This is a genomic window from uncultured Nocardioides sp. (genome assembly GCF_947489365.1).
Taxonomy (GTDB): Bacteria; Actinomycetota; Actinomycetes; order Propionibacteriales; family Nocardioidaceae; genus Nocardioides.
Window position 1 is genome coordinate 113,433 of record NZ_CANLDB010000003.1, and the last position, 53,789, is coordinate 167,221.

The following is a 53,789-nucleotide window of genomic DNA, read 5'->3' on the forward strand; positions in this document are numbered from 1 at the left end:
GCCGGTGACGGCGTCGTAGGACTTGCCGTACATGCCGACCTTCCCGGTCGACCACGACCGGGAGGCGGCCCAGTCGACGGCGGCGGTGATGTCGGCCTGCTCGCCGGCGCCCAGCCAGTCGAGGCAGCCGGTCGAGCCGCCGAAGCCGCGGTTGTCGACGAGGACGACGGTGTAGCCGCGGTCCATCAGCTGCGCGCCGTCGATCAGGTCGTCGAAGCGGGACGACGGCTGGTACTCGTCCGTCTCCCGACCGGTCTGCCCGGAGTGGTTGAAGTAGGGCCCGACGGAGAGGATCACCGGCGTCTTCTCGCCCGGCTCGAGACCCTCCGGACGCAGCACGTCGGCGTGCAGCGAGACCTTCGTGGGCGAGCCCGCGCGGGCGGCACCGAAGTAGTGCTCCGTCCACGACGCCCCCTGGGGGACGCCGGGGTTCTCGGCGTGCGTGATGCCGTCGGCGGCCCGGGCGGGCGCGGCGGCAGGGGCGTCGCTCGCTCCGGCGGGGCCGGGCGTGCCGAGCCCGAGGGCGAGGGCCGGGCTGATCAACAGGGTGGTCGCGAGGACCAGAGGTCGTGCGGTGAGCTGCATGGACTGCCTTCCCGAGAGCCTCCCCCCGAGTGGGGGCTGCCGGATCAACGTAGGCCGGGCCCTCGGGTCACGGCGAGACCCCCGAAGCCGATCGAGACCGTTTCCACAGGTTCGCGGCGCACCCGACCGATGTCCGACCCAACCGGGTCTCGTGGCCCCTCGCCAGGGCTCGGGGCACCTCGACCTCCGAGGTGGTCAGACGGTCTTCGCGTCCCGGGTCAGCAGCGCGGTGAGGCCGGCGCCGGCGACCATGACGACGCCGATGGAGACCAGGCCCCACTGGTTGCTGCCGGTGGCGTCGCTGAGGAAGCCGATCCAGTACGGGCCGACGAAGCCCGAGAGGTTGCCGATCGAGTTGACGACCGCGATGCCCGCGGCGGCCGCGGCGCCGGTGAGGAAGGCGGTCGGGAGGCGCCAGAAGCCGGGGAAGGACGACATGACGGCGACCGCGCAGAGGCAGAGGCCGGCGTACCCGACCCACGGGTTCTCCGACAGCCAGGCGGTGGCGGCGAGCCCGACGCCTCCGACGGTCATGGCGCCGATGGTGATGCGGGCCGGCTTGGCCTGCCGGTCGACGATCTTGCCGACGACGACGATCGCGACGGTCCCGACGACGTACGGCGCCGCGGTGAGCAGGGTGACGTCGAGGGTGTCCTCGATCTGCAGGCTCTCCTGGACGATCGTCGGCAGCCAGAACCCGAGGCCGTAGAGGCCGAAGACGATCGAGAAGTAGACGAGCGACAGCCCGAGCACGCGGGGGTGGCGCAGGCTCTGCCACTCCGAGACGTGCTGGCCCTCGCTGGCGCGCGCCTCCGCGTCGAGGCGGCCCTGCAGCCAGCCCTTCTGCTCGTCGCTCAGCCAGTCGACGTGGGCGGGCCGGTCCGGCAGCCAGCGCAGCAGCAGGAACCCGATGACCACCGTCGGGACGGCCTCGACGAGGAAGAGCCACTGCCACCCGGCGAGCCCCCCGACGCCGTCCAGCTTCAGCAGCAGGCCGCCGAGCGGGGCGCCGAGCGCGGTCGACAGCGGCACGGCCGCCATGAACCAGCCCACCGCCCGGGCGCGGTACTCGGCGGGGAACCAGTAGGTGAGGTACAGGATCATCCCGGGGAAGAAGCCCGCCTCGGCGATGCCGAGGAGGATCCGGACGACGTAGAAGCTGGTCTCGCCGACGACGAACGCCTGCAGGCCGGCGACGATGCCCCAGCTGACCATGATCCGGGCCATCCAGATCCGCGCGCCGACGCGGTGCATGACCATGTTGCTCGGCACCTCGAAGAAGAAGTAGCCGATGAAGAACAGCCCGGCGCCCAGGCCGAACGCCGCGTCGGACAGGCCGATGTCGGCGTTCATCGTGAGCGCGGCGACGGCGATGTTCGTGCGGTCGAGGTACGACAGGAAGTAGCAGACGCCGAGCAGCGGCAGGAGCCGCCGGCCCACCTGCCGGAACGTCGCGCCGGCGATCTCGGCCTTGTCCACGGGGTGCTGTGTGGTCACCGCCACACACAATCACGATCGCCCGCCCGGGACTACGCGGCGGCGCGAGATCGTTCTGGCCCCATGACGACAGCGATCCACGACGTCCGCACCATCGGTCTCATCGGCGCCGGCCGGATCGGCACCGCCGTCGCCCGCCGCGCGCTCGCCGCCGGCTTCGACGTGGTGGTGTCGAACTCCCGGGGACCCGAGACCCTGACCGGGCTGGTCTCGGAGCTGACCGCGGAGCACGGCGAGGGCGCCCGGGCGGGCACGACGCAGGAGGCCGCGGCGGCCGACGTCGTGGTCGTGACCATCCCGCTGCACGCGTACGGCGAGGTCCCGGCCGACGCGCTCGAGGGCCGCGTCGTCCTCGACACCCTCAACTACTACCCGGACCGCGACGGCCACGTCCCGGCGCTCGACGAGGGCCGGACGACCACCAGCGAGCTGCTCCAGCAGCACCTCGCGGACTCTCACGTGGTCAAGGCATTCAACACCATCCACTCCGACGCCATCGGGGCGCTCGCCCGCCCGTCGGGCTCCGAGGACCGTTCGGCCCTGCCGGTGTACGGCGACGACGTCGCGGCCAAGGAGCTCGCCGTCGCGGTGCTCGACCGTCTCGGCTTCGACGTGGTCGACGGCGGCGGGCTCAGCGAGAGCTGGCGTGCCGAGAACGGCCGGCCGGCGTACGGCATGGCCTACGCGACCGACGGGGACATCGAGAACCCCTCGCCCGCGGGGGTGGACAGGATCACCGGGCTGCTCGCCGCCGCGGACGACGTGGAGCCCGAGCCCGCCACCTTCGTCGAGCCGGAGTGAGGTCCGCCGTCCTCAGGTGACCAGGCCGAGGACGGTGATCAGCGGCAGCGCGATCACCGACGCCAGGGACGTCACGAAGGTCAGCGCCTTCAGCGCCCCGCTCGTGGAGACGCCGAGCAGCGACTGGAACATCCAGAAGAAGTTGCTGTTCACGTGCAGCGCGAAGAGCGCGCCCGCGCCGATGGCGAGGCCCACGATCGGGGGCGCGACGTCCACCTGGCCGAGCACCGGCCCGATGATCCCGGCGGCCGCGATGGCCGCGACGGAGATCGAGCCGATCGCGAGGTGCAGGACGGCGGCGATCAGCCAGGCCAGCAGGATCGTCACCACGATCGGCGCCCCGGCGTCGGCCGTGAAGAGGCCGGACAGCACGTCGGCCAGGTCGGTCGCCGCGATCACCGCGCCCAGCGAGCCGCCGACGCCGGTGATCAGCAGGATCTGGCCGGTGGTGTCGAAGCCCTTGGCGAGCGCCTCGTTGGTGCCCTCCCGGCCGAGCGAGATGCGGGCCAGCACGAAGGCCCCCAGCAGGCCGACGAACAGCGCGAGGGCGGGGTCGCCCAGGAAGGCGACGACCGGGTTCGAGGCGCCCACCGCGTCGAGGGTCGCGCCGGTCGCGATCAGCACCAGCGGCACCAGCACCGGCAGCAGGGCCACGGGCAGGGGCGGGACCCGCGACGCCGTCCTGGTCACCGGTCCGTCCCCGGTGCCCGGCGCGGGCTTCTGCGACGGCGCCGTGCGCTCGGCGAGGGCCTCCGCCTCGAGGAGGGACTCCGAGGGGTCCTCGTCCTTCTCGGGGTTCCAGAACCCCGCGCGCAGCACCAGCGCGTAGACGGCGACCGTGAGGAGCGCGGTGAGCGGGCCGACCAGGAGCCCGTAGACCAGCATCGTGCCGAGGGGGACGCCGAGCAGGCCGGCGATCGACACGGTCCCCAGGCCGGGGACGACGAAGACGTAGCCGACGAGGATCCCGGCGGTGACCGCGCCGCCCATGAGCCCGAGGCCGCGGGCGCCGATCTGCGGGGCCGCCGAGCGGGCGAGCGGGGAGGCCAGGACGAGCTGCACGTCGACGTAGATCGACGGGAACAGCGTCGTCATCACCACGGCCATCGCGTACGGCAGCTTCCGCGCGCCGAGCAGCCGCAGCAGGCCGGCGACGAGCCGTTGCAGCGCCTGCATCGCGAACAGCAGCGACCCGATGAGGACGCCGAACCCGATGAGCAGGCCCACCTCGGCCATGATCGAGCCGAAGCCCTCGACGATCGTGCTGAGCGTCGCCGTCGGTCCAAGACCGGCCGCGAGCCCGAGGCCCAGCGAGCCGATGACCAGGCTGATCATCGGGTCGACGTCGAGCACGATGATGAGGACGACGACCGCGAGGATCGCGAGCGCGGCGTACAGGACGATCACAGGAGACTCCTCGGGGTGTGACGGTGCTCGCACGCTGCCACACGTCCTGGTGGTCGAACCACCGGGCTAGGTCAGCGAGCGCGGGCGCTGACCGCGTCGAGGGAGGCGGTGCCGCCGGCCGCCCACCGCAGCCGCCGGCGCACGTCGCGCCGACGCAGGTCGAGCGCCCCGGCGACGTCGAGGAGCGTCAGGAACTCCCAGCCGGTGCCGCGCTCGTCGACGTACGCCGCGACCTGGGCGCCGCGGCCGACGAGCGCGAGCCGGGCGGTACGGCGGTCGAGGCCGACCGTCCCGTCGAGCATCGCCAGCGGCTCCAGGCCCGCGGTGACCTGCTGACCGGCGACGCGGAGGTCCCAGGTGATGCCGCGGCGGACGTGGTCGTAGGTGAGCAGCAGGCGCTCGTCGGGGCCGGAGGCCAGGCCCAGGAGCACCGTGCGCCGGGTCCGGTCGAGCTGCCCGGGGTCGACGACCAGCTCCCAGGAGTCGGAGGTGGGTCCCGCCGTCGCGAGCCGGAGCGGCCCGGCGACGGTGGTCACCTCGTCGTCGACGCGGACCCGTCCACCGGCCCGACGGCTCCGCGGCGGGGGCGGCAGCAGGTCGACCTCGGCCAGGTGCTCGCGCAGGAGCGTGGTCAGCCGGGCGGTGACCTCGGGGCGCTCCCGGGAGAGGTCGGTGGTCTCGGCCTCGTCGGCGCCGAGGTCGTACAGCTCGACCGAGGAGTCCCGCAGCCACATCACGAGCTTGTCGTCGCCGACGACGACCGCCGCGTGCGGGCGGGCCCGCGGGGCGGCGAGGTGCGGGTAGACCCAGAACGTCGCGTCGCGGGTGCGCTGCCGGCCGCGGCCGCTGAGGGTGGGCACGAGGCTGACGCCGTCCCAGCCGGTGGTGTCCAGCGGGCCGCGCGGGTCGCGGCGAGGGCGCACGCCGGCGAGCTCCGCGGCGGTGGGCAGTAGGTCGACGGTCGTGGTGGGGTGGTCGCTCGTCCGGCCCGCGCGGACCAGGCCCGGTCCCCACGCGACCAGCGGGACCCGGATGCCGCCCTCGTACAGCTCGCCCTTCGCGCCGCGCAGGGGTGCGTTGACGTCGCGGCTCTCCGAGCCGTTGTCGGAGGTGACGATCAGCAGCGTGCGTCGGTCGAGCCCGTTCTCCTCGAGCGCCCGGCGGACCCGCCCGACCTGGGCGTCGACCCGGGCCAGCATCGCGGCGACCACCGGCCGGTTCGGTTCCTCGTCGGCCCCGGGCAGGGCGGCGTACTCGGCGACGAGGTCGGCCGGGGCCTCGTGCTCGACGTGGACGGCGTAGTTCGAGACGTGCAGGAAGAAGGGCTCGTCGCGGTGGGTCTCGATGAAGTCCACGGCCTCGAGCGCCAGGCGGTCGGTGAGGTACTCCGGCGCCCCGGACACCGACTCCTTGGCCGGCAGCCCCGGGAGGAAGAAGTACGGCCAGGTGTAGTCGCCGCCCGCGATGTACTCCTCCTCGGAGACCCGGACGTCGTCGAAGCCGTGCGCGAACGGGTTGCCGGGGCGGTCGCGGTAGGGGCCGGAGTAGGTCTCGGTGAGGTGCCACTTGCCGATCAGCCCGGTCGTGTAGCCGCGGGGCCCGAGGACGTCAGGCACCGTGCTGTGACCCGGGTCCAGGCGGCTGTCGCTGGCCGCCGGCTCGGGGCGCAGGAAGTCGGTGATGCCGCACCGCGCCGGGTAGCGGCCGGTCATCATCGCCGCGCGGGTCGGCGAGCAGAGCGGCGCGGCGGCGTACGCCCGGGTGAAGCGGAGGCCCTCGGCGGCGAGGCGGTCGATCTCGGGGGTGCGGTTGAACGGGTGTCCGTAGCAGCCGAGCTCGTTCCAGCCGAGGTCGTCGATCGAGACGACGACCACGTTGGTCCGGTCCGCGGGGGGCCGCCAGCGGACGGGGCGCTCGCTCCGCGGCCGGTCGTCGTACGACGGCTCCTCGATGCCCCGGTCCCACGCGGACGCCGCCGCACCCGCGCCCACGACCCCGGCGACGCCGGCCCCGACGAGGAGACCACGGCGCGTCGTCGTCGGCCTGCTCACGTCTCGACCATCCCCGGGATCGGTGCTGTCGACGCGACCCTAGGTCATGCCTCGCCCCGTCCGCGGCGCGCTCAGCGCTCCCAGGCGCGGAAGCCGTCGATGTCCACCGCGGTGCCGTTGACCCGGGCGCCGACGGCGTAGCGGTAGTCGCGGCGCACGTCGTCGCGCCGCAGGTCGAGCGCGCCGGCCACGTCGAGGCGGAACAGGAACTCCCAGCCCTTCCCGAGGTCGGCGTACGCCGCCGCCTGGGCGCCCCGCACCACCAGCGCGATCCGGGCGGCGTCGTCGTCGAGGTCGACGCTGCCGTCGAGCACCGTGGTCGGCTCGGTGCCGCCGGTCTCGAGGCGGCCGCCGACCCGGAGGTCCCAGCCGACACGGCGCAGGTCGTGGCGGTAGCGCAGCAGCAGGTAGTTGTCGCCGTCCTTCGCGACGCCGGCGAACAGCGTCCGCTCCCGGGCGGCGCCGGGCAGCGGGCCCGGGTCGAGCTCGACGACGAACTCCTCGCGCCGTGGTCCGCGGGGTGCGACGGCGAGCAGGTGGGCGGCGCCGTCCGCGGAGACCCGCAGCCGTCCACCCTCGGTGACGGCCCGGGCGGCCGCGCCACCCGAGGGCACCGCGGCGAGCGTGTAGTCGGCCAGGTCGCCGTCGAAGGTCTCGGACAGCTCGTCGCGGCGCCGCTCCGCGGTGGGCGCGCCGGGGTAGAGGTCGAGCTCGGCGAGGTGGGCCTCCAGCAGCCGGCGCAGGCGCGCGGCGACCTCGGGGCGCTGCCCGGCGAGGTTCCTGCTCTCCCCGGGGTCGTCGGCGAGGTCGTACAGCTCCGTGGCGCCGTCGCGGAGGAACATCACGAGCTTCTCGTCGCCCACCCGGACGGCGGCGTGCGGGCGGGTGCCGCCGATGAAGTGCGGGTAGGCCCAGTAGGTCGCCTCGCGGGCGCGCTGCCGGCCGCGGCCGGTGAGGGTGGGGACGACGCTGATGCCGTCGACGTCCTTCGGCGCCGGGCCGCCCGCCAGGTCGAGCGCTGTCGGGAGCAGGTCGATCGTGCTGGTGAGGTGGTTGACGTCCTGGCCGGCGCGGACGAGCCCGGGGCCCCACGCGACGAGGGGGACGCGGATGCCTCCCTCGTACAGCTCGCCCTTCCCGCCGCGCAGCGGCGCGTTCGCGGGCCGCGACTGGCCGCCGTTGTCGGAGGTGACGAGCAACAGGGTGTCCTCCGCCAGGCCCTGGGCCTCCAGCGCGCGGCGGATCCGGCCGACCTGGGTGTCGACGCTCTCGAGCATCGCGGCGAGCACGGGCCGGTTCGGGGCGCGGTCGGCACCGGGCTTGGCCTCGTACTTCGCGAGCAGCTCGGGGCGGGCCACGAGGTCGGTGTGGACCGCGTAGTTGGAGACGTGCAGGAAGAACGGCTCGTCGCGGTGGACGGCGACGAAGTCCTCGACCTCGGCGGCGAGCCGGTCGGTGAGGTACTCGCCCGGCTCGCGGGCGGGGAGGTTCGGCATGAAGAAGTAGGGGTGGGTGTAGTCCCCTCCGGCGATGTAGAGCTCCTCGCTGACCCGGACGTCGTCGAACCCGTGCGCGTAGGGGTTGCCGGGCCGGTCGCGGTACGGGCCCGAGTACGTCTCGGTCAGGTGCCACTTGCCGATCAGGCCGCTGGTGTAGCCCCGCTTGCCGAGCAGCTCGGCGATCGACGTCGTACGCCGGTCGTCGAGGTGGTTGTCGCTGACCGCGGTCTCGGGGCGCAGGAAGTCGGTGACGCCTACCCGTCCGGGGTAGCACCCGGTCACGAGGGCGGCGCGGGTCGGCGAGCAGAGCGGTGCGGCGGCGTACGCCTGGGTGAAGCGGGTGCCCTCCGCGGCGAGCCGGTCGATCTCCGGGGTCTCGTTGAAGTCGTTGCCGTAGCAGCCCATCTCGTCCCAGCCGAGGTCGTCGATCGACACGACGATCACGTTCGGGCGGTTGCGCGGCCGGCCGCGAGGACGGCGGCGCTGCGGGGCAGCGGCCGCCGCGGGGCCCGACACGGCGGCGACGGCGGTCCCGAGGGCGGCTCCGGCCAGGACGGTCCGGCGGCTGGTCCGCATCGTGGGTGGCAGGGTGGTCTGAGTCATCAGGAGGACTTCTTTCCCGAGTAAGTCAACTGAGGCGCTCGACTATGCCATACGCCAGACTGGGTCCATGGACCTGGACCGCGTGCGTGTCTTCGCCGAGCGCCACCACCGCGCCGTGCTCGCCACCCGGACGCCGTCGGGCGGGGTGCAGCAGAGCCCCGTCCTCGTCGCCGTGGACGACGCCGGGCGGTTCTGCGTGAGCAGCCGGGAGACGGCGTACAAGACGAGGAACCTGCGGGCGGACCCGTGGGCGCAGCTGTGCGTCTTCACCGACGCCTTCTTCGGGACCTGGTACTACCTCGAGGGCGCCACCGAGGTGCTCGCGCTGCCGGACGCGATGGAGCCGCTCGTCGACTACTACCGCCGCGCCGCCGGCGAGCACGACGACTGGGACGCCTACCGCGACGACATGCGCCGCGAGCAGCGGGTGCTGCTGCGGATCACCGCCGAGCGCGCGGGGCCCGACCGGCAGGGCTGAGCGTCACCCGGGCCAGGCGTTGCGGGTGCAGCCGTCCAGGCCGTAGGTCTGCTGCTGCATGACGGGCGCCGGGGTCCCCGGTGCCGGGCACTCGACGTGGGCCTGCCCCAGCCGGTGGCCGACCTCGTGGTTGACCAGGTAGGTGCGGTACTGCCCCAGCGCGCCCGCGTAGTCCGGGATCCCCTCCGCCCACCGGACCGCGTTGAGCACGACCAGGTCGCCGTTGCGGCACGACACCTGGCCCATCGTCTGCAGCGGCGCGCAGAGCGCGTCGGTGGTGCCGGGGCTCGCGACGAGGACGCGGAAGTCGGGGACCTCCGTCGTCCGCCGCAGCGGCTGGCCCAGCAGGGTCTGCCAGCTGCGGGGGTGCTCCAGCACCCGCTCGACGCGCCGCCCGGTCGCGACGGGGTCGAAGGGGAGCCCGTCCTCGACCTCCACGGTGTAGGCGAGCTCGCCGTACTCGGCCTCCTCGGCGGCGGGACCGGCGGCGCCGTCGGCGATCCGGAACGTGCCCGGGCCGACGCTGGGCACCGGCCGCGGCCGGGACGCGCGTCGCGGCCGCGGCGACAGGGAGGCGGTGGAGCCCCGCGGGACCTCGGTGGCCTCGGGGCCGTCCGCCCGGGAGTCGCCGGTGACGGGGGCCGGCGCGGTGTCGAGGGCGCCGCTGGCCGTCGGGTCGCCCGCGGAGTCCCCGGTGGGGCCGAGGTGGTGGCCGAACCCAGTGGCCAGGCCGCCGACCGCGATCAGCCCGACGGTCCGCACCGCGAGAGGGGTACGACGCCGCTCGGGGCGGGCCCCGCGGTGCGTCCCGGGCAGGGAGCGGCGACGTCCGCCCGCCCGTCCCGAACCCCGAGTCATGGTGGGTCACTGTATTCGCCTCCGCCGTCGTCGGCCGGGGTGGTTGGATCCGGGACGACCGGGCATGATCCGGCCGTCGGGCGACGCCCGCCGAGACGCGATCCACGAGACCGGAGGCCCGGATGCTCCCCTACCTGATCGGCGCCGCCGTCGCGCTGGCCGTCGCCGGCTACATGTTCTGGCAGAGCAAGCAGGCCACCGGCCAGGTCGGTCGCCTCATCGGCACCGAGACATCCCGCGCCGCCGACGTCCACGAGCTCGCCCGCGCGGCCGCCGACGCGGCCGGTCCCGGCGCGTTCTCGCACCGGGTGGAGCTCAAGGGCGCGGCCGTGCCCGGACCCCGGGGGCTGCTCACCTCGGAGATCACCGACACCGAGTGCCTCTGGTACCGCCACAAGGTGACCCACCACTTCCAGGAGTCGTACCGCACCAAGGACGGCGACCGCCGGACCCGCCGCAAGGAGGAGGTCGTCAGCGACAACTCCTCCAAGCAGTCCTTCCTGCTCCGTGACGACTCGGGCGAGATCACCCTCGTCCCGACGGCGCGGATCAACGGTCCGCGCAAGGTGGCCAGCGAGTTCCGCCAGGACGAGGGGGCACGGGGCTCGAAGCTCCAGCTCGGGCGCTTCTCGATGACGCTGCCGACCAGCGGCGACCGGACGATCGGCTACGAGTACGAGGAGTGGGTGCTGCTCCCGGACACGCAGATCTTCGTCTCCGGCGAGGCCTTCGACGACCGCGGTGACCTCGAGGTCCGCGGGCCGAAGGGCGCCGACAAGATGCTCATCTCCACCCGCTCGGAGGAGGAGCTCATCGACCACCACCAGGGCGAGACCCGGAAGAACCAGCTCTTCGCCGGCCTGGCCGTCGTCGCCGCGGTCGTGCTGGTGGTCCTGGCGTTCGTGCTGCCGTAGCGCCGCCCGGCGAGAGCCGGACATCGAGGTGCGAGGCCGGCCACGGCCGAGCCGTGAGTGCCGCAGATCGCACGCACCAGGTACGTGCGATCTGCGGCACTGACCTCAGGGGACCAGGCGGACGACGTACCGCGCCCCGTGCCCGGTCGTGAGCACGGCGCGACCGGGCTCGACGCCGGGCGGGAGGGTCGTCGAGAAGTCGATCTGCCCGGTGGTGTCCGCGTCCGCCGAGGCGAGGGTCCAGGCCCTGCCGCGCTGCCGCAGCACCAGCTCGGCGTCCTGGATCGGCTCCGGCGCCGGATCGGCGTACGTGCACCGGGACGTGCAGCCGCCGACCTCGCAACCCATCGAGTCCTGGCACCCGTCGACGAAGGCGTGGCCGGTGACCTCGAAGGAGCGACCGATCACCTGGTGGCGCTCGAGCTCCAGGTACGGCGAGGCGCAGGACGCCGCCGCGGGCCCGGCCGGCGTCCCGAGCGGCGAGAGCAGCACGAGCAGGGCCGCCAGGAGCAGGCTGCGGGACAGCAGGCGCGACCTCATGGACCTTCGACGGGCCGAGGCCGTGATCGGTTGCTCAGCCGCTCAGCGGCGAGCGCCGGCCGACACGAGGCGCGGCCCCGCGGGCCGGTGGAGGTCGCCGAGCATCCCGGCGAGACGGTCGAGGACGTCGTCGCGGACGCGGTAGTGCACCCAGGTGCCGCGGCGCTCCGAGTCGAGGACGCCGGCCTCGCGGAGCACCTTGAGGTGGTGCGAGATCGTCGGCGCCGACAGGTCGAAGGCGCCCGTCAGGTCGCAGACGCAGGCCTCGCCGCCGTCGTGGGCGGCGACGAGCGAGACGAGGCGCAGCCGGACGGGGTCGGCGACCGCCTTGAGCAGGACGGCGAACTCCGCCGCCTCCGGCTCGGCCAGCGGGGCGCGGGCGCGGATCGAGACCGTCTGCTTCGCCATACGTCTAAGTTGACAGACGTCGAAGCAAAGGGCAACGCTGGTGGTTCGATTCGATCGACGTCGAACCAAGGAGCCCGATGACCACCCCCGCCCCCGCCGGTACGCCGGCGGAGACCGCCGTCGCCGCCCGGCTGTCGACCCTGGACCGGTTCCTCCCGGTCTGGATCGTGGCCGCGATGCTCCTCGGGCTCGCGCTCGGCCGCTTCGTGCCCGGTCTCGACTCAGCGCTGGAGGCCGTCGAGATCGGCTCGGTGTCGCTGCCGATCGCCCTCGGCCTGCTGCTGATGATGTACCCGGTGCTGGCGAAGGTCCGCTACTCCGAGACCTCCCGGGTCACGGCCGACCGGCGCCTGCTCGTGGCGTCGCTGGTGCTGAACTGGGTCCTCGGGCCGGCGCTGATGTTCGCCCTCGCCTGGCTGCTGCTGCCGGACCTCCCGGAGTACCGGACCGGCCTGATCATCGTCGGCCTCGCCCGCTGCATCGCGATGGTCCTGATCTGGAACGACCTGGCCTGCGGCGACCGTGAGGCCGCTGCCGTGCTCGTGGCCCTCAACTCGGTCTTCCAGATCGTCGCGTTCGCCGCGCTGGGCTGGTTCTACCTCCAGGTCCTCCCGAGCTGGCTGGGGCTGCCGACGACCTCGGCGGACTTCTCGGTCGTCGCGATCGCCGTCAGCGTCCTGGTGTTCCTCGGGATCCCCCTGGCCGCGGGGTACCTCACGCGCGTCGTGGGGGAGCGGACCCGCGGCCGCGACTGGTACGAGGGCACCTTCCTGCCCCGCATCGGCCCGCTCGCCCTCTACGGGCTCCTCTTCACGATCGTCATGCTCTTCGCGCTGCAGGGCGACGCGATCACCTCCCAGCCGCTCGACGTGGCCCGGATCGCGCTGCCGCTGCTGGCCTACTTCCTCGTGATGTTCGCCGTCTCCTGGGCGGCGGGGGCCCGTCTCGGCCTCGGCTACCCGAAGACCGCCACGCTCGCCTTCACCGCGGCGGGCAACAACTTCGAGCTCGCCATCGCCGTCGCGATCGGCACCTTCGGGGTCACCTCCGGCCAGGCGCTCGCCGGCGTGGTCGGACCCCTCATCGAGGTGCCCGTGCTGGTCGCCCTCGTCTACGTCGCCCTCCGACTTCGCCCCGTCGAGCCCTCCGTGGAGGTCCGCCCATGAGTGCCCCCGTCCCCCAGGTCGTCTTCGCCTGCCGCGCGAACGGCGGCCGCTCCGTCGCCTCGCGCCTGCTCACCGAGTACTACGCCCGGGGTCGCGTCGTCGCGATCTCCGCCGGCACCGAGCCCGGTGACCACGTCCACCCCGAGGTCGCCGCCGTCCTGACCGACCTGGGCCTGGACACCTCGCGGGAGTCGCCGAAGCTCCTGACGACCGAGATGATCGCCACCAGCGACCTCGCCGTCACCCAGGGCTGCGGCGAGAACTGCCCGTATGTGCCCGGTGCGCGCTACCGCGACTGGCCGCTGGACGACCCGAAGGGCCGCGACCGCGACGAGGTGCGACGGATCGTCGCCGACATCGACGGCCGCGTCCGTGACCTGCTGGTCGAGCTCGTGCCGGACCTCGAGCTGCCGCCCTCGCTCCTGGAGGGCTGAGCGCGGTCAGTCCTCCGGGGCGTGGCAGACGGCCTCGACGTTGTGGCCGTCCGGGTCGCGCAGGAACACCCCGAAGTACGCGTCGTGGTACTCCGGCCACACCCGCGGCTCGTGCAGCACCTCGGCGCTGCGGGCGTGAGCCCGTCGGCCCACCTCCACGACCGCCGCGCGGTCGGGGGCTGTCAGCGCGAGGTGGACCGGCCGGTGCCCGTCGTCCTCCGCGGCCGCGAGCCACAGGTTCGGGAAGCCGCTGACGCCGAGGCCGACCACGGGCCCGACGGGCCCGTCGTACCGCATCACCTCGGCGATACCGATCGGCGCGAAGACGTCGAGGTAGAACGCGACGGACGCCTCGACGTCGTCGCACTGCAGGCCGAGGTGGTCGAGCATGCCCGGCAACCTAGCGGGCCTCGACGGCCCCTGACGAGAGCTCGCGGGCGATGCCCTCGGCCGCGGCGCGGGCGGCCATGCCGACCCCGATCAGCGTCGCGGAGGCGGGGCCGCACCAGTCGCCGTACCCGACGAACCAGACGCGGGGGTCCCGCGCCGACCGGACCGTGTGCGGGCCGCGGTCCCATCCTTCGGGGACCTCCGTCTCGTGGCGCCCGGTCACGTGGCCGAGCGCAGGACGGAAGCCGGTGCACCAGACCACCGTGTCGTACGCCGCCGCGGTGCCGTCGGCCCACGCCGCGCCCGTCGCGGTCAGCCGCTCCGGCATCGCCACCGCGCGCAGGCCGCGCTCGTCGCGCGCCCGTCGTACGTCGGGCACGGCGACGACGTCGCCCAGCGACCCGACACCCTCGTGGGCCTGCGGGTCCTGCACCCGCTGCGTCGCGAGCTCGAACAACCGCCTGCCGTCGACGTCGTCGGGCAGCAGCCGCGGCGGGCGGGCCGCGGCCCAGGTGACGTCGACGTCGGCGAGGGCGAGGTCCGCCGCGACCTGCGCCCCGGAGTTGCCGCCGCCGACCACGAGCACCCGCTGCCCGGCGTACGCCGCGGGACCGCGGTAGTCGCGGGTGTGGAGCTGGGTCCCGCCGAAGTCGCGCATCCCCGGGACGGCCGGCCAGAACGGCGCCGACCAGGTGCCCGTCGCGTGCACGACCGCGCGCGCCGACCAGCACCGCTCACCCGCGTCGACGAGCAGCCGGCCGTCGCCCGCGTCCGTCACGGACCGCACGTGGACCGGCCGCTCGACGGGGAGGTCGTACCGCTCCTCGTACGCCCGGAGGTAGTCCACGACGTGGGCGGCCGACGGGTTCGCATCCCCGGGGGCCTTCGGCATCGGCCACCCCGGGAGCGAGCTGTAGCCGGCGGGGGAGAAGAGCCGCAGCGAGTCCCAGCCGTCGAGCCAGGCCGCACCCGGCTCGGCGCGGTCGTCCAGGACGACGTACGACAGCGGGACCTCGCGCCGCCTGTTCGCGCGCAGCAGGTGGTACGCCGTCGCGAGGCCGGACTGGCCACCGCCCACCACGACCACGTCGACGACGACCTCGACGGCCCGGGGCTGCTCGCTCAGGGCGCCGGCACCTCGAGCAGCCGCGCCACGTCGGCGAAGGCCGGCCCGTTGACCGAGTAGTAGGCCCACACCCCGCGCTGCTCGCGGTCGAGGAACCCCGCGTCGACCAGCTTGCGGAGGTGGTGGGACACCGTCGGCTGGCTCAGCCCGACGGCCTCGACGAGGTCGCAGGCGCACGCCTCGCCGCCGGGCTCGGCCGCGACGAGCGACAGCAGGCGCAGCCGGGTGGGGTCGGCGAGGACCTTCAGGGCGCTCGCGGTGCGCTGCGCGGCGTCGGCGTCGAGCGGCGTCGCGATCAGCGGAGGGCAGCAGGGCACCGTCGTCGACCCCGCGGACGGGTCGAGGAGCGTGGGGGACTCGGGCACGCGACCAGCGTACGCCAGACATTGACACTCGTCGATCTGTTGCCGCAGGGTGGAGAGGCATCGACCCGCATCGATACGGAGCAGTCATGACGACCCACCCGACCCTCGTGATCGGCGCCGGCCCCGTCGGCCTGGCCGCCGCCACCCACCTGCACGCCCGCGGGCTGCCGGTCCTGCTCGCGGAGGCCGGTCCGCGCGCCGCGACGCACGTCCGGGCGTGGGGCCACGTCCGCCTGTTCTCGCCCTGGTCGGAGGTCCTCGACCCCGTCGCGGTCGAGCTGCTGCGGTCGACGGGGTGGGTCGCGCCGGACCCGGGGGCGACGCCGGACGGGCGGGAGTGGGCGGACGACTACCTGGAGCCGCTCGCCGCCGCCCTCGCCACGGCTGGGGTCGACGTGTCCCTCGACACCCGCGTCGTCGGGGTCGCCCGCCGGGGCCGCGACCTCGTCGTCGACGACGGTCGCGACACGGAGCCGTTCACGGCCCTGCTCGACGGGCCCGACGGCGTACGACGGGTGGTCGTCGCCGCGGTCGTCGACGCGTCGGGCACCTTCGCCACCCCCAACCCCCTCGGCGCCGACGGGCTGCCCGCGCTCGGCGAGGCCGAGCACGCCGGGGCGATCGCGTACGGAGTCCCCGACCTGGCCGACCCTGCCGTCCGAGCGCTGCACGCCGGGCGGCACACCGTCGTGGCCGGCACCGGCGCCTCGGCGCAGACCACCCTCGTGGGCCTCGCTGCCCTGGCCGACGAGGTGCCCGGCACCCGGGTCACCTGGCTGGTCCGCCGGGCCGCGGTGGGGGACGCGTTCGGTGGCGGGGCCGCCGACCAGCTCGTGGAGCGCGGGGCGCTGGGCCGGCGGGCTCGAGCCGCGGCGGAGGGTCCGCACGTCACGACCCTCGTCGGGTTCCGCGTCGCCGAGGTCGCGCCCGGGCCCGGGGGCCGGCTGCGGGTCCTCGCCGACGACGGACGCGCCGTGGAGGGCGTCGACCGGGTCGTCACCGTCACCGGCTACCGCCCCGACCGCCGCCTGCTCGCCGAGGTGCGGCTCGACCTCGACCCCGCCCTGGAGGCACCCGCCCGGCTCGCGCCCCTGATCGACCCGAACGTCCACTCCTGCGGCACCGTCCACCCCCACGGCGCCGCCGAGCTCGCGCACCCGGAGACGGGCGTCTTCGTGGTGGGCGCCAAGTCCTACGGGCGGGCGCCGACCTTCCTCGCCCTCACCGGCTACGAGCAGGCCCGTTCCGTCGCGGCCCACCTCGCCGGCGACCCCGAGGCCGCGGCGCGGGTCGTGCTGGTGCTGCCCGAGACCGGGGTCTGCGGGGGAGCGGGCCTGTTCGAGGCCGCCGCGGCGGCGCCGGGGTGACGGCGACCTCCGGGGCGACCGGGGCGACCGGGGCGACCGCGGCGACGGGACACGTCCTGGGTGACGCGGCGCTGCGACGTGTGGTCGCGGTCCTCTGCGTCGGCCAGATCACCAGCTGGGGCGTCCTGTACTACGCCCTGCCCGTGCTCGCGCCGGCCATCTCCGCGGACACCGGGTGGAGCCCGGCGTCCGTGGTCGCCGCGTTCTCGACCGGGCTCGTGGTCAACGCGCTCGCGGGCATCGCGACCGGCCGTGGCCTGGACCGATGGGGTCCCCGACGGGTGATGACCACCGGCTCCGTCGTCGGCGTCGCCGCGGTCGTCGGCCTCGCGCTGGCCCCGTCGTACCCGGTGTTCCTGCTGGCCTGGGTCGTCGCCGGAGCGGCGATGTCGGCGACGCTGTACGCGCCGTCCTTCGCGGCGGTGACCGGCTGGGCCGGCGACGACCCCGCGCGCCGGGTCCGTGCCCTCACCGCCGTCACCCTCGTCGGCGGGCTGGCCAGCACGGCGTTCGCGCCGCTGACCGCGGCACTGGTCGGTCCCCTCGGGTGGCGGGGCTCCTACCTCGCCCTCGCCGTCGTCCTCGCCCTGGTGACCGTGCCGGCCCACCTCCTCGGGCTGCGTGGCCGGTGGGACCCGCCCCGCCGGCTCCACGACGCCCGGGGCGGCCCGGTCCGCGGGCCGACCCGGGAGCCGGCGTTCTGGCTCATGGGGGCGTCGTTCACCCTGGCCGCCCTCGCGGTGTACGCCGGGGTGGTCAACCTCGTGCCGCTGCTCGTGGAGCACGGTGTCGGCCTCACCACGGCCGCGGTCGTCCTCGGGATCGGCGGCGCGGGCCAGGTCCTCGGACGCCTGGTGTGGGCGCCGGTCGTCGCCCGCACGGCGCTGCGGACCCGCACCGCGGGGGTGTTCGTCCTGGTCGGCCTGACGAGCCTGGTGCTGGCGCTGGTGCCCGGGCCGCTGTGGCTCGTCGTGCTGGTCTCGCTCCTCGCCGGGTCGGCCCGCGGCGTGGTGACGCTGCTGCACGCCACGGGCGTCACCGACCGGTGGGGCGCGGCCGACTTCGGTCGCCTCAACGGCCTGCTCACCGCTCCCCTGATGCTCGCCTCGGCGCTGTCACCGTGGGCGGGGGCCGCGGTGGCGCAGGCCCTCGGCTCCTACGCCGCCGCCTTCGCGGTCATCGCCGTGGCCGCCCTGCTCGCCGCCCTGCTGGCGCCGTTCACGCTGCCGCGACGACCGGCCCGCTGACCTACCAGGACGACTTCGTGATCCCCGGCAGCTCCCCGCGGTGGGCCATCCGGCGGAAGGTGATCCGCGACAACCCCGCCTTGCGCAGGTAGCCGCGCGGTCGGCCGTCGGACTGGTCGCGGTTGCGCAGCCGTACCGGCGAGGCGTCGCGGGGGAGGCGGCTGAGCGCGGCCACCGCCTCGGCCAGCTCCGCGCTCCCGGGCTCCGCCCGGCGGACGGCGTCCTTCAGCGCGGCCCGGCGCTCGGCGTACCTCGCGACGGTGCGCTCGCGCTGCCTCTGCTTGGCGATCGTGGAGGTCGTGGCCATCTCAGCGCTCCTCGCGGAAGTCGACGTGGCGGCGGACGACGGGGTCGAACTTGCGCAGCACGAGCCGGTCGGGGTCGTTGCGGCGGTTCTTGCGGGTCACGTAGGTGAAGCCGGTGCCCGCGGTCGAGCGCAGCTTGACGATCGGGCGGACGTCGCTGCCCCGGCCGGCCATCAGAGCCTCACCCCCCGCGCGCGCAGGTCGTTCACGACGGCGTCGATGCCGCGCTTGTCGATGACGCGCATCCCCTTCGTGCTCACCGTGAGGTGCACGGTGCGCCCGAGCGAGGGGACGTAGTAGCGGCGCCGCTGGACGTTCGGGTCGAAGCGACGCTTCGTCCTCCGCTGGGAGTGGGAGACGTTGTTGCCGAACGTGGGCTCACGTCCGGTGACCTGGCAGTGGCGTGACACGGGGACTCCTGTCTGTCTATGCTGATAACGATTCTCAGTCGCACTGTAACGGAGAGCCAGTGAAGAAGGACATCCATCCCGCCTACGGCCCGGTCGTCTTCCGCGACCGCTCGGCCGACCTGCTCGTCCTGACCCGCTCGACCCTGGTCGGGCGCCAGGACGGCCCGACCGTCGAGCTGGACGGCGCCACCTACCCGGTCGTGGACGTCGACGTGTCGTCGGCGAGCCACCCGTTCTGGACCGGACGCGGCCGCGTCGTCGACACCGAAGGCCGCGTCCAGGCCTTCCAGCGGCGGTACGGCGCGCGGCAAACGGGGGGTGGCGGCCGATGAGGACCCCCGTCGTCCTGCTCGCCGGGGTCGCGCCCGAGCCGATGACGTCGGCGACGCTCGCGCTGCAGCTCGACCTGCCCGACGCGGTCGTCGTCCGCCACCACATCGACCCGCTCGACGGCACCCTCGAGCGCGTCGTCAGCGACGCCCACGGCATCGTCGAGCGCCACGTCACCGAGCTCGAGCACACCTGCGTCTCGTGCGCGCTGCGCGAGGACGTCCTGCCGACGTTGTTCCGCCTCGCCGGCGAGGGACGGTGGGGCGCGATCGTCGCCCATTTGCCGGTCTCGGCCGAGCCGGTGCAGATCTGCGAGGTGCTCCAGCGAGACCCGAGACTCGCCCGGCGGCTCCGGGTCGCGTCGGTGCTCACCGCCCTCGCCGGCCCGCAGGTGCTGACCGACCTGCTGGGCGACGACATCCTCGCCGAGCGCCACCTGCACACCGCGCACGACGACGAGCGCGGCGTCGCCGAGGTCGCCTGCTCGATGGTCGAGTACGCCGACGCCGTGGTGCTCTGCGACGGCGCGGGCCCTGCCGAGGGGGCGGGCCTGGTCCGGGCGCTCGCCCGCCCGGAGGTCCCGGTCGTCACCGACCCGACGCTGCTGGACGCCGGCCTGCTGGTCGGGCACCTCCACGACCACGAGGCCACCGGGTGCTGGACCCGCACGCTGAGGACGGTGCCGCACGACGCCCACGTCGGACCCGGCCTGTGGCGCCTCGACCTGCGCTCGGAGCGGCCCTTCCACCCGCGCCGCCTGCTGGAGGACCTCGAGGTCCTCGGCTCGGGCGCCCATCGATCGCGCGGCACCTTCCACCTGCCGACCCGCACCGGCCAGCTGCTGGAGTGGGACGGCGCCGGCGGCCAGCTCAGCATCGGGCGCGAGGGCCCCTACCTGCGCCGCACCCTCGGCACCCGGCTGATCCTCACCGGCCTCGGCCCGACACCGCACCACCTCGCCGCCGAGTTCGAGCGTCTGCTCGTGCAGCCCGGCGAGGAGGGCCCGTGGAAGGACGTCGGCGAGGACGGGTTCGAGCCGTGGCTCGGGCCCACGCGGGCGGTGGCGTGATGGCCGTCCCCAAGCGTCGTACGTCGCGCAGCAACACCCGCCACCGGCGCGCCCAGTGGACGGCGCCCCGCCCCGACCTCGTCCCGGTCCGGGTGGACGGCGTCACCCATCAGGTCCCCCGACGACTGCTCCGGGCCGTGGAGCTCGGGCTCGTCGACCCCGCTACCGGAAGGAAGCTCTGATGAAGGTCCGCAACTCGCTCCGCTCGCTGAAGAACCGGCCCGGCTCCCAGGTCGTACGCCGGCGCGGGCGGACGTACGTGATCAACAAGAAGAACCCGCGGCTGAAGGCGCGACAGGGCTGACGTCCCTCGTCCGGGATCTCGTGGCTCGGCCGCGGGCGGCCTCGCACCTCGATCTCCGGAGGTCGAGGTGCTCCGAGCCCTGGCGAGGAGCCACGAGACCCCGTGACTCTCAGCCCTTCGGCGCGAAGATCTCCAGCGCGATGTTGTCCGGGTCGCGGAACTCGAGGATGAAGCCGGCGCCGATGTCCTTGACGCCCTCGTGCGCGACGCCGAGGGAGTCGAGGTGGGCGGCGGCCTCGTCGATCGCGGCCTGGTCGGCCACGGCGAAGGCGACGTGGTCGAGCCCGGTCTTGTCCTCGTCGAACCGCTCCTCGGCGACCGGGCGCAGGCCCAGCAGCGAGTCGCCCAGCTGGTAGATGACGCCGCCGAACAGGAACGACAGCTGCTGCTTCGTCTCCTCGTCGGCGTCCGGCGGCAGCTCGAAGGCGACCGGGAGGCCGAGGACGTCGTCGTAGAACTTCCGGGACCGCTCGATGTCGGTGACGGTCAGGCGGACGTGCGCGTAGGCGCTGGTCGTGATGGGCATGTCCTCAGCCTGCCCGACGGGTGTTCACCGGACGGCGAGCTGCTTGGCGTCGTTGTCCCAGACGACCTCGGAGGCGCTGTCGCGCATGGCCTGGAGCAGCGCGTCGACGACCGTCGCGTGGTCGAGACCAGCGGGGAGCTTCGGCGGCTCCCCGGCCAGAGCGCGGTCGGCGAGGCCGGTGTCGAGGTGCGGCGGGCGGAGGTCGACGACGGTGAACCGGCGACGGTTCTCGCGGCGCAGGACCGTGAGCCAGTGCGACAGGGCGGCCTTGGCGGCGCCGTACTCGGCCATGCCGTTCGTCGGCAGGTCGGCCAGGATCGCCGAGAGGACCGCGACGCAGCCGCCGGTGTCGGGCAGGTGCCGGGAGGCGGCGCGCACGAGCGCCATCGGCCCGAGGGCGTCGACGGCGAAGAGCTCCTCGGCGACCGCCGGGTCCTGCTCCGTCGCCGGCCCGAAGCCCGCGACCCCGGTCGCGACCACGAGGGCGTCGAGCCCGCCGAGGGCCTCGGCGGCGGCCGCCACGGTCGCGGCGCACGCGTCGGTGTCGACGACGTCGAGGACGAGGGGCTCGGTGCCGAGGTCCGCGGCGACCGCGGCGGTCCGGTCGGGGTCACGCCCGGCGGCCACGACGGCCGCGCCGGCGTCCTTCAGGGCCCGGGCCGCGGCGGCGCCGAGCACCCCGCTGGCTCCGCAGACGAGGACACGGGCGCCGTCGAGTTCCATGCGCGGAAGTACCCAGGCGGGGCGGACGTGAACCGCTCAGTCGAACCAGGTGACGCGGGGCCCGTCGGACCCCGTCGTCCACGTGCCCGCCACGCGGCCGCCCCGCAGCGCGAGGGCGGCGCCCCGCGTGGCGACGACGCGGTGCTCCGGCGGGACGACGACCGCGTCGGCGGTGCCCGCCCCGAAGACCCACTGGTCGGTCCCGGGCAGCAGCACCACCGCGTCGGAGCCCGGCGTCGCGGCGACGTCGTCGGCGTCCTCGGCGCGACACAGGGCCTCCTCGCCCTCGACGTCGAGGGTCGTCAGCGCGTCGCCGAGGCCGTCGACCCACCCGTCGATGCGCCGCCGGCCGGCGCTGAGCCCCTCGCCGAGCCAGTAGTGGACCCGGTCGCGACCCGCGGGGCCGTACGCCGCGAGGTAGGCCAGCACCGCCCGCGGGCCCGCCTCGTCCAGCGGGACGGAGCCGGTCCACCCCGGCACGTCCGCCATCGACCGCAGCCGGAAGGCGTCGCCGGAGGTGTCGAGGCGCAGGTCGCCGTGCCAGCCGAAGGGCTTGAGGAAGGTGTGCGAGCGGTGGGTGAAGGCCTCCTGCAGGTGCGCGTACGCCGGGTCGCGCATCACCGCCTCCGCGAGCTCGGCCTGGGTGAGCGGGCCGTCGGAGAGCGCGTCGCGGACGGTCGCCCGCAGCCGCGGCCAGTCCTCCGGCTCGAGGCCGTAGTGCGACCGCCAGCTCGCCCGCTCCCACTGCCGACCGGCACACCGCAGGGGGAGGTGGACCGCAGCCGTGGCCGGGGTCATCAGCGTCGACGACCCGCGGAAGCCGTACGTCGAGATCAGCCGCCCCTCGGCGAGGGCGGCGGCCAGCGCGTCCGGGGCGCGGGACCCCTCGCCGAGGCGGAGCCCGATCGCCGCGGCGGCGTCGCCGGACCAGGCCGGGACGGCGACCAGCCGGCCGACGACCTCCTCCACCGAGGAGGCCGTCGGGCCGGCCAGGAAGTGCCGCCGCAGCCGCCAGGCCAGCGCCGACGCCCAGGTCACCATCGGCTCAGCGTAGGAGCCGTCGCTCAGTCATGGGCCCCCTCGACGACCCGGTCGTGGCGCAGCGAGGTGTTGCGGGTCTCCTTCACGGCCAGCACGGCGATGATCGTGAGCACCGAGGTGATGGAGACGTAGACCCCGACGGCGAACGTGTTCGGGTTCGCGGTGTCGCTGCCCAGCAGCTGCAGGGCGATGATCGGCGCGATCGCGCCGGCCGCGATGGAGGCGAGCTGGTAGCCGACCGACGCGCCGGTGTAGCGCACCGACGTCCCGAACAGCTCGGAGAAGAACGCCGCCTGCGGGGCGTACATCAGGGCGTGCAGCATGAGGCCGACGACGACCGCGATGGTCAGGCCCGCGGCCGAGCCGCCGGTGACGAGCGGGAAGAACGCGAAGGTCCACACCCCGACCCCGACGGCCCCGGCGATGTACATCGGCTTGCGGCCGATCTTGTCCGACAGCAGCGCGACGAGCGGGATCCACACGAAGTGGACGGCCGAGCCGATCAGCAGCGCCTGCAGGATCGGGCCGCGGTCCTGGCCGTCGTAGGTGGTCACGAAGGTGATGACGATGATCGTGAAGATGTAGTACGAGGTGTTCTCCGCCAGGCGCATGCCCATGGCGCAGAAGACCTCCTTGGGGTAGCGGCGGAAGACCTCGAGGATCGGGATGTGGTTCTTCTGGTCCTTCTTCTGCTCGATCTCGGCCTGCGCCTCCTTGAAGACCGGGGAGTCCTCGATCGACAGGCGGATGTAGAGGCCGATGAAGACGAGCACCGCGGACAGCAGGAACGGGATGCGCCAGCCCCAGGCCTGGAAGGTCTCCTCGGACTGCACCAGCGCCAGCACGAACAGCACGAGGGTCGCGAGCAGGTTGCCCATCGCGACGCCGGCCTGCGGCCAGGAGGTCCAGAAGCCGCGCTTCGCGTCGTCGCCGTGCTCGGCGACCATGAGGACGGCGCCGCCCCACTCGCCGCCGACGGCGAAGCCCTGGACCAGGCGGCACACCAGCAGCAGCACGGGAGCCGCGACGCCGATCGTGGCGTACGTCGGCAGCAGGCCGATCGCGATCGTCGCGCCGCCCATGAGCATCAGGGACAGCACGAGCATCTTCTTGCGACCGACGCGGTCGCCGAAGTGCCCGAACACGACGCCACCGAGCGGGCGCGCCACGAACCCGAGCGCGTAGGTGCCGAAGGCCAGCAGGGTCGCTGTGACCGGCTCGGACTCGGGGAAGAACAGCGCACCGAAGACCAGCGCGGCGGCCGAGCCGTAGAGGAAGAAGTCGTACCACTCGACGGCGGTGCCGATGAGGCTGGCGAAGACGACCTTGACGATGCCGGGACCGTCGGTGGTCTCGCCCGGCCTGGAGCCGGTCTTGTCGACGGGTGTGCTCATGGGGTTCTCCTGTGGTGGGGCGGGTGTGCGGGCGGGCCGGGGTGTGGCCCTAGGCGGCGGTCCAGCCGCCGTCGAGGCGGTAGCTGGAGCCGGTGATCGAGTCGGTGTGGGGGCCGCAGAGGAACGCGACGACGCCGGCGACCTCGTCGGGCTCGACGAGCCGCTTCACGGGGGTGCGCGCGAGCATGACGCGCTCGAGCACCTCGTCCTCGCCGATCCCGTGGCTGCGGGCCTGGTCTGCCACCTGGCCCTCGACGAGCGGCGTCCGGACGTAGCCCGGGGCGACGGTGTTGGAGGTGACGCCGGTGCCGGCGGCCTCCAGGGCGATGACCTTGCTGAGGCCCTCGAGGCCGTGCTTCGCCGAGACGTACGCCGCCTTGTACGCCGACGCGCGGTGGCCGTGGACCGAGCTGACGTGGACCAGGCGGCCCCAGCCGCGGTCGTACATGCCGGGCAGCACCTGCTGGGCCAGCAGGAACGGCGCGTGCAGCATCACGCGGTGGATCAGGGCGAACCGGGCGGGGTCGAAGTCCTGCACCGGGGCGACGTGCTGGATGCCGGCGTTGTTGACGAGGACGTCGACCCCGCGACCGGCCAGGTCGAGGGCCGTGATCGCGTCGGCGTCGGACAGGTCGGCGACCAGCGCCTCCCCGCCGAGGTCGGAGGCCGCGGCCTTCGCGCCGGCCTCGTCGAGATCGAGCAGCAGCAGGCGGGCGCCGTCGGCCGCCAGACGGGTGGCGACGGCGCGGCCGATGCCGCTGGCGGCACCGGTGACGAGGGCGGTGCGGCCGGCGAGCGGGCGCTCGGCGGTGGGGGGCTGGGAGGGCATGCGCTCGACCGTAGGGCCGCGCGTGTGGCCCGCGCCATGTCGTCGCGAACCACAGGTGACGCCGTGAGGTGTGCCCCGGTCACACCCGAATCAGGTCGGAGGGCCGCCGGAGCGCAGCCGGTGCATCCGCAGCGCCAGCTGCAGGTCGAGCGCGCGGGTGGGGTCGCGCCAGCCCTCGCCGAGCAGCTGCGTCACCCGGTCGAGCCGCTGGGCGACCGTGTTGGCGTGGACGTGCAGCGCGGTCGCCGTACGGCGGGGGGAGGCGCCCGCGGCGAACCACGCGTCGAGGGTCGCGACCAGGGCGGTGTGGTGGTCGGCGTCGTAGTCGAGCACCGGGCCGAGCGCCCCGCGCACGAAGTCGCCCACCTGCTCGGGGCCACCGCCACCGAGGACGAGGCGGACCAGGCCGAGGTCGCCCGGCTCGGCCACCTCACCGGTGCGGCCCAGCGACACGAGCGCGTCGTGGCAGCGCCGCGCCTCGTCGTACGCCCGGTCGAGCGGCCCGGTGTGGACGCCGACGGTCGGGCCGTCCGCGCCGACGGCGTCCGCGAGCGCCCGTCCGAGGCCCCGGGCGTCCGGCTCGTCCGGGACCGCCACGACGACGGCCTCCTCGTGGGCCGCGGACAGCCCGCCGCGGGCGCCGGCGAGCCGCGCCGCCCGACGGGCGTCGCCGCGCAGGTCGTCGGTGCGGGTCAGCGCCACCGCCCAGGGGCCGTCGAGGGCGAGGTTCTGCCGCCGGGCCCGCTCCCGCAGGCGAGGCTCGTCGGTGCCGTCGACGAGGAGGTCGACGAGCAGCTCGCCGCGGACGCGCTCCTCCGCCTCCGCCTCGGTGCGGGCGAACAGCAGGACGAGGGCCACCGCGAGCGCGCCCCGCTCGAGGGTCCGGACCTGGGCGGGCTCCAGCGGCGGCCCGGTGGCCTCCACGACGAGGGTGCCGAGGTGCTCCTCGCCGGCGGCGGCGACGGCGACCCAGGTCCCGGGGTCGGTCTCGGGCAGGTGCGCGCTGCGGCCGGTGCGGCGGGCGACCTCGACCGCCGCGTCGAGGCCGGGCGGGGCCCCGCCCCCGCCCGCATGAGCCAGGGGCTCCCCGTCTGGGTCGAGCACGCGGACGTCGGCGTCCAGCGCGGTCTCGAGGACGGCGGCGACCTGTGCCACCCCGGCCCCGGCGACCAGCGCGTCGGTGAGGCGGTCGTGCGCCTGCGCGGCGCGCTCGACGGACTCGGTGCGGCGCCGCAGCTCGGCGTTGGCGGCGTCGGCGTCCTCGAAGAGGCGGGCGTTCTCCAGCGCCACCGCGGCGTGCGCGGCGAACGAGGTCAGCAGGGCCACCTCGCCCGGCGGGAACGGCCGGACCACCCGGTGGACCGCCAGCAGCGCCCCGATCACCTCGCCGTCCACGACCAGCGGGACGCCGAGGATGGCGCGGATCCGCTCCCCGTCGACGGCCTCGTCGATGAAGCCGCGGTGCAGGAAGCGGTCGTCGGACTGGTAGTCCTCGGTGAAGTACGGCGCCCCCGCCTGCGCCACCAGTCCGAGCAGCCCGGTGCCGAGGGGGAGCCGCAGCCGGCCGAACGCCTGGGTCAGCGCGCCGTCGGTCACCCGCATGTACGACGCGCCCTCGGCCTCGTCGTTGAGCGAGAGGTAGGTCATGTCGGCGCGCAGCAGCTGCCGCGCGCGGCGCACGATCGCGCCGAGCACCCGGTCGAGGTCCCGGATCGCGACGAGGTCGGCGGCGGTCTCGTTCAGCGCGGCGAGCTCGGCCTCCCGGTTGCGGTGGCCGGCGAGCCGGTCGGCCAGCGCCAGCGCCCGGGCGTGGGCCCGCTGCGCCTCCGCCGCCGAGCGCCCGGACGCGACCTGCTGGTCGCGGACGACGTCGTACTCCTCCCGCGGTGCGTCGGACCAGAGGAGGTCCAGGAAGCTGCGGCCCACAGGGCGATCCTGCCGGACGCCGCACGGGTGTCCACCTGCCGTTCACCTCGCGCACAGGCTCGCCACAGCCGCCGGGCGTAGCCCTTCTCCCATGACTCGGACCCCGCGGACGACCCCGCTCACGGCGCAGACCCCCCACGACCGACGCTCCCTCCTCCGCTCCGCCGCCGGCCTCGGTGCCTGCGCGGCCCTCGCTCCGCTGCTGGGTGGGTCGCTCGGTGGTTCGCTGGGGACGGCGGCGTGGGCCGCCGGCGACGACGAGGACGGCGACGGCCGCCGTCAGTCACCCATCGACATCCGGACGGACCGGGTCGTCCTGGCCCCCTCCGCGGCGCCGCTGGTCGTCGACTACCCGGACGCGGTCGACCTGGGCCTCGTCTACGTCAACAAGGACGGCGAGGACGGCTGCGAGGAGCGGGCCGAGGACGAGACCGTCCAGGCGCAGGACTTCTCCGAGCGCGCCGTCGTCCGGCGCGACGGGGAGACGTGGCGGCTGCTGCAGACCCACTTCCACATCACCTCCGAGCACCGCGTCGACGGCCGCGCGTTCCCGATGGAGCAGCACTTCGTCCACGAGCGGGCGTCGGACGGCGCCCTCCTGGTGGTGGGCGTCTTCCTCGTGCCCGGGGGCCACGGCCCGCAGGACCGGCTGCTGGCGGACCTGCCGGAGGAGTGCGACGACGACCCGATCCGGCTGCGCGGGATCAACCTGTCGCGGATGCTGCCGAGCTCGCTGTCGAGCTGGACCTACCGGGGCTCGCTCACGACCGCGCCGTACACCCAGGGCGTGACGTGGCACGTGATGCGCCAGCCGCGGGCCATCGAGGCGGGGACGATCCGGCGGTTCCGCCGGCTGTTCGAGGAGGGCGACTCCCGCGGCCCGCAGCCGCTGTACGGCCGCTCCGTGCGTCAGGTCCGGGGTCGCCGGGCCTGACGGCGCGATCCGGTCAGTCGGCGGGGCCGTCCAGCCGCGCGAGGAACGCCAGCACCCGCTCGGTGAGCAGGGTCGCGGCGGCCTCGTCGTACTCGTCGAGGCTGCCGTCGGCGAAGTTGTGGGAGTCGGTGTCGTAGAGGAACAGCTCGGCCTCGCCGCTCGGGCCCACCGACGCGACGAGCTCGCGGGCGGCGTCGAGGTCGCCCTCCTCGACGAAGATCTCGTCCCGCTCGCCGCCGTGGATCTGCACGGGCACGCCCTCCGGCCAGCGGGGAGCGAACTCGGTCGGGCCCACGCAGGACCCGACCAGGACGGCGCCCCGGGCGCCCTCGCGGGTCTGCGCGAGCTGCTGGGCGGGCATGACGCCGAGCGAGAACCCGACGTACACGAGGGAGGCGGGCAGAGCCTCGGCCGCGTCGACGGCGCGGCCGGCGATCGCGCCGAAGCCGACCTTCTCGGCGTACCCGAGCCCGTCGACGAGGTCGGTGAAGGTCTTGCCGTCGTAGGAGTCGGGGGCGTGGACCGTGTGCCCGGCCTCCCGGAGGGTCTCGGCGAGCGCGAGCATCCCCTCGGTGAGTCCGTGGGCGTGGTGCAGGAGGAGGACGTCGGCCATGTCGTCCACTCTGGCACTACCGTCCGTGGGGTGACTCCGGCGATGGCGTGGGCGGTCGGCTGGCTGGTGGCCACGGCGCTGCACGCGGGCTTCCAGCTCACGGTGAGCCTCGTCGTCTACCCGGCGTTCCCGCGCGTCCCGGCCTCCGCGTGGGCTGACTTCCACGCCGGCCACAGCCGGGGGATCGCGCCCCTCGTGGGAGTCCTGTACGCCGGGCTGCTCGCCACGGCCGCCGGGGTGCTGGTGGTCGGCCCCGTCGGCGCGTGGTTGTTCGTCGCGCTCGTCGGCGTGGCGGTCGCGCTGGGGACGACGGCGCTCGTCGCCGCTCCCACCCACGGCCGGCTCGGCGCCGGCCCCGACCCCGTGCTGCTGCGCCGACTGCGCCGCGCGGACGCCGTCCGCACCGTCGGGGCACTCGTCGGCGCCGCCGGCGCGACCCTGCACCTGCTCGCCGTCGTCGGCGGGGCGGCGTAGCGTCCCGGACACCCCTGATCCGCCCGATCGTTCCGCCCGATCCGACACCCACGGAGGCCCCCGTGCCCGAAGCCCCGCTGCCCGACGACGTCCGCGCGTTCCTGGCCAAGCCCAACCCGTGCACGATGACGACGCTGCGCAAGGACGGCACCCCGGTGTCCGTGGCCACCTGGTACCTCCACGAGGTCGTCGACGGCGCCGACAAGGTCCTGCTCAACATGGACCTCTCGCGCGTGCGGGTGAAGCACGTCCGCCGCGACCCCCGGATCGCGCTGACGATGCTCGACGAGGCCGACTGGTACACCCACGTCAGCCTGATCGCCCGCATCGACGAGGTCGTCGACGACCCGGACCTCACCGACATCGACCGCCTCGCGCAGCACTACCGCGGGCAGGAGTACCCGAACCGCGAGAGCCCCCGCGTCAGCGCCTGGGCCACCGTCGAGCGGTGGCACGGCTGGGGTGCGATGAAGGACTGAGACCGGCCACTCAGGTGGTCGAGCAGCACGCGAGCGCAGCGAGCGCGCCCCTCAGGTGGTCGAGCAGCACGCGAGCGCAGCGAGCGCGCGTCGTCGAGACCCGGCGGGCCGACCGCGGGGCGCCGGGTCACTCATCGCGGGACTCCGCGCCCAGACGACGTACACGGCGAGCACCACGACCAGCACCACGATCGCGCCGACGAGCATCTGGGTCGAGGACACGTCAGTCGCCTCCCCCGCCACCACCGCCGCCGTCCCCACCGCCACCGCCGCTGTCACCACCGCCGTCACCACCGCCGAACCAGCCGCCGCCGGAGCCGCTGTCGTGGTGGTGGTGGCCGCTGTCGCCTCCGTACCAGCCGGTGGACGCGCCACCGTCGTAGTAGCCGCCGCGACCGCGGGACTTCTTGCCGCCGCTGGAGACGAGCACGGCGACGAGGGTGATCACGGCGAGGACCGCGACGACGAGGACGAGCACGACGAGGGTCATGGTCGGGTTCTTCCCACCCCGGGCGCTCTCCACACCGGTGCCACACCGATGACTTTCCGGCGCACCGCGGGTCGGAGCCGGCATGACGATGCAGATGAACCCGTACCTGAGCTTCGCCGGCAACGCTGCCGAGGCCCTCGACTTCTACCGCTCCGTGCTCGGCGGCGAGCTCGACGTGACCCGCTTCGGCGAGTTCATGCCCGACGCCGGGGACGACGCCGACAAGGTGATGCACGGCCAGCTCACCGCCGCCTCGGGCCACGTGCTGATGGCCTCAGACGTGCCCGCCGGGATGGGCGAGCCGCCCGGCAACGGCACGGTCTGCCTGTCCGGTGACGACGTCGCGTTGCGGGACCACTTCGCCGCCCTGAGCCAGGGCGGCGAGGTCACCGTCGCCCTGGAGAAGCAGATGTGGGGCGACGAGTTCGGCGAGCTGGTCGACCGGTACGGCGTCCGCTGGATGGTGGACCTCACCCCGCCCGCGGACGCCTGACGTTCACCCGGGCGCCACCCGGACGGCGCCCGGCGGACGCGGCCTGGTCGGCGTCCACCCCACCTATTGGACGGTGTGAGCAACCAGCCCGGCCACGACCACGGCCACCCCCACCCGCACACCCACGACCACCCGCACGAGCACCCGCACGCCGAGCCCGACGCGACCACGCTCGCGGCCCTCGCCCCCGTCACCGACGGCGACCTGACGCCCGCCGAGCTGAGCCGCCGCAACCTGCTGCGCGCCGCCGGCGTCGCGGGCGGGGCCGCCGCCGCGGCCGGCGCGGCCGGGATGCTCGGCGTCACGCCCGCCATGGCCGAGCCCAGCGGGGGTCGTCCCACCGACGCGCCGCCGCAGCGCCCCGGTGCGACCGGGTGGCTGGCCGGGGACCACCACATCCACACGCAGTACAGCTCCGACGCGCAGTACACGGTGCTCGACCAGGCACAGCACGGTGCGGCGTACGGCCTCGACTGGCTCGTCATCACCGACCACGGCGGCGCCACCCACGCCCGCATCGGCGTCGACCTCGTGAACCCCGACGTCCGCGACGCCCGCTCGAAGCTCCCGGACACCCTGATCTTCCAGGGCCTGGAGTGGAACATCCCGTCCGCCGAGCACGGCACCGTCTTCGTCACCCCCGGCCGCAACGAGGTGGCCGTCCTCAAGCAGTTCGAGAACGACTACGACGGCAGCGTCAACAACGCCTCGTCGTCCAGCCCCGCGAACGAGCGGCTCGCCGTCGCCGGCGTGCAGTGGCTGGGCCAGCAGATGGACCGCAAGCGCGTGGCCGAGGCGCTGTTCCTCGCGAACCACCCGGCCCGCAACGGCATCGACTCGCCCCACGAGATCCGCGCCTGGCGCGACGCCGACCCCCGTGTCGCCGTCGGGTTCGAGGGCGCCCCGGGCCACCAGGCCGCCGGGCTCCCCGAGGGCTACGGCCCGGCGTCCAACCGCGGGTACTACGGCAACAGCCCGAACCCCAACTCGTTCCCCGACTACCCGGCCGAGTCGTACCGGACGTGGGGCGGGTTCGACTGGTTCACCGCGACGGTCGGCGGGTTGTGGGACAGCCTCCTCGCCGAGGGCAAGCCGTGGACGATCAGCGCCAACTCCGACTCCCACGTCAACTGGAGCGACACCTCGCGTCGCCCCGACGGGTCGAGCGCGGAGCAGTTCAACCGCGACGGCAGGTACGGCGACCCGGTGTACGCCGGGCAGATCAACCTCGGCGCCGGCGACTTCTGGCCCGGCTTCTACTCCCGCACCCACGTCGGTGCCGCGAAGCGCGGGTACGCCGCGGTCATGCAGGGCATCCGAGCGGGTGCGGTGTGGGTGGACCACGGCCAGCTGGTCGACCAGGTCGAGGTGCTGGTCCGGCCGAAGGGCCGGAGGGGTCAGGGCGTCACGCTCGGCGGGACCCTGCAGGTGAAGCGGGGGACCCCGGTCGAGATGGTCGTCCGGATCACCCCCGCGCAGCGACCGAACTGGGCGCAGTTCACGCCGTCGCTCAACCGCGTGGACCTCGTCCGCGGCGCCGTCGACCCGCGCCCGGCGCGGGCGGACCGCGACCTCTTCACCGCGCCCGACACCCGCGTGGTGAGCCGGTGGGACACCTCGGGACGCACCCAGCGTTTCGAGCTCACCCGCGACCTGGGCCGCGTGGAGGACCCGTTCTACGTCCGCCTGCGCGGCACCGACGGCAACGTCTCCCAGGAGGGCTACTACGGCGCCGACGTCGACGCCCAGGGTCCGCGCATCGACCCGGCCGGTGACGCCGACCCGTGGACGGACCTGTGGTTCTACACGAACCCGGTCTGGGTGGTGCCGACCCGGTGAGCGCAGGGTGAGGGGTGCCGTGACGGTCGTCGCCGGCGGGTGGACCGACCTGGCCGCCGCCGACCACGCCGCGCTGCACCTCGTCGAGGGCCTCGGGGCCACGGTGGCCACCCACGTGGTGGCCACCGACGAGGGACGGCGGGTCCTGCTGGCCACCGACGCGCCGGTGGCCGACCGCCTCGGTCGGCTGCCCGGCGCGCAGGTGGTCGACGCCCCGGCCGTGGCGCGGGCGCACACCGCCCGCGCCGCCGGCCGGCTCCTGGTCTTCCGTGGCTCCGACGCCGTCACGGGGCGTCGTACCGCGGCGCAGGTGGTCGCCGCCAGCGAGGTCGACGCCGTCGTCGGGCTGGCCGGCACCCGGGTCGAGGAGGACACCGAGCTCGACCTCGGCAACTTCGTCCGCCCCACCTGGCGGGCGGGTCGCTGCGAGCTGCTCGTGCAGGCCGGCCCCACCGGCCCCCGCCCCTTCGAGGTCCGCGACCAGATCCGCTGCTGCGCCGACCACTGACGGCTCGACCGGTGGTCGAGGTGCGACGGGCCTGACCGGTGGTCGAGGTGCGAACGGAGTGAGCCACGAGACCCGGTGAGAGGCCTCGGGTCGTCTCTCGGGATCTCGTGGCTCGGCCGTGGCCGGCCTCGCGCCTCGATCTCCGCGGAGGTCGAGGTGCTCCGAGCCCTGGCGAGGAGCCACGAGACCCGGTGAGGGGCCTCGGGTCGTCTCTCGGGATCTCGTGGCTCGGCCGTGGCCGGCCTCGCACCTCGATCTCCGCGGAGGTCGAGGTGCTCCGAGCCCTGGCGAGGAGCCACGAGACCCGGTGAGGGCCACGTCGACCGGTTGCGGGATCTCCTGGCTCGGCCGTGGCCGGCCTCGCACCTCGATCCCCGGGCTGGTGGCGGCGGCTACGGCCGGTGGGGCCCTGGGGCGTGGAACGGGGGTGGCGGCCGGTCTTTACCCCAGACTGGTGCTTGTCCCGACGTGATCTGGGGCACAGACTGGCCGAGAGGTGATCGCATGAGTCGTGAGCTCACGTTCGACGGTGTCCCGGTCCTGTCCCGCGGCCGTCACCGTTCGCCGCGCAAGGGCGCGTGCTTCATGGAGATGGCGTCGTACCTGGCGGGGGAGAAGTGGTCCGACCACCCCTCGTGCACGCACCCGCTGCTCGCGCAGCTGGCGCGCATGGTCAACGACCACACCTCCGACGCCGAGCGGTCCGCGCTCGCGCCGCTGATCCCGTCCGTCGTCGGTGTCGGCGGCGGGCTGCGGTCCGGCAGCGAGGCCGAGGTGCGGTGGGCCGTCGGGTTCGTGGTCGCGGTCGCCGCGCACACCCTGCGCGAGATCCCCGAGGCCACCCAGCGCGCCGTCGCCACGGGCCTCATCCGCTGCGAGCAGCTCGCGGCCACCCTGTCGGAGCCCGTCCCGGGCATCGAGGAGCTCCGCGCCGTCCTCGCCGACGTGCCCCGCGCGGAGTCGTGGGCCCGCGCGTTCTCGGTCGACCGCCGGATCAGCCACAAGGCCTTCGTCCGCCACGCGGCGCCGTCGATGGTCTCCTGCGCGGTCGACGGCACGGTGGCGCACGCGTCCAACGCCGCCGACGCGCGCCTGCGGGACCTGCTCGAGGTCGGGATCGAGGCCGCCCTGCGGCTGGACGACGACCTCGCACCGCCGACGAGGGTCGAGGCCCCCTCGGGCGCCCTCCTAGGATCGCGGCATGGCGAAGCAGAAGCCGGGTCGCGGGAAGCAGCGCTCGAAGGAGCAGCAGGCCGCACGTCGTGAGGCCCGCCAGGCGGAACGTCAGCGCCTGGCCGAGCAGAAGGCGGAGCGCGAGCGCGCCCGCCGTCGGCGTCGTGTGCTCGTCCAGGTCGGCACCGCGGTCGGCATCCTCGCGCTGATCGGCGGCCTCGTCGCCTTCTTCACCCTGCGCGAGAGCTCCTCGGACATCACCGCCGACGGCCCGCCCGGCACCGACGACGAGGGCGCGGTCGTGTCCGGGTCCGAGGACGCCCCGGTCGAGGTCGAGGTGATCACCGACTTCGGCTGCCCCGCCTGCGCGAACTTCGAGTCGTCGACCGCCGGTGCGCTCGCGACGTACGTCGAGCAGGACCAGGTGCGGCTGCGCTACCGGCTCGTGTCGCCGATCGACCGCACGTCGCCCAACGAGTTCTCCCGCCGCTCCATCGCCGCCGCCGGCTGCGTGCTGGAGCAGGAGGACCCCCAGGTGTGGAACGACTTCAAGGCCAGCGTGTACGCCGGCCAACCGCCCGAGGGCGAGGACGGCCTGTCCGACACCCAGCTGATCGGGCTCGCCACCGCGGCCGGTGCCGACGAGGCCGACGTGACCGGCTGCGTCGACGAGGGCCGCTGGCTGGACTGGGCCGACGCGGTCGACGACCAGGCCGCCGGCGACTACAGCGCCACCCCCACGGTCTTCGTTGACGGTGAGCGCCTCCCCGAGGCCAGCCCCGCCGCGACCACCGCCGCCATCGACGCGGCCCTGGCGCAGGGCTGAGCACCGTGAGCGCCACCGTGCACGACGAGCAGGACCACGAGCGGGACGACGTCCTCGGCGACACCGGCCCGGTCGTGGCCGGGTGGCCCCGGGGCCTGTCGGTGGCCCTCGTGGCGCTCGGGCTCGTCGGGCTGGCCGGCGCCTTCACGCTGGCGGTCGAGAAGTACCGCTTGCTCGCCGACCCCAGCGCCCCGCTGTCGTGCGACCTCAACCCGATCCTGTCCTGCGGGTCGGTGATGGACACCTGGCAGGCCGAGCTGCTCGGCTTCCCCAACCCGCTGATCGGCGTCGTCGCCTTCTCGGCCCTCGTCGCCGTCGGCGTCCTGTCGTTCGCGGTGCCCCTGCCGCGGTGGGTGCACGGCGGGCTGGTCGTCGGCACGAGCCTCGGGCTGGTCTTCATCCACTGGCTGGCGTTCCAGTCGGCGTTCCGGATCGGCGCGCTCTGCCCCTGGTGCATGGTCGTGTGGGCCGCGGTGATCCCGCTGTTCGTGTGGACCACCTCGTCGTACGTCGCCGGCCGCGACGGCGCCCTCGGCCGGGCCGGCGAGACGCTCTGGTTCTGGCGCTACCTCGTCGTCATGGTCTGGTACGCCGCGTTCGTCACCGTCGCGCTGGTGCAGTTCTGGGACTACTGGCGCACGCTGCTGTGACTTCCGGCGTTTCGCCACGGCCGCGGGACGCCCGACGCACACTGCCGAGGTGCGCCTGCCCCGTCCCCGCCTCCGCCGCCACCCCGGCCGCGTCGCCGTCGCGCTGAGCGTCGGCGCCCTGCTCGCCGCGTCGTACGCCCCGGGTGCCGGGGCCGCCTCCGCACCCTCCGCCGCCGACCCCGCACCGGGGACCGGCCGCTACGAGACCCCCGTGGTCGCGGCCGACCCCGCGAACCCGACGAACCCGCTCGCGGGCCGGCGGTGGGGCGTCTACACCGGCACGATGGAGCAGTCGTGGCGGCCGTACCTCAACGCCGACGCCGCGTGGAAGAAGAACCTGCTCGCGGAGATCGCGCTGCGGCCCAAGTCGAAGTGGTTCGGCTCCTGGATCGGGGAGCGCGACATCGAAGGCATGGTGAGGGAGTACGTCCGGTCCTCCCAGGCCGGTGACCCGGACGCCCTGGTGCAGATGGCGCTGTTCCGGATGCGGCCGTGGGGCTCGGAGGTCTGCGAGCGGCTCCCCACCGAGGCCGAGAAGGCGTCGTACAAGAGCTGGATCGCGGGCGCCGCCCGCGGGATCGGCGACGCGCACGCCGCCGTCGTCCTGCAGCCCGACCTGCTGGTCGCCCGCTGCGCGCCGGACGGCGGTCAGGCCGTCGCGTGGCTCGTCGCCTGGGCCACGCGCACCCTGTCCGCCCAGCCCCACACCAGCGTCTACATCGACGCCGGCGCCCACGACTGGCCCCCGCCGAGCCGGGGCGGCGCCAAGGCCGCCGTCGACTACCTCGTGAAGTCCGGCGTCCGCGCCGCCCGCGGGTTCGCGATGAACGGCACCCACTACTCCGACGTCCGCCTCGAGGTCCAGCGCGCCGCCGAGATCGACGCCGACCTGCGCCGGCGCGGGATCGAGGGCAAGAAGGCGGTCATCAGCACCAGCTCGAACGGCAAGCCGTTCGTGTTCGGCGCCTACGACCCGCAGACCGAGCGCGACAACGCGCGGGTCTGCCGGTCGGCCACCGACCCGCAGATGTGCGTCACCCTCGGGATCCCGCCGTCCATGGACCCCGACGCGCCCGCTTGGGGCCTGCCCGCCGACACCGCCGCCCAGGCGGCGCGGGTGGTGGACGGGTACGTCTGGTTCGGGCGCCCGTGGCTCTACAACCAGGCCGACCCGTTCGTCTGGACCCGCGCCTACCAGCTCGTCAGGTCCTGGCCGCTGCGGCCGCCCGCCTGAGGCGTCCCGGCCTTCGTCACAGGGGCCTCACCCGCCTCGGGTTTCGCGGGTCGGCTGGTGAAACCCCGACTGGGCGGACGAAGTTCCGTCAGCCCAGTCGGGGTTCCGCGGGTCAGGCGGGGAAACCTGAGGCGAACCCCTCCCACCGCCACGCACGAGACCGCACACTGACACCGCCACCCGGCCCCCCCCACCCCCGGAGCACCCATGCGCCTGCCCGCAGCCCGCCGTACGACGACCCTCCTCGCGGGGCTGACCTTCCTCGCCGGGCTCACCGCGGGTGCCGGGGCCACGGCCGGTGCGGACCCCGACGACGCGCCGACCCCGCAGGCGGGCAGCCGGTACGACAGCCCCGTCGTGAAGGCCCACCCCAGCAACAGGACGAACCCGCTCGCCGGGCGCCGGTGGGGCGTCTACAAGGGCCCGCTGGAGCAGGCGTGGCCGCCGTACGAGAACGCGAGCGGGACGACGAAGAAGCTGCTCGCCGAGATCGCCCTGCGGCCGAAGGCCAAGTGGTTCGGCGACTGGGTGCCCGCGAACGAGATCGAGGGCAAGGTCCGCGACTACGTGCGGATCTCCCAGGCCGGCAACCCCCGCACGCTCGTGCAGATGGCGCTGTTCGCGATGGAGCCGTGGGGCGAGGAGGTCTGCCGCCGCGCGCCGAACGCGGGCGAGAGGGCGACGTACCGCCGCTGGATCGCCGCCGTCGGTCGCGGCATCGGCAGCGCTCACACCGCCGTCGTGCTGCAGCCCGACCTGCTCGTCGCCCGCTGCGGGCCGCAGGGCGGCAAGGCCGTCGCTCGGATGGTGGCGGCCGCCGCGAAGACCCTCTCCGCGCGCCCGAACACGAGCGTCTACATCGACGCCGGCGCGTACGACTGGCCGCCGCCGAGCCGTGGCGGCGCCGACGCCGCGGTGAACTACCTCGTCCGCAGCGGCGTCCGGTACGCCCGCGGGTTCTCCCTCAACGGCACCCACTACTCCCCGCTGCGCCTCGAGGTCACCCGCGCCGGCGACATCGCCGACGAGCTGCGCCGCCGGGGGATCGGCGGCAAGAAGGCGATCATCAGCACCAGCTCCAACGGCAAGGGCTTCGAGTTCGGTCGCTACGACCCCCAGTCGCAGCGCGACAACGCCCGCACCTGCCGCTCGCGGACCGACAAGCGCATGTGCGTGATGCTCGGCGCGCCGCCCAGCATGGACCCCGACAACCCACGCTGGGGCCTGTCGCCCGCGCTGCGTCGTACGGCGGCCCGGACGGTCGACGGCTACCTCTGGTTCGGCCGGCCGTGGCTCTACAACCAGGCCGACCCGTTCGTCCGCTCGCGCGCGCTCGACCTCGCCCGGTCGTGGCGGCTCAAGCCCTGACCTGTCGAGGCGGACGGCGTCCCCTCTCGCCCCCGCCGACGACCCGGCTTACGATCGCGCGGTGAGCTCGGGCCACCGCACGCACGACACCGACGCACCCCTGCGGGTCGAGCGTGCCCTGAGCGCGGGCCTGCTGTGCGGGCCCGGCGGCGCCGCCGCGCACGTCCTCGCGGGCGGTACGCCGCCCACCGCGACCGTGCTGCTGCTCGTCACCGCTGCCGCCGTCCTCGGTGCCGCGCTCGCGTCCGCGCGTCGCCTCGGACCCCTCGCACTGCTCGGCCTCGCCGGCGGCGCCCAGCTCGTCTTCCACCACGTCTTCGGGCCGGCGCCGGCGGGCGGGCACTCGATGCACGGCGCGTCCGCCCCGAGCGAGACCGCCATGCTCCTGGCCCACGCCGGGGTGGCCGTGCTGGTCGCGGTCGTCGCCGGCGCCCTCGAGTCGTCCTGGTGGGCGTTCGCCCGCTCGGTGCTCGTGCGGCTCCTGCCGGTGCTGCCCGTGGCGCCGACCGCCGTCCCCGCGGTGGGTCCGCGGCCGCGTGCCGTCGAGACCGGCGGAGCGGTCCCGCTGTCCACCGACGCCCCCGAGGTCGTCGGGCCCCGCGGGCCACCGGCGCCGCGCGCCCTCGCCCTGATCCACGCCTGACCGGACGACGTACGGCCGGTCGGCCGACGTCCCCGCGCGCGCCCCCGGGTGCCTGCGCGTCCGGAAGGAACCCCCGCATGGCCCTGTCCACCCCCGAGACCCCGACCACCGGCACGCCACCGGACCGGCCCGGCTCGACCCTGCGCCCCCTGATCGTCCGGCTCCACTTCTACGCCGCCGTCCTGGTCGCGCCGTTCATCCTCGTCGCCGCGATCACCGGCGGCCTGTACGCCGTCGCCACCCCGCTGGAGCGCGTCGTCCACGCCGAGGAGCTGAGCGCGCCCGCGTCCGGTCCGGCGCTGCCGCTCGACGAGCAGGTCGCCGCCGCCCGCGCGGTCGTGGGCGACCTGCCGCTCGTCTCCGTCCGCCCCGCCGCCGACGACGAGGGCGGAGTCGGCGGGACCACCCGCGTGATGTTCGACGACGGCCGCACCGACGCCTCCCGCACGCTCGCGGTGTTCGTCGACCCCGCCTCCGGGGAGGTCCGCGGCGAGCTCACGTCGTACGGCGGGTCCGGCTCGCTGCCGGTCCGCACCTGGATCGACGAGATGCACCGCAACCTCCACCTCGGCGAGCCAGGCCGCCTCTACTCCGAGCTCGCCGCGTCCTGGCTCGGCGTCGTCGCCCTCGCCGGTCTCGTCCTGTGGTGGACCGGCCCGCGGCGCAGCTCGCGCCTCCGTCCGCTGCGGAAGAAGGAGACCCGCTCGGCGCGCCGGCGTACGCAGTCGTGGCACGGCTCCCTCGGCACCTGGGCGCTGCTCGGGATGCTCATGCTGTCCGTGACCGGCCTGACCTGGTCGACGTACGCCGGCGCGAACGTCACCGACCTGCGCCTCGCCCTCGGCTGGGGCACCCCGGCGGTGACCAGCGACCTCGCGGCCGACGGCGGCGCCGGGACCGGCGACCACTCGGGCCACGGCGGCCACTCCGAGACCGCCGAGCCCGAGGCCGTGCCCGACGCCCCCGGGATCGGCTTCGACGGGGCGGTCGCCGCCGCCGCCGACGAGGGCCTGTCCGGGCCGCTCGAGATCAGCCAGCCCGTCGGCGCGACCGGCACGTACGTCGTCTCCGAGATCGACAGCACCTGGCCCACCCGCGCGGACGTCGCCGCCGTCGACCCCGCCGACGGCGAGGTCACCGACGTCGTCCGGTTCGCCGACTGGCCGCTCATGGCCAGGCTCGCGAGCTGGGGCATCGACCTGCACATGGGCGTGCTCTTCGGCCTGGTCAGCCAGCTGGCCCTGCTGCTGCTCGCCGCGGCCATCGTCGTGATGACCGTGACCGGCTACCGCATGTGGTGGCAGCGTCGCCCCACCCGAGGGGACGGCGTGCGCATGGGGCGTGCCCCCCGCCGCGGCGCCTGGCGCGCGGCCTCCCCGGCCGCGCTCGCCGGGGTGGGCGTGGTGGCCCTCGCGGCCGGGTGGTTCGTGCCCCTGCTCGGGGTCAGCCTCCTGGGGTTCCTCGTGCTCGACGTCGTCCTCGGTCTGCGCTCCCGGCGCCGGGCTACCGTGGTTCCGCAGATGGAGCTGGAGACCGACGCCGTCCCCGAGGAGAGCCGATGAACCGCCGTGCCGAGCCGCTGGTGGCCGGACTGCTGACCGCGACGCTGCTGCTCGCCGGGTGCGGGCAGGAGGAGAACGGGGGCAACCTCGAGCCGGACGACGCCCCGGCGGGGGACTCCTCGAGCTCGATGGACATGGGGTCGATGGACGTCACCTCGATGAACGACCCCGACGCCACCCCGGCGTACGACCTCGACGGCGCGGTGGAGGGGGACTTCCAGGTCCTCGACTCCGCTCCACCCGGCTCCGAGGGCGTCACGGGCCAGGCGTGGCTCGCGCAGGGCGGCGAGCAGGGCGGGACCACGGTCTCCGTCGAGCTCGACGGCCTCGAGGCCGGGACGACCTACATGGCCCACCTGCACGCCCAGCCGTGCGGCACCGACGACGGCGGCCCGCACTTCCAGTTCGAGGAGGGTGGCGCCGAGACGCCGCCCAACGAGGTCCATCTCGGGCTGGAGGCCGACGACGAGGGCGTCGCGACCGCGACCACCACCAACGAGGCGGAGGTCGGTGACGGCGCGCGCTCGATCGTCGTCCACCCGACCGACCTGCCCGACAACCGCCTCGCGTGCGCCGACTTCTGAGCCGGCCGCTCGCCGGGCTCGCGGGCGTCGTGGCGGCGGGGACCCTGGTCCTCGCCGTCGCGGCGCCCGCGTCCGCGCACTCCGACCTCGAGGAGGCCTCGCCCGGCCCCGGGGACGACGTCGCGGCCGGCAGCGAGACGGTCCACCTGCTGTTCGGCGAGGGCGTCGAGGACGGCGCCGAGGGCAACCAGGTCACGCTCGAGGGCCCGGACGGCGACCCGGTCGCCGTCGGCGCGGTGTCGGTCGTCGACGACGGTGACGGCGTCTGCGTCGCCACCGACCCCCTCGACGCCGGGGAGTACACCCTCGACTGGCGGGTCATGTCCGTCGACGGCCACCTCGTCCAGAGCCGCTACGCCTTCGAGGTCTCGGACGGCGGCGACCCCGTGGACGCGGCCTCCTGCGAGGACGCGGACCTCGCGGCCCCCGAGGCGACCGACGGCGGCGGGATCCCGACGCCGCTGCTGGCGGGCGGTGGTGCGGTCCTGCTGGTGGCGGCCGTGGGCGGTTTCGTGTGGCGGGTGCGCAGCGACCGACGGTCGTGACCACCGACGGCGGCGCCGACCCGCGCTTCGCGCGGCACTGCCGCCCGGGCGAGCGGGTCCTGGCCTCGGCGGCCGTCCGCTACCACCCCGGGCACGAGGACCTCGGACGTCCGCCCGGGACCTGGGGCGAGGAGGCGGCGTCGTACGCCCTGCAGGTCGGTGGGCCCCGCGCCGACCGGTTCTTCGACCGGCTGGTGGGCGGCACCTCGCTGCGCGGGTGGCCGGGGTGCTGGGCGGAGGGCCTGCGCGACGTCGTCGACGCCGACGTCCTCGGGGTGGAGCTCGCCGTGACCGACCAGCGCGTGCTGGCCCTGCCGTTCCAGCAGGGCGAGCAGCTGCTCTGGGTCGCCGAGCGCGGCCAGGTCACGGGCCTGCGACGGGCTCCTCGCCCCCTGCAGCGGGGCCGGCTCCGCCTCGACCTCGCCGACGGCTCGACCGTCATGGTGCTCACCGGGATGCTCGCCACCCGGTCCGCCGTGCGCCTGGCCGGGGCGTGGTGAGACCGCCCGCGCCCCAGGCGTAGCGTCCTGGCAGTGGCGCGGGGAGGACCGGGGGGTCGACTGAGGTCGGGGCTGGGCGGCGTCCTCGCCGACACCCGCCCGCTGGCCGTCCCGGCGTTCCGGCGGCTCTGGATCGCCAACATCGTCACCGTCGTCGGCGCCCAGCTGACCGTCGTCGCGGTGCCCGCGCAGATCTACGCGATGACCGGCTCCTCGGCGTACGTCGGGCTGACCGGCGTGTTCGGCCTGGTCCCCCTCGTCGTGTTCGGGCTGTGGGGCGGGGCGCTGGCGGACTGGATGGACCGGCGCACCCTGCTCCTGCTCACCACCGTCGGGCTGATCGTCACCTCGGGGCTGTTCTGGCTGCAGTCCGCGCTGGCGCTCGAGCAGGTCTGGCTGCTGCTGGGGCTCTTCTCGGTGCAGCAGGCCTTCTTCGCGGTGAACCAGCCGGCGCGCAGCGCGATCATCCCCAAGCTGCTGCCCGACCACCTGATCCCCGCGGCGAGCTCGCTCAACACCACGGTCATGCAGGGCGGCGCGATCGCCGGGCCCCTGGTCGGGGGTGCCCTGATCCCGCTGCTGGGCTTCTCCTGGCTCTACCTGGCCGACACCCTGACCCTCTTCGCCACGCTGGCGGCGGTGGTCTCGCTCCCCGCGCTGCCGGCCTCGGGGGCCGCGTCGGTGCCGGGGCTGTCCTCGGTGATCGAGGGCTTCGCCTACCTGCGGACCCAGCCGATCCTGCTCATGTCGTTCGTCGTGGACATCATCGCGATGGTCTTCGGGATGCCGCGCGCGCTCTTCCCGGAGATCGCCGACACCTCGTTCGGCGGACCCGGCGAGGGCGGCATCGCGTTCGCGCTGCTGTTCGCGGCGATCCCTGCGGGCGCCGTCCTCGGCGGGGTGTTCTCCGGCTGGGTCTCACGCGTGGCGCGCCAGGGGCTCGCCGTCGTGGTCGCCATCTGCGTGTGGGGCGCCGCGATGGCGGCGTTCGGGCTCGCGGTCGGCCTGGCGGGCGGGACGGCGCTGCCGCTGCTGCCGTTCGCCGTGGCGGCCCTCGTGGTGGGCGGTGCCGCGGACATGGTGTCGTCGGTCTTCCGCAACACCATGCTGCTGACCGCCGCGGACGACGCCGTCCGCGGACGGTTGCAGGGCGTGTTCATCGTCGTCGTGGCCGGTGGTCCCCGCGTCGCGGACGTCGCCCACGGCGCCAGTGCGGCCGTGGTCGGCACCGCCGTCGCCGCCGCGGGCGGCGGCCTGCTCGTCGTCGTCGGGACCGTGGCCGCGGCCCTGCTGGTGCCCGCGTTCGTGCGATACCGGGTCGCTCTTCCGCCCCCGGCCTCCAAGCCCTAGCGTGGAGGGTTCCCCTGCACACCGTGTGCGGGAGAGGGAGGGCACCATGTTGCGCAACATCCTCGGGAAGGTCGCCGGCGGCGCGACGCGACGCCCGGCCGCAGGCGGCCGGACGACCCCGACCGCGGGCGCGGGTCGCCCCGCGGCCGGCGGCAGCGCGAACGGCGAGATCGCCCGCGGCGCGAAGAGCCTGATCAGCGGGCTGGCCCGCAAGCGCCGCCGCTGAGCGAGCCGTCGTACCGGGCAGCCCGCGGGGTCACCTGATCCCGCGGGTCGCCTGCTCCACGTCGACCCGACGCTTGACCCGCTTCATGCCGGGCAGCTTGGCCAGCATCTCGTTCAGCTCCTTGCTCACCCCGAGCAGGTCGTGGAGGTCGGGCGCCACGGTGCCGAGGCTCTCGAGCATCGGGATCACCTGCTTGTCGAGCTCGTCGACGAGCACCGGCAGCTGGTCCACCAGCTTCACCATCGCGTCGACCTCGCTGGGGTCCGTGGTGTCCGCGAGCCGCTCCAGCACGGGCTGCAGCTTCTCCAGCGACGGCTGGAAGGTGTCGAGGAGCGCCTGGAGCCGGTCCAGGGTCGGGCCCGTGCCGCCCAGCAGCACGTCGGCGTTCCTCCGCGTCTCGTCCACCCGCGCCACGACGCCGTCCGCCGCCACCCGGGTGGCCTCGATGCGCTCCAGCAGCGCGCCGACGTCGGCGAGCAGCAGGTCGACGGCGTCCAGGAGCCGGCTCAGCCGGGGGACCGCGTCGAGGACCTCCAGCACCGCGTTCCTCACCCGCTCCGCGAACGACACGACGGCCTGCGGCCCAGGGATCACCAGCGACATCGCCCCACCGTAGTGGCGTCCGCCACCTCCCACCCCGTTACCGACGGGTAGGTCGGCGGTCGGGCCCCCGCCGGTGCCGAGGCCCTCAGGCCACCATCACCGGCGAGGGGGCGCGGCGGCCGAGGGCAGCGGTGGTGCCCGGGCTGGCGAGGGTCTCGGCCCACGCGGCGGCCAGGCGTACGACGGCGTCCGTCATCACCGCGGGCGGCTGGGTGAAGGGCAGCCGCACGAAGCGGTCGAGGCCCCCCTCGGGGGCGAAGGCGGGGCCGGGGGCGAGCAGGACGCCGTGCTCGCGGGCGCGCACCGTGAGCGCCGTGGACAGCGGGCCGGGCAGGCGGCACCACAGGCACAGCCCGCCGCCGGGGCGGGTGACGGACCACGAGGGCAGGTGGGTCGCGAGCGCCTCCAGGGTCGCGTCGCGCGACGCCCGGAGCTGGGCCCGGCGCGCGGTGAGCACCTCCTCGCCCGCCGCCAGGAGGTCAGCGGCGACGAGCTGCTCCAGCACCGGGGTGCCGAGGTCGAGCGCCAGCCGCTCGGCGAGCACCGCCGCCAGCCGACCCTCCGGCACCCGCAGCCACCCCACCCGCAGGCCGCCCCAGTAGGGCTTGCTGACGCTGCCCACGCTCACCGCGTCCCCGGCGTGCGCGGCGAAGGGCAGCGGCATGTCCTGCCCCTCCAGGGGCAGGGCGACCATCGACTCGTCGACGACCGCCGTGGTGCCCGTACGACGCAGGGTCGCGGCGACGCGCTCGCGCGCGGCGTCGTCGCGCAGCACGCCGGTGGGGTTGTGGAAGTCGGGGATCAGGTAGGCCACCCGCGGCAGCACCTGCCGCAGCGTCGTGGCCAGCGGGTCGGTGTCGCTGCCGTCGTCCAGGACGTCGCTGCCGAGCACGCGACCGCCCGCCCGTGTGAGCGTCGCGATGGCGTTGGGGTAGGTCGGGCTCTCGGTGACCACGCGGTCGCCGGTGCCGAGCAGGGCCCGGGCGGCGATCGCGACGCCGGCGAGGGCACCGGGGACGACGACGACCTGACCGGGGTCGGTGGGCAGGCCGCGGCGGGCGTACGACTCGGCCACGGCCTCCCGCAGGACGGCGGTGCCCGACGGGTAGTAGCCGCTGCCGCCCAGGTGGGCCGGCAGCGCCTCGACGCCGCGCCGGTAGGCCTCGAGCACCTCCGGCACCGGGGCGGGCGCCGCGCAGGTGAGGTCGACGACGTCGCGGACGTCGTCCGGCAGGTCGTCGTCCGCGACCCCGGGGGCGAGCAGGTGGTCGCCGCGGTGGCCGCGGCCGGGCGGCAGCTGCGCGACGCTGCCGGAGCCCTGCCGGGAGGCGACGTGGCCCGAGTCCCGCAGCGAGGCGTAGGCCCGCGCGACCGTCGTCCGGCTCACGCCGAGGGCGGCGACCAGGTCGCGCTCGCTGGGCAGCCGGGCGCCGACCGCGACCCGGCCCTCCTCGACGAGGGCGCGGACGGCGTCCGCCAGGCCGGCGTACGCCGGGTCGCGGGGGAAGTCCCCGACGAGCGAGGCGAGCCGGGGAGCGGCGACCGTGCGAGTCATGCAGGCCACTTCACCACGATTGGACCTTGAGCGCCAGGATCCGGGGGGCCACCCTGGTCCACATGACCGCACGAGCCTCCACCCGTCGACCGCCCGTCACCCAGCTCGGGCCGGTCGCGCAGCTGCGCGCCGGCCGGCTCGGGCGGCGGCTGTCGCAGCTCGTCGTCGGCCTCGTCCTGTACGGCGCGAGCCTGGCGATGATCATCCGGGCCACCCTCGGCAACGCCTCGTGGGACGTCCTGCACCAGGGGCTCGCGCGGCACCTGCCGATGTCGATCGGCACCGCGGTCGTGCTGGTCAGCCTGCTCGTGCTCCTCGCCTGGATCCCGCTGCGGGAGACGCCGGGGCTCGGCACGCTGGCCAACACCGCGATCATCGGGCCGGTCGCCGACCTCACCCTGCTGGTGCTGCCGGCGCCCGAGGCGATGGTCTGGCGGGTCGTCCTGCTCGTGCTCGGGGTGGTGCTCAACGCCGTCGCCACGGCGCTCTACATCGGCGCCCGCTTCGGGCCGGGGCCCCGCGACGGCCTGATGACGGGCCTGCACCGCCGCACCGGGCTGCCGGTCGGCGTCGTCCGCACGGCGCTCGAGGTGTCCGTGGTCGCGGTCGGGTTCGTCCTCGGGGGCGTCGTCGGGCTGGGGACGGTCGTCTACGCCCTCGCCATCGGGCCGCTCACCCAGTGGCTGCTGCCGCTCTCGGTGGTCTCCCTCGAGGTCGATCGCGGGGGCGTCGAGGTCCGGTAGCGTCGCGGCCATGACAGCTGCAGGGGCGCACCCCGACCGCGCGGTGGACGCCGAGGAGCTGGCCCGCCGGCTCTCCTCGCGGGACGTGGTCGGCGTGACCATCGGCTGGGTCGACAACAACGGCGTCGTCCGCTCGCGGACCGTGCCGACCGCCGAGCTCCCGGCCGCCGTCCGGCGCGGGGTCGGCAACACCACGGCCTTCGCGGTCTTCGACTCCCACGACGGCATCACCTTCGCCCACGAGGGCCTCGCGACGCCGTCCGGGGACGTCCGGCTGGTGCCGGTCGTCGACGGCCCGCTCGGGGTCACCGCGACGGCGGGCCAGCCCGGGTTCGCGTTCGTCCCCGGCCGCCAGCTCACCGGCGAGGGCGAGCCGTGGGCGTACGACCAGCGTGCGGTCCTCGAGCGGCAGCTCGACCGCGCCGCCGACGCCGGCCTCGGGCTCGTGGCCGGCTTCGAGATGGAGATGGTCGTCTCCCACGAGGACGACCCGCTCGACCGCGACGGCGAGGTGCGGCCTGCGCAGCGCGGTCCGGCGTACTCGGCCAACGCGGTGCGCGACGTCGGCGAGTTCTGTCGCAGCCTGCTGGCCGACCTCGCCGCGGACGGTGTCCGCATCGGCCAGCTCCACGCCGAGTACGGCGGCTCGCAGGTCGAGATGGCCCTCTCGCCGCTGCCCGGCGTCGGTGCCGCCGACGCCCAGGTGCTGGCCCGCCAGACCGCGCACAACGCGGCGCGCAAGCACGGGCTCCGCCTCAGCTTCGCACCGGTCACCCTCATGGCGGGGGCCGGCAACGGGTGGCACCTCCACACCTCGCTCACCGGTGAGGACGGCCGCAACGCGCTCACCGGCGACGGCCCCCACGGGTTGTCCCCGACAGGGCTCGGGTACGTCGCCGGCCTGCTCGCCGAGCTGCCCGGCATCACGGCCGTCACCGCCCCCAGCACGGGGTCGCTGCTGCGTCGCCGGCCCGGCTTCTGGGCCAGCGCCTTCGGCTTCTGGGGCGTCGAGAACCGCGAGGCGGCGTTGCGTCTCGTGCCGTCCAGCGCGCTGCTCGGGCCGGACGCGACCAACGTCGAGCTCAAGGCCAGCGACGCCTCGGCCAACCCGTACCTCTCGCTCGCCGTCGTGCTCGCGGCCGGCCTGGCCGGCGTCGAGTCCCAGGCGACGCCCCCGGAGCCGATCGGCGAGGACGTCGGGACGTGGTCGGAGGAGGAGCGCGAGGCCGCCGGCATCACGCCCCTGGCCAGCACCGCCGCCCAGGCCCGGGAGGACCTGCTCGGCAGCGCGCTGGTCCGCGAGGTCCTCGGGGACGACCTGCTGGGGGCGTTCGTCGCCTGCCGTGACGCCGACGCCGCGTGGGCGGCCCCCCGCCCCGTCGACGAGGTGGTCGCGTCGCTGAGGTGGCTGTACTGAGCGCGCCCGACGACACCGGGGCCGCGTCCGTGTGGGCGCGGCTGCTGCGCTGCACCGGGGCCGACGAGGTCCTCGCCGTGCAGTCCGCCGGGCTGCCGCAGCCCGACCAGCTCTGCGGGCCCTTCGCGGCGCGGGCCGCGCTCCACGCCGTCCTGCCCGCCGACGCCGTCCCCGCTCTCGCCGACCTGGCGCTGGCGGCCGGGACCCAGCTGTGGCCCACCGACGACCCGACCTCGCGGCCACCCGGCGTACCCCCGCAGCCGTGGCGTGCCGAGGAGCGGGGCGGTGACCTGCCCGTCGCGGCGACCGAGGCCGAGGCCGGCACCCACGCCGCCGGTCTGGCCGCCGGGATCATCCGCGCCACCGGCGGCACCGTCGCGGTCGTGCCCGTACGACGGACGACCCCGGGGCCGTGGTCCGTCGGGGACGTCACCGGGCTGCTCGCCGCGGTGGCCGCGGCGCCGTACCCGATCGGGGTCGTCGGCAACGTGGCCACCGGGCCCCTCACCGACCAGGTCTGGGACGCCGGGCACTTCGTCGTCCTCTGGGGCCTCGACCCCGAGACCGGTGCGGTCGCGGTCGCGGACTCCTACGGCGAGCTCACCGGTCAGGGGGCGCCCCCGGGGTGCCGCCTGGTGCACCCCGCCGACCTGGCCGCGGCCCTCGGCCAGGAGCCGGGGCGCGGCCTGCTGATGCTCACCGCACCCGAGCACGCCGCGCTGCTCGCCGAGCGCGCGGTCGCGCACGGGCTCGTCCTGGAGACCTGGCAGACCTGAGCCGGTCCTCGGCCGGTCCTCGTCCGGCTGTCGGCCGAGCGTCGGCCGGTCGCAGCGTCCGGGGCGCTACCTTTGCGTCCGAGAGTCGTTCTCAACTGCGACCCACGACCCCAGGAGGTGAGCGTGACGACCACCGACGCCCCCGTGCGCCGGGGCGCGCGCCTCGGGCAGACCGAGCTCGTGCTGGCGCTGGTGCTCGCCGGGCTGGTGTCCCAGCGGTGGCTGGTGCCGGCCCTGGACGACGAGGCGCTCGCCACCTGGGCGACCACGTTCGTCGCGATCGTCGTCCAGGCCGTCCCGTTCCTGGTGCTCGGCGTGCTGCTGGCCGCCGTCATCTCCCACGTGCTCACCGACCGGGCGCTGGAGCGGGTGGTGCCGAAGCGGTCTGCGCTGGGCGTCCCGGCGGCGGGCCTCGCCGGCGTCGCGCTGCCGGGTTGCGAGTGCGCGTCGGTGCCGGTCTCGGCGAGCCTCATCCGCCGCGGCGTCGTCCCCGCGGTGGCGCTGACGTTCATGCTCGCCGCACCCGCGGTCAACCCGGTCGTCCTCGTCGCGACCGCCGTCGCGTTCCCCGACCAGCCGCTGCTCGTCCTCGCCCGCTTCCTCGCCTCGATGCTCACGGCGGTCGCGATCGGCTGGCTCTGGCTGTGGCGCGGTGGCCGGGTCCCGATGCGGCTGCCCCGCGGCGGGCGCGAGCACGGTGGCACCTTCCTGGGCTCGGTGCAGCACGACTTCCTCCACGCTGCGGGGTTCCTCGTCCTCGGTGCCGCCCTCGCCGCCGTCGTCAACACGCTCGTGCCGCGCGAGGTCCTGGACTCCGTCGCCGGGCAGGCAGTCGCCGGGATCGTCGCGATGGCGGTCTTCGCGTTCGTCGTCGCGATGTGCTCGGAGGCCGACGCGTTCGTCGCGGCCAGCCTCACGGCGTTCTCCGACACCGCCAAGCTCGTCTTCATGGTCGTGGGGCCCGCGATGGACATCAAGCTCGCCTCGATGCAGGTCGGCACGTTCGGCCGCGGCTTCGCGGTCGTCTTCGTGCCGCTGGTCGTGGTGGTCGCCACCCTCAGCGCCGTCGGTGTCGGGGGATGGCTGCTGTGAGCGCCCCGTCGCGGACCGCGATGACCCGCACCACCCAGGCCCTCGTCCTGACCCTGGTCGGCGCGACGCTCGTCCGGCTGACGCTGACCGACGCGTACCTGCGCTACGTCAACGCCTGGATGCGGTGGCCGCTGCTCGTCAGCGGCGTCCTGCTCGTGGCGGTCGCGCTCGCGCGGGTGCTGCGGGCCGACGAGAGGTCCGCGGACGAGGACGGCGTGACCGCGGACGAGCACCTGGACGGGCACGTCTCCCGCTCCGCGTGGCTGCTGCTCGCGCCGGTGCTGGTGGTGTTCACCGTCAGCCCGCCGGCGCTCGGGGCGTACAGCGCCGAGCGGTCCGCCAACGAGCTGCCGGCGTCGGCGGCCGAGGGCGCGGAGCTGCCCCTGCCCGCCTCCGACGGCCCGCTCGAGATCGACGTCGTCGACTTCGTCGTCCGCGTGCAGTTCGACGAGGCGAGGTCGCTCGTCGGGCGCGAGGTGGTGGTGACCGGCTTCGTCAGCGGCGACGAGGACGGCAACTGGTACGTCACCCGGATGGACATGAACTGCTGCGCGGCGGACGCGTCCGCGAACCGGATCATGGTCACGGGCCCCGCCGCCGAGGACGCCCCGGAGCGGAACTCGTGGGTCCGCGTGACGGGGGAGTGGGACCCGCTGGACGGCGGGCGACCCACCTCGGCGATGGCCGCGAGCGCCGTCGAACCAGTCGAGGCCCCTCGCAATACCTACGGTTAGGCGTTCGTCGTTCCCCTGCCGACGGTAGGTTCACGGGACAGGGAGCGGAGGACCGACCATGACCGGTCAGGACGAGGACGGCACGACCGGCGGGACGGACTCACCTCCCCCCGCCGCTGACGCCGTGCCCCGGTCGCGACGCCGCCGGGTGCTGAAGGCGGTCGGGCTCACGGTGCTCGTGCTCGCCCTGGTCGTCGGGATCGGCGGGTTCCTGGCGCTGCGCCAGCTGGACGGCAACATCACCAGCAACGACGTCCGCGACCAGCTGTCGAACCGCCCCGAGCGCGGCTACGAGGGCCCCGACGGGCCCCTCAACATCCTGGTGCTCGGCTCGGACGCCCGTGACGGCGAGGGCAACGACATCGACGGCCTCACCGGCGAGGGCGCCCGGGCGGACACCACGATCCTGCTGCACGTCTCCGAGGACCGCGAGGACGTGTACGGCGTCAGCCTGCCCCGCGACGCGGTGATCGACCGGCCCGACTGCGTCGACGACGACGGCAACGACGTCCCGGGCGAGGAGGACCAGCTGTTCAACACGGCGTACGCCGTCGCCGGTCCGGGCTGCGTGCAGCAGACCGTGGAGCAGCTCACCGGGATCTACATCGACCACTACGTCGTGGTCGACTTCGACGGGTTCGGCGACATGGTCGAGGCCGTCGGCGGGGTCGAGGTCTGCGTCCCGGTGGAGGTCGCGGACGAGGACAAGCAGATCTTCCTCGACGCCGGCACCCAGACGCTGGACCGCGACCAGGCCCTCGACTACGTCCGCGAGCGGTACGTCCTGTCGCCCAACTCCGACATCGGTCGCATGAAGCGCCAGCAGGCGTTCGTCGCGTCGCTGATCAACAAGGTGTCGTCCCGCGACATCCTGGCCCGCCCCGACAAGCTCTTCCGGTTCCTCGACGCGGCGACGAGCTCGCTGACCACGGACCCGGGCTTCGCCAGCACCCGCACCCTCGTCGGCCTCGGCCTGCAGCTCGACGGCACCGGCCTCAGCGACATCCAGTTCACGACGGTGCCGATCGTCGAGTACCCCCTCGACGCCAACCTGCTCGAGTGGGCCCCCGAGGCCGAGGGCCTGTGGCGCGAGATCCGCCGCGACCAGCCCCTCGGGCCGGAGTACTCCGGCGACGCCATCAGCGCCGAGGCGCCCGTGCCGGGTGGCTCGGGTGGCTCGGGTGGCGCCGGCGGTGGCGGCGGTAACGGTGGTGGTGGCTCGGGTGGCGGGGGCGGCGACGCCGGCCCCTCGCCCGAGGAGTTCGGCCTCTGCGGCTGAGCCCGTCCCGGTGATGCCGGTGTGAGTCCGTCTGCGGCCGAGCCTGATACCGGTGATCGAGGTGTGAGGCCGTCTGCGGCCGAGCCTCGAGATCCGGTGAGGGGTACGTCGGTCGGTCACCGGGTCTCGTGGCTCCTCGCCGGGTCTCGTCGTACCTCGACCCCGGTGGACGGGGTGCTCCGTGACGGTTCGCACCCCCCGGCGGCGTCCTGAGGTGCAGGACGTCACGGACTACCCGGGGATCCGGTGAGGGGTACGCCGGTCGGTCACCGGGTCTCGTGGCTCCTCGCCGGGGCTCGTCGCACCTCGACCTCCGGTGGACGGGCCCGGGCGTTGAGGGCGACCGATGCGCGGTGATCGAGGTGTGAGGCCGTCTGCGGCCGAGCCTCGAGATCCGGTGAGGGGTACGCCGGTCGGTCGCCGGGTCTCGTGGCTCCCCGCCGGGGCTCGTCGCACCTCGACCTCCGGTGGGCGGACCTCAGCCGAGCAGCAGCCCCCGGACGTAGGCCGCCTGGCCGAGGTGCTGGGTCACGTCGCCGAGGACGCTGACCAGGCGGGTGCCGACGGTGACCGGGGGGTCCCAGCCGGCGTCGACCACCGCGTCCAGATCGTCGGCGCCCAGTGACGGCAGCCAGGAGGCGGTCCGGGCGGCGACGGCGTCGAGGTACTCCAGCAGCAGGTCGCCGGGCGCGCGGACGGCGGCGACGTCCTCGTCGTCGTGCCCGTAGCCGATGTCGTCCACCGGGAGCGGCAGCGCGAGGCGGTCGGCGTACCCCTCCGTGACGTGCACCTGGGTGGCGGCGGGCGAGTCGGGGTCGAGGACGGCCGCGACCCCGGCGACGTGGTCGTCCCACACCCGGGCGGAGTGCCACAGCAGCCACGCCACCGGGTTGCCCCGGCCGCGCCCCTCCGGCAGCGCGGGCCGCAGCAGGAGCTGGCCCTCGTCGAGCCCGGACGCGGCACCGTGGCCGAGGTCGGGCAGTCGTCCGAAGGCGTCGAGCAGAAGGTCGGCGGGCTTCATCCGCCCACCCTAGGCGCGTCGCCGGGGGACCTCAGGCGATGCCGGCGCCGTCGATGAGCGCCCGCACGTGGGCGTCGAAGGCCCGGTCGAGGTCGACGAAGACCGCGCCGAGCTGGCCGCAGGCCTCGAGCATCAGGTAGCCGTGCATGCCGGCGCTGAGGCTCGCGAAGGTCAGGGCAAGTCGCGGGTCGAGGTCCCGGGCGGCGGCGAGCAGCGCGGGTCGTACGCCGGGCTGGGCCCGGCCACCGGGGATGGTCGTGGTGTCGATCTGTCCCCGGGCGTGCCCGTCCCGCAGGATGTCGAGCAGCGGGCCGTAGAACCAGGCGACCCCCTCGGCGGCGACCGTCTCGGTCATGAGCGGGCGCGACGTCGGGCCCAGGACGAGGGAGAACTCGACCGGGTTCGACAGGGCCCAGTGCCGGTAGCCCCGCGCGTAGCCGAGCAGGCGGTCCCGGCAGCTGCTGGCGGCGGGGACACGGGAGGTGGCCGCCATCGCCTCGTGGGCGTCGACGGCGATCTCGAAGAAGATCCGGCGGATCAGCTCGTCACCGGAGCCGACGTGCCGGGCGACGTCGCGGGGGTCCACGCCGGCCCGGCGGGCCACGGCGCGGATCGACAGGTGGTGCCGCTGGCACAGCTCGGTGCGGGCGACGCCGACCACGCGGGCGACCAGGGCCAGCCGGTCGCCGGGATCGGCGTCGGTGGCACCGCCGGGCGCGGCCGCGGGCTCTCCCTCGACGAACGGGTGGGTCGCGTGGGGCGTGGCGGTCATGGTCACCTCCGGTGGGGTCCTGCCCCGGGAACGTAGGGGCGGGGTGGCACCCCGCGCAGGAGAACGCCAATATCCGCGCCACACTGGACCCGTGGTCGTCTGGCTCCAGCTCACGGTGGTCGCCCTGTCCCTGGCCGTCGCGCTCCTCGCGGCCGCCTACCTCGTGCCGGACCGCCGTCCGGACCGGTGGTTGGTGGGCCTGACCTGGCTGCTCGAGGCGGCGCTCGTCGTCCAGCTGGTGGTGGGTGTCGTGCTGCTCGTCACCGAGTCGCCGGACATCGCCGTCGCGACCTACCTGGGCTACCTCGTCGGCTGCCTGGTGCTGCCGCCGGTCGCCGTGTGGTGGGCCCGCGGCGAGCCGAGCCGCTCGGGCACCGCCGTCCTCGTCGTCCTGGGGGTCGTCGTCCCCTTCCTCGTGCTGCGCCTGCAGCAGGTCTGGGAGCCCGGGTGGTACCTGTGAGCCCCACCGGCCCCGCACGCAGCACCGGCACCGGCCGGGGGCCGGGCCGCGTCCTCGTCGCCCTGTACGGCGTCTTCGCCGTCGCCGCCACCGGACGCTCCGCCGTCCAGCTGTCCCTGCAGGCCTCCGAGGCGCCGTTCCCGTACGCCCTGTCCGCCCTCGCCGCGCTGGTGTACGTCGCCGCCACGGTCGGGCTGGCCGTCGACCGCCCCTGGGCCCGTCGTACGGCGTGGACGGCGGTCGGCGTCGAGCT

Annotated in this window: 64 protein-coding genes (2 of these 64 cut by a window edge); 37 read left to right on the plus strand and 27 right to left on the minus strand. The window is 74.8% G+C overall.

Annotated features, from left to right (window positions below):
* Positions 1-585 carry the start of a CocE/NonD family hydrolase gene (locus tag Q0858_RS09560; RefSeq protein WP_299053236.1) on the minus strand. 1,302 nt of this gene lie to the left of the window's left edge, so the window shows 585 of its 1,887 coding nt (coding positions 1-585); it begins with the start codon at positions 583-585; the stop codon falls past the left edge of the window.
* A gap of 195 nt (positions 586-780) precedes the next feature.
* Positions 781-2,082 (minus strand): MFS transporter, encoded by a 1,302-nt coding sequence (locus tag Q0858_RS09565; protein ID WP_299053238.1) that lies wholly within the window; start codon positions 2,080-2,082, stop codon positions 781-783.
* A gap of 63 nt (positions 2,083-2,145) precedes the next feature.
* Here Q0858_RS09565 and Q0858_RS09570 point away from each other — a divergent pair, with 63 nt between their 5' ends.
* The gene (locus Q0858_RS09570) at positions 2,146-2,883 is read left to right on the plus strand and encodes an NAD(P)-binding domain-containing protein (RefSeq protein ID WP_299053241.1); all 738 of its coding nucleotides are present in this window, start codon (positions 2,146-2,148) and stop codon (positions 2,881-2,883) included.
* A 12-nt stretch (positions 2,884-2,895) separates the two neighbouring features.
* Here the strand turns inward: Q0858_RS09570 and Q0858_RS09575 are convergent, their stop codons facing one another.
* The 3 genes from Q0858_RS09575 to Q0858_RS09585 form a co-directional block, all read right to left on the minus strand.
* Complete coding sequence (locus Q0858_RS09575; protein WP_299053243.1) at positions 2,896-4,290, minus strand: hypothetical protein; 1,395 nt, start codon at positions 4,288-4,290, stop codon at positions 2,896-2,898.
* A 71-nt stretch (positions 4,291-4,361) separates the two neighbouring features.
* Positions 4,362-6,341, minus strand: coding sequence for a sulfatase (locus Q0858_RS09580; RefSeq protein ID WP_299053246.1), 1,980 nt, complete (start codon positions 6,339-6,341; stop codon positions 4,362-4,364).
* A gap of 71 nt (positions 6,342-6,412) precedes the next feature.
* Entirely contained in the window at positions 6,413-8,443 is a 2,031-nt protein-coding gene (locus tag Q0858_RS09585) for a sulfatase (RefSeq protein ID WP_299053248.1), read from the minus strand.
* Between the two features lie 67 nt (positions 8,444-8,510).
* Between Q0858_RS09585 and Q0858_RS09590 the strand changes: the two genes are divergently transcribed.
* A complete protein-coding gene (locus Q0858_RS09590; RefSeq protein ID WP_299053251.1) occupies positions 8,511-8,921 on the plus strand; it encodes a PPOX class F420-dependent oxidoreductase in 411 nt (136 codons plus the stop codon).
* 3 nt (positions 8,922-8,924) lie between these two features.
* Here the strand turns inward: Q0858_RS09590 and Q0858_RS09595 are convergent, their stop codons facing one another.
* Positions 8,925-9,779: a DUF3152 domain-containing protein gene (locus Q0858_RS09595; protein WP_299053254.1), complete on the minus strand. Its 855-nt coding sequence runs from the start codon at positions 9,777-9,779 to the stop codon at positions 8,925-8,927.
* A gap of 122 nt (positions 9,780-9,901) precedes the next feature.
* On the opposite strand from Q0858_RS09595, the gene Q0858_RS09600 reads away from it, so the two are divergent.
* Positions 9,902-10,693, plus strand: coding sequence for a GIDE domain-containing protein (locus Q0858_RS09600; RefSeq protein WP_299053257.1), 792 nt, complete (start codon positions 9,902-9,904; stop codon positions 10,691-10,693).
* A gap of 105 nt (positions 10,694-10,798) precedes the next feature.
* Here Q0858_RS09600 and Q0858_RS09605 read toward each other — a convergent pair whose 3' ends face one another.
* Together Q0858_RS09605 and Q0858_RS09610 are read right to left on the minus strand one after the other, a co-directional pair.
* Positions 10,799-11,233: a hypothetical protein gene (locus tag Q0858_RS09605; protein ID WP_299053260.1), complete on the minus strand. Its 435-nt coding sequence runs from the start codon at positions 11,231-11,233 to the stop codon at positions 10,799-10,801.
* Between the two features lie 42 nt (positions 11,234-11,275).
* A complete protein-coding gene (locus tag Q0858_RS09610) occupies positions 11,276-11,641 on the minus strand; it encodes a metalloregulator ArsR/SmtB family transcription factor (RefSeq protein WP_299053263.1) in 366 nt (121 codons plus the stop codon).
* Positions 11,642-11,718: 77 nt separating this feature from the next.
* Between Q0858_RS09610 and arsB the strand changes: the two genes are divergently transcribed.
* Complete coding sequence (arsB, locus tag Q0858_RS09615) at positions 11,719-12,807, plus strand: ACR3 family arsenite efflux transporter (protein WP_299053266.1); 1,089 nt, start codon at positions 11,719-11,721, stop codon at positions 12,805-12,807.
* Complete coding sequence (locus tag Q0858_RS09620; RefSeq protein WP_299053269.1) at positions 12,804-13,241, plus strand: heat-shock protein HtpX; 438 nt, start codon at positions 12,804-12,806, stop codon at positions 13,239-13,241. The genes arsB and Q0858_RS09620 overlap by 4 nt, the downstream gene beginning before the upstream one ends.
* Before the next feature lie 6 nt (positions 13,242-13,247).
* On the opposite strand, the gene Q0858_RS09625 is transcribed toward Q0858_RS09620, so the two are convergent.
* The 3 genes from Q0858_RS09625 to Q0858_RS09635 are packed head-to-tail and all read right to left on the minus strand — an operon-like array spanning position 13,248 to position 15,122.
* On the minus strand, positions 13,248-13,631 hold the full coding sequence (locus Q0858_RS09625; protein ID WP_299053272.1) for a VOC family protein: 384 nt from the start codon (positions 13,629-13,631) through the stop codon (positions 13,248-13,250).
* A 10-nt stretch (positions 13,632-13,641) separates the two neighbouring features.
* Positions 13,642-14,826: an ArsO family NAD(P)H-dependent flavin-containing monooxygenase gene (locus Q0858_RS09630; RefSeq protein ID WP_299053276.1), complete on the minus strand. Its 1,185-nt coding sequence runs from the start codon at positions 14,824-14,826 to the stop codon at positions 13,642-13,644.
* A complete protein-coding gene (locus tag Q0858_RS09635) occupies positions 14,754-15,122 on the minus strand; it encodes a metalloregulator ArsR/SmtB family transcription factor (RefSeq protein WP_299053279.1) in 369 nt (122 codons plus the stop codon). The genes Q0858_RS09630 and Q0858_RS09635 overlap by 73 nt, the downstream gene beginning before the upstream one ends.
* Before the next feature lie 86 nt (positions 15,123-15,208).
* Between Q0858_RS09635 and Q0858_RS09640 the strand changes: the two genes are divergently transcribed.
* Positions 15,209-16,489 (plus strand): FAD-dependent oxidoreductase, encoded by a 1,281-nt coding sequence (locus Q0858_RS09640; protein WP_299053282.1) that lies wholly within the window; start codon positions 15,209-15,211, stop codon positions 16,487-16,489.
* Positions 16,486-17,736: an MFS transporter gene (locus tag Q0858_RS09645; protein WP_299053284.1), complete on the plus strand. Its 1,251-nt coding sequence runs from the start codon at positions 16,486-16,488 to the stop codon at positions 17,734-17,736. The genes Q0858_RS09640 and Q0858_RS09645 overlap by 4 nt, the downstream gene beginning before the upstream one ends.
* 1 nt (position 17,737) lies before the next feature.
* On the opposite strand, the gene rpsN is transcribed toward Q0858_RS09645, so the two are convergent.
* Genes rpsN through rpmB form a run of 3 tightly spaced genes read right to left on the minus strand, consistent with a single transcriptional unit; the run spans position 17,738 to position 18,451 of the window.
* Positions 17,738-18,043 carry a 30S ribosomal protein S14 gene (rpsN, locus tag Q0858_RS09650; protein ID WP_299053286.1) on the minus strand — a complete coding sequence of 102 codons (306 nt, stop codon included), beginning with the start codon at positions 18,041-18,043 and terminating at the stop codon, positions 17,738-17,740.
* Position 18,044: 1 nt separating this feature from the next.
* On the minus strand, positions 18,045-18,215 hold the full coding sequence (gene rpmG / locus Q0858_RS09655) for a 50S ribosomal protein L33 (RefSeq protein ID WP_299053287.1): 171 nt from the start codon (positions 18,213-18,215) through the stop codon (positions 18,045-18,047).
* On the minus strand, positions 18,215-18,451 hold the full coding sequence (gene rpmB / locus Q0858_RS09660) for a 50S ribosomal protein L28 (RefSeq protein ID WP_299053290.1): 237 nt from the start codon (positions 18,449-18,451) through the stop codon (positions 18,215-18,217). The genes rpmG and rpmB overlap by 1 nt, the downstream gene beginning before the upstream one ends.
* A 59-nt stretch (positions 18,452-18,510) precedes the next feature.
* On the opposite strand from rpmB, the gene Q0858_RS09665 reads away from it, so the two are divergent.
* From Q0858_RS09665 to ykgO, 4 genes are read left to right on the plus strand one after another with little or no spacing between them, the layout of a single operon-like run.
* Positions 18,511-18,783, plus strand: a complete 273-nt coding sequence (locus tag Q0858_RS09665; RefSeq protein ID WP_299053293.1) for a type B 50S ribosomal protein L31 — start codon at positions 18,511-18,513, stop codon at positions 18,781-18,783.
* Complete coding sequence (locus tag Q0858_RS09670; RefSeq protein ID WP_299053296.1) at positions 18,780-19,850, plus strand: GTP-binding protein; 1,071 nt, start codon at positions 18,780-18,782, stop codon at positions 19,848-19,850. Before Q0858_RS09665 ends, Q0858_RS09670 begins: the two co-directional genes overlap by 4 nt.
* Positions 19,850-20,032 carry a 50S ribosomal protein L32 gene (rpmF, locus tag Q0858_RS09675; protein WP_299053298.1) on the plus strand — a complete coding sequence of 61 codons (183 nt, stop codon included), beginning with the start codon at positions 19,850-19,852 and terminating at the stop codon, positions 20,030-20,032. The genes Q0858_RS09670 and rpmF overlap by 1 nt, the downstream gene beginning before the upstream one ends.
* A complete protein-coding gene (gene ykgO / locus Q0858_RS09680) occupies positions 20,032-20,154 on the plus strand; it encodes a type B 50S ribosomal protein L36 (protein WP_299053300.1) in 123 nt (40 codons plus the stop codon). Before rpmF ends, ykgO begins: the two co-directional genes overlap by 1 nt.
* 109 nt (positions 20,155-20,263) lie before the next feature.
* Here the strand turns inward: ykgO and Q0858_RS09685 are convergent, their stop codons facing one another.
* The 6 genes from Q0858_RS09685 to Q0858_RS09710 all read right to left on the minus strand — a co-directional run bounded on the left by Q0858_RS09685 (position 20,264) and on the right by Q0858_RS09710 (position 26,593).
* On the minus strand, positions 20,264-20,680 hold the full coding sequence (locus Q0858_RS09685) for a VOC family protein (RefSeq protein WP_299053302.1): 417 nt from the start codon (positions 20,678-20,680) through the stop codon (positions 20,264-20,266).
* A gap of 24 nt (positions 20,681-20,704) precedes the next feature.
* A complete protein-coding gene (locus tag Q0858_RS09690) occupies positions 20,705-21,403 on the minus strand; it encodes an SDR family NAD(P)-dependent oxidoreductase (protein ID WP_299053304.1) in 699 nt (232 codons plus the stop codon).
* A gap of 36 nt (positions 21,404-21,439) precedes the next feature.
* On the minus strand, positions 21,440-22,444 hold the full coding sequence (locus tag Q0858_RS09695) for a crosslink repair DNA glycosylase YcaQ family protein (protein WP_299053306.1): 1,005 nt from the start codon (positions 22,442-22,444) through the stop codon (positions 21,440-21,442).
* A gap of 23 nt (positions 22,445-22,467) precedes the next feature.
* The gene (locus tag Q0858_RS09700) at positions 22,468-23,838 is read right to left on the minus strand and encodes an MFS transporter (RefSeq protein WP_299053309.1); all 1,371 of its coding nucleotides are present in this window, start codon (positions 23,836-23,838) and stop codon (positions 22,468-22,470) included.
* Positions 23,839-23,887: 49 nt separating this feature from the next.
* A complete protein-coding gene (locus Q0858_RS09705; protein WP_299053311.1) occupies positions 23,888-24,667 on the minus strand; it encodes a 3-hydroxybutyrate dehydrogenase in 780 nt (259 codons plus the stop codon).
* Between the two features lie 90 nt (positions 24,668-24,757).
* Entirely contained in the window at positions 24,758-26,593 is a 1,836-nt protein-coding gene (locus tag Q0858_RS09710) for a GAF domain-containing protein (protein ID WP_299053313.1), read from the minus strand.
* Positions 26,594-26,684: 91 nt separating this feature from the next.
* Between Q0858_RS09710 and Q0858_RS09715 the strand changes: the two genes are divergently transcribed.
* Complete coding sequence (locus Q0858_RS09715; protein ID WP_299053315.1) at positions 26,685-27,527, plus strand: carbonic anhydrase family protein; 843 nt, start codon at positions 26,685-26,687, stop codon at positions 27,525-27,527.
* Between the two features lie 13 nt (positions 27,528-27,540).
* Here Q0858_RS09715 and Q0858_RS09720 read toward each other — a convergent pair whose 3' ends face one another.
* Positions 27,541-28,140 (minus strand): dienelactone hydrolase family protein, encoded by a 600-nt coding sequence (locus Q0858_RS09720; RefSeq protein WP_299053317.1) that lies wholly within the window; start codon positions 28,138-28,140, stop codon positions 27,541-27,543.
* Between the two features lie 30 nt (positions 28,141-28,170).
* Here Q0858_RS09720 and Q0858_RS09725 point away from each other — a divergent pair, with 30 nt between their 5' ends.
* Complete coding sequence (locus tag Q0858_RS09725) at positions 28,171-28,614, plus strand: hypothetical protein (protein WP_299053319.1); 444 nt, start codon at positions 28,171-28,173, stop codon at positions 28,612-28,614.
* Positions 28,615-28,676: 62 nt separating this feature from the next.
* The gene (locus Q0858_RS09730; protein ID WP_299053322.1) at positions 28,677-29,093 is read left to right on the plus strand and encodes a PPOX class F420-dependent oxidoreductase; all 417 of its coding nucleotides are present in this window, start codon (positions 28,677-28,679) and stop codon (positions 29,091-29,093) included.
* 51 nt (positions 29,094-29,144) lie between these two features.
* On the opposite strand, the gene Q0858_RS09735 is transcribed toward Q0858_RS09730, so the two are convergent.
* Both Q0858_RS09735 and Q0858_RS09740 read right to left on the minus strand, forming a co-directional pair.
* Positions 29,145-29,315 carry a hypothetical protein gene (locus Q0858_RS09735; protein WP_299053325.1) on the minus strand — a complete coding sequence of 57 codons (171 nt, stop codon included), beginning with the start codon at positions 29,313-29,315 and terminating at the stop codon, positions 29,145-29,147.
* A gap of 1 nt (position 29,316) precedes the next feature.
* Entirely contained in the window at positions 29,317-29,583 is a 267-nt protein-coding gene (locus Q0858_RS09740) for a hypothetical protein (protein ID WP_299053328.1), read from the minus strand.
* An 82-nt stretch (positions 29,584-29,665) separates the two neighbouring features.
* Between Q0858_RS09740 and Q0858_RS09745 the strand changes: the two genes are divergently transcribed.
* The 15 genes from Q0858_RS09745 to Q0858_RS09815 all read left to right on the plus strand — a co-directional run bounded on the left by Q0858_RS09745 (position 29,666) and on the right by Q0858_RS09815 (position 43,084).
* A complete protein-coding gene (locus tag Q0858_RS09745) occupies positions 29,666-30,076 on the plus strand; it encodes a VOC family protein (protein WP_299053331.1) in 411 nt (136 codons plus the stop codon).
* 75 nt (positions 30,077-30,151) lie between these two features.
* Positions 30,152-31,915: a histidinol-phosphatase gene (locus Q0858_RS09750; RefSeq protein ID WP_299053333.1), complete on the plus strand. Its 1,764-nt coding sequence runs from the start codon at positions 30,152-30,154 to the stop codon at positions 31,913-31,915.
* A 19-nt stretch (positions 31,916-31,934) separates the two neighbouring features.
* Positions 31,935-32,423: a hypothetical protein gene (locus Q0858_RS09755; protein ID WP_299053336.1), complete on the plus strand. Its 489-nt coding sequence runs from the start codon at positions 31,935-31,937 to the stop codon at positions 32,421-32,423.
* A 504-nt stretch (positions 32,424-32,927) separates the two neighbouring features.
* Positions 32,928-33,689 (plus strand): hypothetical protein, encoded by a 762-nt coding sequence (locus tag Q0858_RS09760; protein WP_299053339.1) that lies wholly within the window; start codon positions 32,928-32,930, stop codon positions 33,687-33,689.
* Positions 33,625-34,422 (plus strand): thioredoxin domain-containing protein, encoded by a 798-nt coding sequence (locus tag Q0858_RS09765; RefSeq protein ID WP_299053342.1) that lies wholly within the window; start codon positions 33,625-33,627, stop codon positions 34,420-34,422. The genes Q0858_RS09760 and Q0858_RS09765 overlap by 65 nt, the downstream gene beginning before the upstream one ends.
* 5 nt (positions 34,423-34,427) lie before the next feature.
* Positions 34,428-35,072, plus strand: coding sequence for a vitamin K epoxide reductase family protein (locus Q0858_RS09770; RefSeq protein ID WP_299053345.1), 645 nt, complete (start codon positions 34,428-34,430; stop codon positions 35,070-35,072).
* A gap of 49 nt (positions 35,073-35,121) precedes the next feature.
* Positions 35,122-36,306, plus strand: coding sequence for a glycoside hydrolase family 6 protein (locus tag Q0858_RS09775; protein ID WP_299053347.1), 1,185 nt, complete (start codon positions 35,122-35,124; stop codon positions 36,304-36,306).
* Between the two features lie 207 nt (positions 36,307-36,513).
* The gene (locus tag Q0858_RS09780) at positions 36,514-37,674 is read left to right on the plus strand and encodes a glycoside hydrolase family 6 protein (protein ID WP_299053350.1); all 1,161 of its coding nucleotides are present in this window, start codon (positions 36,514-36,516) and stop codon (positions 37,672-37,674) included.
* A gap of 61 nt (positions 37,675-37,735) precedes the next feature.
* Positions 37,736-38,317: a hypothetical protein gene (locus Q0858_RS09785; protein WP_299053353.1), complete on the plus strand. Its 582-nt coding sequence runs from the start codon at positions 37,736-37,738 to the stop codon at positions 38,315-38,317.
* A gap of 77 nt (positions 38,318-38,394) precedes the next feature.
* A complete protein-coding gene (locus Q0858_RS09790) occupies positions 38,395-39,879 on the plus strand; it encodes a PepSY domain-containing protein (protein ID WP_299053356.1) in 1,485 nt (494 codons plus the stop codon).
* A complete protein-coding gene (locus Q0858_RS09795) occupies positions 39,876-40,463 on the plus strand; it encodes a CHRD domain-containing protein (RefSeq protein WP_299053359.1) in 588 nt (195 codons plus the stop codon). Before Q0858_RS09790 ends, Q0858_RS09795 begins: the two co-directional genes overlap by 4 nt.
* Positions 40,448-41,008, plus strand: a complete 561-nt coding sequence (locus Q0858_RS09800) for a copper resistance protein CopC (protein WP_299053361.1) — start codon at positions 40,448-40,450, stop codon at positions 41,006-41,008. The genes Q0858_RS09795 and Q0858_RS09800 overlap by 16 nt, the downstream gene beginning before the upstream one ends.
* The gene (locus tag Q0858_RS09805; RefSeq protein ID WP_299053363.1) at positions 41,005-41,508 is read left to right on the plus strand and encodes a hypothetical protein; all 504 of its coding nucleotides are present in this window, start codon (positions 41,005-41,007) and stop codon (positions 41,506-41,508) included. Before Q0858_RS09800 ends, Q0858_RS09805 begins: the two co-directional genes overlap by 4 nt.
* A 33-nt stretch (positions 41,509-41,541) precedes the next feature.
* The gene (locus Q0858_RS09810) at positions 41,542-42,858 is read left to right on the plus strand and encodes an MFS transporter (protein WP_299053366.1); all 1,317 of its coding nucleotides are present in this window, start codon (positions 41,542-41,544) and stop codon (positions 42,856-42,858) included.
* Between the two features lie 46 nt (positions 42,859-42,904).
* A complete protein-coding gene (locus Q0858_RS09815) occupies positions 42,905-43,084 on the plus strand; it encodes a hypothetical protein (RefSeq protein WP_299053368.1) in 180 nt (59 codons plus the stop codon).
* 30 nt (positions 43,085-43,114) lie between these two features.
* On the opposite strand, the gene Q0858_RS09820 is transcribed toward Q0858_RS09815, so the two are convergent.
* Together Q0858_RS09820 and Q0858_RS09825 are read right to left on the minus strand one after the other, a co-directional pair.
* Positions 43,115-43,687, minus strand: coding sequence for a hypothetical protein (locus Q0858_RS09820; protein ID WP_299053370.1), 573 nt, complete (start codon positions 43,685-43,687; stop codon positions 43,115-43,117).
* A gap of 85 nt (positions 43,688-43,772) precedes the next feature.
* Positions 43,773-45,242 (minus strand): PLP-dependent aminotransferase family protein, encoded by a 1,470-nt coding sequence (locus tag Q0858_RS09825; RefSeq protein WP_299053372.1) that lies wholly within the window; start codon positions 45,240-45,242, stop codon positions 43,773-43,775.
* 62 nt (positions 45,243-45,304) lie between these two features.
* Here Q0858_RS09825 and Q0858_RS09830 point away from each other — a divergent pair, with 62 nt between their 5' ends.
* From Q0858_RS09830 to Q0858_RS09855, 6 genes are all read left to right on the plus strand, one after another.
* Positions 45,305-45,985, plus strand: coding sequence for a hypothetical protein (locus Q0858_RS09830; RefSeq protein WP_299053376.1), 681 nt, complete (start codon positions 45,305-45,307; stop codon positions 45,983-45,985).
* Between the two features lie 10 nt (positions 45,986-45,995).
* Positions 45,996-47,402 (plus strand): glutamine synthetase family protein, encoded by a 1,407-nt coding sequence (locus Q0858_RS09835; RefSeq protein WP_299053378.1) that lies wholly within the window; start codon positions 45,996-45,998, stop codon positions 47,400-47,402.
* Positions 47,390-48,178 (plus strand): hypothetical protein, encoded by a 789-nt coding sequence (locus Q0858_RS09840; RefSeq protein WP_299053381.1) that lies wholly within the window; start codon positions 47,390-47,392, stop codon positions 48,176-48,178. Before Q0858_RS09835 ends, Q0858_RS09840 begins: the two co-directional genes overlap by 13 nt.
* A gap of 123 nt (positions 48,179-48,301) precedes the next feature.
* Positions 48,302-49,270, plus strand: a complete 969-nt coding sequence (locus Q0858_RS09845) for a permease (RefSeq protein ID WP_299053384.1) — start codon at positions 48,302-48,304, stop codon at positions 49,268-49,270.
* Positions 49,267-50,004, plus strand: coding sequence for a TIGR03943 family protein (locus Q0858_RS09850; protein WP_299053387.1), 738 nt, complete (start codon positions 49,267-49,269; stop codon positions 50,002-50,004). Before Q0858_RS09845 ends, Q0858_RS09850 begins: the two co-directional genes overlap by 4 nt.
* Positions 50,005-50,062: 58 nt before the next feature.
* A complete protein-coding gene (locus tag Q0858_RS09855; RefSeq protein ID WP_299053390.1) occupies positions 50,063-51,283 on the plus strand; it encodes an LCP family protein in 1,221 nt (406 codons plus the stop codon).
* 478 nt (positions 51,284-51,761) lie between these two features.
* Here Q0858_RS09855 and Q0858_RS09860 read toward each other — a convergent pair whose 3' ends face one another.
* Positions 51,762-52,304, minus strand: coding sequence for a DinB family protein (locus tag Q0858_RS09860; RefSeq protein ID WP_299053393.1), 543 nt, complete (start codon positions 52,302-52,304; stop codon positions 51,762-51,764).
* Between the two features lie 31 nt (positions 52,305-52,335).
* Positions 52,336-53,076 (minus strand): TetR-like C-terminal domain-containing protein, encoded by a 741-nt coding sequence (locus tag Q0858_RS09865; RefSeq protein WP_299053396.1) that lies wholly within the window; start codon positions 53,074-53,076, stop codon positions 52,336-52,338.
* 91 nt (positions 53,077-53,167) lie between these two features.
* Here Q0858_RS09865 and Q0858_RS09870 point away from each other — a divergent pair, with 91 nt between their 5' ends.
* Positions 53,168-53,536: a hypothetical protein gene (locus Q0858_RS09870; RefSeq protein WP_299053399.1), complete on the plus strand. Its 369-nt coding sequence runs from the start codon at positions 53,168-53,170 to the stop codon at positions 53,534-53,536.
* Positions 53,533-53,789, plus strand: the 5' portion of a protein-coding gene (locus Q0858_RS09875) for a hypothetical protein (protein WP_299053402.1). Its footprint extends 157 nt past the window's final position; 257 of the gene's 414 nt are visible here — the first part of the coding sequence; it begins with the start codon at positions 53,533-53,535; its stop codon lies beyond the right edge, outside the window. Before Q0858_RS09870 ends, Q0858_RS09875 begins: the two co-directional genes overlap by 4 nt.

Coding starts and splice junctions, on each gene's coding strand:
- Q0858_RS09590 (WP_299053251.1), top strand. CDS start 8,511: ATGGACCTGGACCGCGTGCGTGTCTTCGCCGAGCGCCACCACCGCGCC.
- Q0858_RS09585 (WP_299053248.1), bottom strand. CDS start 8,443: ATGACTCAGACCACCCTGCCACCCACGATGCGGACCAGCCGCCGGACC.
- Q0858_RS09745 (WP_299053331.1), top strand. CDS start 29,666: ATGACGATGCAGATGAACCCGTACCTGAGCTTCGCCGGCAACGCTGCC.
- Q0858_RS09795 (WP_299053359.1), top strand. CDS start 39,876: ATGAACCGCCGTGCCGAGCCGCTGGTGGCCGGACTGCTGACCGCGACG.
- Q0858_RS09825 (WP_299053372.1), bottom strand. CDS start 45,242: ATGACTCGCACGGTCGCCGCTCCCCGGCTCGCCTCGCTCGTCGGGGAC.
- Q0858_RS09620 (WP_299053269.1), top strand. CDS start 12,804: ATGAGTGCCCCCGTCCCCCAGGTCGTCTTCGCCTGCCGCGCGAACGGC.
- Q0858_RS09715 (WP_299053315.1), top strand. CDS start 26,685: ATGACTCGGACCCCGCGGACGACCCCGCTCACGGCGCAGACCCCCCAC.
- Q0858_RS09760 (WP_299053339.1), top strand. CDS start 32,928: ATGAGTCGTGAGCTCACGTTCGACGGTGTCCCGGTCCTGTCCCGCGGC.
- Q0858_RS09765 (WP_299053342.1), top strand. CDS start 33,625: ATGGCGAAGCAGAAGCCGGGTCGCGGGAAGCAGCGCTCGAAGGAGCAG.
- Q0858_RS09595 (WP_299053254.1), bottom strand. CDS start 9,779: ATGACTCGGGGTTCGGGACGGGCGGGCGGACGTCGCCGCTCCCTGCCC.
- Q0858_RS09685 (WP_299053302.1), bottom strand. CDS start 20,680: ATGCCCATCACGACCAGCGCCTACGCGCACGTCCGCCTGACCGTCACC.
- Q0858_RS09570 (WP_299053241.1), top strand. CDS start 2,146: ATGACGACAGCGATCCACGACGTCCGCACCATCGGTCTCATCGGCGCC.
- Q0858_RS09860 (WP_299053393.1), bottom strand. CDS start 52,304: ATGAAGCCCGCCGACCTTCTGCTCGACGCCTTCGGACGACTGCCCGAC.
- Q0858_RS09670 (WP_299053296.1), top strand. CDS start 18,780: ATGAGGACCCCCGTCGTCCTGCTCGCCGGGGTCGCGCCCGAGCCGATG.
- Q0858_RS09600 (WP_299053257.1), top strand. CDS start 9,902: ATGCTCCCCTACCTGATCGGCGCCGCCGTCGCGCTGGCCGTCGCCGGC.
- Q0858_RS09820 (WP_299053370.1), bottom strand. CDS start 43,687: ATGTCGCTGGTGATCCCTGGGCCGCAGGCCGTCGTGTCGTTCGCGGAG.
- rpmG (WP_299053287.1), bottom strand. CDS start 18,215: ATGGCCGGCCGGGGCAGCGACGTCCGCCCGATCGTCAAGCTGCGCTCG.
- ykgO (WP_299053300.1), top strand. CDS start 20,032: ATGAAGGTCCGCAACTCGCTCCGCTCGCTGAAGAACCGGCCCGGCTCC.
- Q0858_RS09865 (WP_299053396.1), bottom strand. CDS start 53,076: ATGACCGCCACGCCCCACGCGACCCACCCGTTCGTCGAGGGAGAGCCC.
- Q0858_RS09610 (WP_299053263.1), bottom strand. CDS start 11,641: ATGGCGAAGCAGACGGTCTCGATCCGCGCCCGCGCCCCGCTGGCCGAG.
- Q0858_RS09780 (WP_299053350.1), top strand. CDS start 36,514: ATGCGCCTGCCCGCAGCCCGCCGTACGACGACCCTCCTCGCGGGGCTG.
- Q0858_RS09740 (WP_299053328.1), bottom strand. CDS start 29,583: ATGACCCTCGTCGTGCTCGTCCTCGTCGTCGCGGTCCTCGCCGTGATC.
- arsB (WP_299053266.1), top strand. CDS start 11,719: ATGACCACCCCCGCCCCCGCCGGTACGCCGGCGGAGACCGCCGTCGCC.
- Q0858_RS09640 (WP_299053282.1), top strand. CDS start 15,209: ATGACGACCCACCCGACCCTCGTGATCGGCGCCGGCCCCGTCGGCCTG.
- Q0858_RS09830 (WP_299053376.1), top strand. CDS start 45,305: ATGACCGCACGAGCCTCCACCCGTCGACCGCCCGTCACCCAGCTCGGG.
- rpmF (WP_299053298.1), top strand. CDS start 19,850: ATGGCCGTCCCCAAGCGTCGTACGTCGCGCAGCAACACCCGCCACCGG.
- Q0858_RS09690 (WP_299053304.1), bottom strand. CDS start 21,403: ATGGAACTCGACGGCGCCCGTGTCCTCGTCTGCGGAGCCAGCGGGGTG.
- Q0858_RS09790 (WP_299053356.1), top strand. CDS start 38,395: ATGGCCCTGTCCACCCCCGAGACCCCGACCACCGGCACGCCACCGGAC.
- Q0858_RS09695 (WP_299053306.1), bottom strand. CDS start 22,444: ATGGTGACCTGGGCGTCGGCGCTGGCCTGGCGGCTGCGGCGGCACTTC.
- Q0858_RS09835 (WP_299053378.1), top strand. CDS start 45,996: ATGACAGCTGCAGGGGCGCACCCCGACCGCGCGGTGGACGCCGAGGAG.
- Q0858_RS09605 (WP_299053260.1), bottom strand. CDS start 11,233: ATGAGGTCGCGCCTGCTGTCCCGCAGCCTGCTCCTGGCGGCCCTGCTC.
- Q0858_RS09815 (WP_299053368.1), top strand. CDS start 42,905: ATGTTGCGCAACATCCTCGGGAAGGTCGCCGGCGGCGCGACGCGACGC.
- Q0858_RS09625 (WP_299053272.1), bottom strand. CDS start 13,631: ATGCTCGACCACCTCGGCCTGCAGTGCGACGACGTCGAGGCGTCCGTC.
- rpsN (WP_299053286.1), bottom strand. CDS start 18,043: ATGGCCACGACCTCCACGATCGCCAAGCAGAGGCAGCGCGAGCGCACC.
- Q0858_RS09700 (WP_299053309.1), bottom strand. CDS start 23,838: ATGAGCACACCCGTCGACAAGACCGGCTCCAGGCCGGGCGAGACCACC.
- Q0858_RS09855 (WP_299053390.1), top strand. CDS start 50,063: ATGACCGGTCAGGACGAGGACGGCACGACCGGCGGGACGGACTCACCT.
- Q0858_RS09720 (WP_299053317.1), bottom strand. CDS start 28,140: ATGGCCGACGTCCTCCTCCTGCACCACGCCCACGGACTCACCGAGGGG.
- Q0858_RS09705 (WP_299053311.1), bottom strand. CDS start 24,667: ATGCCCTCCCAGCCCCCCACCGCCGAGCGCCCGCTCGCCGGCCGCACC.